We start from the raw sequence: 55,417 nt of genomic DNA on the forward strand, positions 1-55,417 counted from the left end.
AGGTCGCGGGTCCGTAATAGAAGGTGGAGAGCCCGGCGCCTTCCTCGACGATCGCGCCGGCGCGGTACTTGAGCAGATAGGTGGTGGGCTGGGCCTTGATGAAGCGTAAGCCGAACATGGCGGCCTCCTGTGGTGCGATGGCGTAAGTGTGTCACGCCAACTAAGTAAGTTGGACAGTACAACTAAGTATGCTAGTGTCAAGCGGCAAAATCGGCGGGACGAACGGTATGGCGGGACGGCAGGATCAGGGCGGTGGGGCACGGAGCGGGGCGGCGGCCAAGCGGGCCGGGCTGGATTTCCCGCGGCCGCTGACCACGGTCGACATCGTCATCTTCACGATCCGGCTCGAGGCGCTGCACGTGCTGCTCGTCCGCCGCGGCCATGCCGAGGGCGAGCCGTTTCCGGACGCGTTCGCGCTGCCCGGCGGCTTCGTCGACGTGACCAGGGATGCCGATCTCGCCGCCTGCGCCCGGCGCAAGCTCGCCGAGAAGACCGGCGTGGTCAGCCCGTATCTGGAGCAGCTCGGGAGCTGGGGCAGCGCCACGCGCGATCCGCGCGGCTGGTCGGCGACGCATGCTTATTTCGCGCTGATCCCGGCCTCAGCAGCGGAGGCCGCATTGGCGGCCGATGCCCAATGGTTTCCGCTTCAAGGCGCCGCCGTAAAGCCGAAGCTCGCCTTCGATCATGCCGAGATCATGCAGGCCGCCGTGCAGCGGCTGCGCAACAAGGTCGAATACACCTCGCTGCCGGCCTATCTGATGCCGGAGGAGTTCACGCTCCCCGAGTTGCAGCGGACCTACGAGATCGTGCTCGATCGTCCCCTGGAGAAGAGCGCCTTCCGCACCCGCATGCTGTCAGCCGACCTGATCCAGCCGATCGACAAGATGCGCAAGGGCCCGAACCGGCCGGCCCAGCTGTATCGCCTGAAGAAGGCCGCCGCGCCGGTCTACTTCGCGCGCACGTTCAACGCGCCGGAGTGACGCTGGCGTAGCCCGCATGAGCGAAGCGACATGCGGGATCAAACGAGGAGGATGGGAGAACCCGGATGTCGCTGCGCTCATCCGGCTTCGGTGTTCGCGAGAGCATAAGGAGCGTAGGGTGGGCAAAAGCGATGCACTGCTCTTTCCACCAATGAGATCGCCGAGACGCCGTGCCCACCGTCTTGCCGCTTGCGCGTTGATCGATGGTGGGCACGCCGCCGCCTTCGGCGTCCACTTTGCCCACCCTACGGCACCGCGCTCGGAGCGGCGATATGCGAGCGAGGGACATTCGGTCTCTCCTCCGTCATTGCGAGCGCAGCGAAGCAATCCAGGGTGGTGGGCGGGACTCTGGATTGCTTTGCGGAGCCTGTCATCCGGCCGGACGGGCTGCGCGGCGCAAGACTTGGTCAGGCCGAAAAATCCACCACCAGCGATTTGCTGGTCGAGGTCGACGAGCTGGTGCCACTGGCGCTGTAGGACGACGTCTTGCTGCTGTTCGAGCTCTGCAGCGCCTCGAGCAGCTTCTTCAGGAGCTCCTCGACCTGGGATGAGGAGTCGGACGAATCCGATGACGAGGTGATCGACGTGCTGTCGGTGCTGGAAGCATCGTCCGGCGGCGGACCACCGGCGCCGCCCGGACCGCCGGAGAAGGCATTGGCGAACACGTTCTTCAGCTCGGTCGCCTGATCGGAGGTGAGCTTGCCGCTGTCGACCTCGCTCTGGATGAGATCGTCGATCTTCGACTGCATCTCCTTGGGCGAGGGTGGCGTGGAGCTCGTCGATGACGACGAGCTGCTGCTGCCGCTCTTCAGCGCGGAATCGATGTCGTCGAGCGCCGACGACAGCGCGGTCTGGTCGGTCGAACTGACCTTGCCAGCCGAGACTTCCTTGGTGAGCTCCTGCTTGAGCAGATCGAGCGGCGAAAAGCCGCTCATGGAGGAGGCAGAGATCGACGTCATGGCGTGCTCCGAGGGTTGTGACATCAAACCTGCCTTCAGGTGTGATTGTAAGGTTTAACAGCTCCTTGTTCCTGATGTCCGGATGTGTCTCGACTCCCGTCGCACACAAAATGAAGCAACAAAGATCGCGATACCCGTAGAACTCCGGTGCGACCGGGAGGGGGCCGCTATGCTTACCGGCGGGCTTAAATGGGAGGGAAAATTAATCAGACCCCGCGATTGTTCACTCAACAAATCATGGGTGGGAATCGGACCGATGCGACTCTTCAACGGCCTGACGATACGAACGATGCTCGGGGTCATCATCGGCGCGCTGGCGCTGCTGCTGATCGGAAGTCTGGCAAGCGGCCTGTTCGACGCCTTCGGCCGAACCCAGGCGGCGCAGCGCATCGCCCGGCTGGCGGGAGCGGACCAGCAGCTGTTCAACACGCTGATGGGATTCCGGCTGGAGCGCGGGACGTTCTTGGCGACGCTGGTGGCCGAGGGAACGGCCGATACAGCAGCCGACACCCGCATCACCAGCAATCGCCAGATCTCGGAGGCCGCCTACAAGCAGGTGCAGGACGCGCTGTCGGGCTTTGCCGACGCCAAGATTGCCGGACGGCTGAGCAGTCTGGTCGCGGCGCATGACCGTCTCGCCGCGGCTCGGCCCGACGCCGAACGCGCCATCCATCAGCCCAAGGCATCGCGCGACATGCAGGCGGCGGATGCGTTCCGCAAGGCTGCGCAGGACTATCTCGACGCGCTGCTGCTGATCGCCGCGGATCTCGAGGAGACCATCAAGCTCGTCGATCCCGTCGTCGATCAGATGGTCTATGTCAAGCAGTCGGCCTGGGCGGCGCGCAATTATGGCGGCCAGTTCGCCGTGCGCATCGAGAACGCCGCGGCCTCCGGCAAGCCGTGGAGCCCGGCGGAGATCGTCGGCGGCGCCGAGGAATCCGGCCGGCAGATGCAGGCCTGGAGCCAGGTCGTTGCCGCTGCCGCGCGGCCCGATGCGCCGGTCGCGCTGGTCGAGGCCGTCAACCGCGCCAAGCAGCCGGAGGCCGCGGCGATGGCCGAGCAGCAGGCTGGTTTGGTCAAGGCGCTGCGCAACAACCAGGTCATCGATTTCAAATTCGCCGAATTGTCGAAGCTCAACACCGCACTGCTGTCCTACAGCGTCGATGCGGCGAATGCCGCGCTCGCCGAGATGGTGGCGGTGGCCGGGCGACGGATCACCGAGGCGCGTGAAAGCCTGGTCCTCAATGCGGTCATGATGGTCATCGCGCTGGCGGTCGCGCTGATCGGCATGGCGGTGGTGCAGCGCCGGATCTCGGCGGCGATCCGCTCGCTCGATGCGGCGATGCGCCGGCTGGCCGACCGGGACTACACGATCGAGCTCGCCGGGCTCGATCGCCGCGACGAGATCGGGGAGATGTCGCGCGCGGTCGCGGTGTTCAAGGAGAGCATGCTCGCGGGCGACCGGCTGGCGCGCGAGAGGGAGGCCGAGCAGGCGCGGCGCGAACGGCGGCAGAGCACGGTTGACCAGCTGATCCGCCAATTCGAAGCCACCGTCACGACGTCGCTGCAGACCTTGACCTTGGCCTCCAACGAGCTGAGCGCGACCGCGCAATCCATGTCGACCACGGCCGACCAGGGCCGCCAAAAGGCATCCTCCGTCGCCGACGTATCGCAGCGCGCCTCGGGCAACGTGCAAATGGTGGCGGCCGCCACCGAGGAGCTGTCGGCGTCGATCAGCGAGATCAGCCGCCAGGTCACCGAGTCCACCTCGATCGCCAGCGCAGCGGCGACGCAGGCCGAGAAGACCAATGACGAGGTGCGGGCGCTCTCGGATGCGGCGCAGCGGATCGGCGACGTCGTCGCCCTGATCAGCGGCATCGCCGAGCAGACCAACCTTTTGGCTCTGAACGCGACCATCGAGGCGGCGCGCGCCGGCGAGGCCGGCAAGGGCTTTGCTGTGGTCGCCGCCGAGGTCAAGACGCTCGCCAACCAGACGGCGAAGGCGACCGACGAGATCACCTCGCAGGTCGCCGGCATTCAGAGTGCGACCAAGGCCTCGGTCGACGCCATCCAGGCGATCTCCTCCACGATCCACCGCGTCAACCAGATCGCAGGCGCCATTGCAGCCGCCGTCGAGCAGCAGGGCGCTGCGACGCGCGAGATCGCCCGCAACGTGCAGCAGGCGTCGGAGGGAACCAACGCGGTCTCGCAGAACATCTCGACCGTGTCGGAGGCCACCGCCGCCACCGGACAGGCCGCCGGCGGCGTACTGGACTCGGTGCGGACGCTGTCGAAGCTGTCGGCCGATCTGCGCCGCGACGTCGACCAGTTCGTGAGCCAGCTGCGCGCGGCGTAGTGCTGCCCCGTAGCCCGGATGAGCGCAAGCGACATCCGGGTTCAACTCCACCGCCTGTGACGAACCCGGATGTCGCTGCGCTCATCCGGGCTACCGCCGTCATCGGCAATGCCGCATGTCGTGAGCGCAGTGCTCGCACGGCCGAAATGGTGTATCCGCGAGTGACAGGCGGCGCCCCGCGGGGCATGTCCGCCGCAAGGAATAAGCTCCCGGAGGAACATCCATGTCGGCTTTGCCGCTGTCTGGCATCAAGATTCTCGACCTTACGCGCGTATTGGCCGGACCGCTGTCCGCCCAGATGCTGGCCGATCTCGGCGCCGAGGTGATCAAGATCGAGCGTCCGGGCACCGGCGATGATGCGCGCGCGTTCGGCCCGCCTTACCTGAAAGACCCGGAGGGCAAGGCCAACAACAACAATTCGTTCTACATCTGCGCCAATCGCAACAAGAAGTCGGTCACGGTCAACATCGCCTCGCCGGAAGGGCAGGAGATCATCCGCGCGCTGGCCAGAGATTGCGACGTGTTCATGGAGAACTACAAGGTCGGCGATCTCAAGCGCTACGGCCTCGACTACGATTCCATCAAGGCGATCAATCCGGACGTGATCTACTGCTCCGTCACCGGCTTCGGCCAGACCGGGCCGTATTCGCCGCGCGCCGGCTATGATGCGATCTTCCAGGCGATGGGCGGGCTGATGAGCGTCACCGGCCACATGGACGGCGAGCCGGGGGCGGGGCCGATGAAGGTCGGCCCGTCGATCGTCGACTACATGACCGGCATGAACACCTCGATCGGCATCCTGTCGGCGCTGTATCACCGCGACGTCAATGGCGGCGGCGGCCAGCATGTCGACGTCTGCCTGTTCGACACCGTGATCGCCTCGCTGTCGCATTACGCGCAGATCTTCCTGATCAACGGCCAATCGCCGCCGCGGCGCGGCACCTGGGGCAATGGCGGCATGCCGGCCGGCGTGTTCCGCTGCACCGACGGCGAGCTGATGCTGGTGGTCGGCAACGACGCGCAATTCGCGCGCACCTGCGCCGTGCTCGGCGCACCGGAGCTCGCAACCGATCCGAAATTCGTCAAGAACAACGACCGCGTCGTCAACGGCAAAGAGATCATGGCGATCTTCGCCGGCCTGTTCCTGAAAAATTCGGTGGCGCATTGGCTGGAGGAATTGGAGAAAGCCGGCGTTCCCTGCGGCCCCGTCAACGACTTCGCCCACGTGTTCGCCGACCCGCATGTCCGCTCGCGCGGCATGGAGGTGAAGATCGAGCACCCGTTCGAGCCGCAGCTGTCGGTGATCCGCAATGCGCTGACGTTCTCCGGCACCCCGATCACCGACTACCGCGCCCCGCCGCTGCTCGGCGAGCATACGCAGGACGTGTTGTCGGGGCTCGGCTATGATGAAGAGAAGATCGCGGCGCTGAAGCAGCAGGGCGTGGTTTAGCGCGCCACACGCACGTCTGCCGTAGGGTGGGCAAAGGCGCTGCCGTGTTCTGTCGGCGAATGAGGTCGCAGTGGCGCCGTGCCCACCATCTCGCCGCGCAATGCGCTGATCGACGGTGGGCACGCTGCCGCCTGACGGCGGCTGCTTTGCCCACCCTACGGCTCAGTGGACGTGGCGATGCCCGTGCCGCTTCGCCTTGGGCCGATGATAGCGCGGCTCCACGACATACGGAGCCGGCGAGGGCGTGCCGAGCTGCTGCCGCGATTCCTGCAGGCGGCGCTGATAGCCGGGTGAGTTCATCAGATTGGCGGCGCCGCCGCGCGCCAGCACAGGCTCGCTGGCCGACACCATCGCGAGCGCCGTGCTGGCGACGGCCATGATCAATCGCAGGCGCTGCGTCATCAGGCTTGCTCCATCCGCGTCAGCGCGCCTCGCGCGCCGCGACCTTCGGCGCTGACTTTGCCGCGGGGAGGCGCGCGGTCAAGCCGAGCACGGCGCCGCGCACCACGCGGTCGATCACATCCTCGACATCGTCGAGGTCGCATTGCCCGTCCGACAGTTTCGTCAGCCGCTCGCTCTCGCGAATGGTGTGATGCGCCATGGCGAGCGCGAAGTGCAGGCCCCAGAACAGGTCGACCTCGGCGCTGTCGGGCAGGGCTCGCCGCATCGCGCCCGCGAATTTGCGCAAATGATCGATTTCCTTGGTCTTGATGCGGCGGATCGGTGGCACGGATTCGATCGAGGCGCGGATCATGAATTGCGCCGCCGGCGAGCGCTGGTTCGCAGGTCCCAGGCAGCCGCGCAGGATCGGGCCAACGAGCGCGCGCAGGATGGCGCTGATCTCGGCGCGGCCGCCGCCCGCATCCTCGGCTTCACGCAGCTCGCGCAGCCGCTCGCGGTTCAGCGCGATGGAGCGCGTCACGAACAGCTCCGCGATCAGCTCGTCCTTGGAGCCGAAATGATAGTTCACAGCGGCGAGATTGACGTTGGCCGCCGCGACGATGTCGCGCAGGGTCACGTCGGAGAAGCCGCGCTCGGCATAGAGCCGCTCGGCGGCGACGAGGATCGCAGTCCGGGTCTGGTCGGTCGCCATGGGGTCCCCGTTGCGTTTCAAACAATTGTATGAAACTATTGTTTGAGACGGCCGGAATGTCAATCGCGGTGCTTCCGCGGGGCGAGATTTCGGCACTGCAGCGAAGCGCTCCGCGAAACCGTGCCGCGCAAGATCACTCTTGCGCTGACGCGGCCGGCGGATCGACACTGCGGCAAAACGCGGCCAGGAAACACCCAAGGAGAGTCCCATGGACTTCACGATGTCGGCGAAGCAGCAGGAATGGCTGGAGCGCGTGCGGAGCTTCATGACCAAGCATGTCCGCCCGGCGGTGCCGATCTACAAGCAGCAGGACGCCGAGGGCGATCGCTGGAAGGTGATCCCGATCCTCGAGGACCTCAAGGCCAAGGCAAAAGCCGAAGGCCTGTGGAACATGTTCATGCCGCCGTCGCCGCATGAGGACGACGAATTCCGCGGCGCCGGCCTGACCAACCTCGAATACGCGCTGCTGTCGGAGGAGATGGGCCGCATCTCCTGGGCCTCCGAAGTGTTCAACTGCTCGGCGCCCGACACCGGCAACATGGAGGTGTTCATCCGCTACGGCACCAAGGAGCAGAAGCGCAAATGGCTGCGCCCCTTGATGGACGGCGAGATCCGCTCGGCGTTCCTGATGACGGAGCCGGCGGTGGCCTCCTCGGACGCCACCAACATCGAGACCCGCATCGTGCGCGACGGCGATCACTACGTCATCAACGGCCGCAAATGGTGGTCGTCCGGCGTCGGCGATCCCCGCTGCAAGATCGCGATCCTGATGGGCAAGACCGATCCCACGGCCGCCAAGCATCAGCAGCAGTCGCAAATTCTGGTGCCGCTCGACACCCCCGGCATCAAGGTCGAGAAGATGCTGCCGGTGTTCGGCTTCGACGACGCGCCGCACGGCCACGCCCAGGTGCTGCTGGAGAACGTGCGCGTGCCCGCCGAGAACATCCTGCTCGGCGAGGGCCGCGGCTTCGAGATCGCGCAGGGCCGTCTGGGACCGGGCCGCATCCATCACTGCATGCGCACCATCGGCAAGGCCGAGGAGTCGCTGGAGAAGATGGTGCGCAGGCTGATGACGCGCACCGCCTTCGGCAAGAAGATCATCGAGCATTCGGTGTGGGAGCAGCGCATCGGCGAGGCCCGCACCAACATCGAGATGTGCCGGCTGCTGTGCCTCAAGGCCGCCGACATGATGGACAAGGTCGGCAACAAGACCGCCCAGGGCGAGATCGCCATGATCAAGGTCGCCGCCCCCAACATGGCGCTCAAGATCATCGACGACGCCATCCAGGCGTTCGGCGGCGCCGGTGTCTCGGATGATGCGGGTCTCGCCAAGGACTACGCCAACATCCGCACGCTGCGCCTGGCCGACGGCCCGGACGAGGTGCACAACCGCGCCATCGCCCGGCTCGAAATGAAGAAATACGCCAACGAGCCGCGCCACTGAGCGTAAACTCGTAGGGTGGGCAAAGCCTCCGTTGTCGCGCGAAGCGCGATAATGGAGGCGTGCCCACCATTTCGAGTATGAGGGAAGACGGTGGGCACGCTTCGCTTTGCCCACCCTACGAAGTCAATTGAGACCCAAGGGAGTTCGTCGTGGCCGACGGCGTCAAGAAGGACGAAGAATTCTCCGGCACCAAGCCGGTCGAGGAGCGGCACCGTTTCGACGAGGCCAGCCTCGCGGCGTGGATGGAAGAGCATGTCGAGGGCTATGCCGGCCCGCTGACCGTGCTGCAGTTCAAGGGCGGCCAGTCGAACCCGACTTACCGGCTGAACACGCCGTCGCGCTCCTACGTGCTCCGCCGCAAGCCGTTCGGCAAGCTGCTGCCGTCGGCGCACGCGGTCGATCGCGAATTCCGCGTCATCGCCGCGCTCGGCAAGCAGGGCTTTCCGGTCGCACGCGCTTATGCGCTGTGCACCGACGACAGCGTGATCGGCTCGGCCTTCTACATCATGTCGATGGAGGAGGGCCGGGTGTTCTGGGATCCGACCCTGCCGCATGTCGCGGCTCCCGAGCGTCGCGCGATCTTCGAGAGCAAGATCGAGACCCTGGCGAAGCTGCACACCTATGATCCCGCCGCGATTGGCCTTGCCGACTTCGGCAAGCCCGGCAACTATTTTGCCCGCCAGGTCGACCGCTGGACCAAGCAGTACCGGGCGTCCGAGACCGAGCATCTGCCGGAGATGGAGAAGCTGATCGAGTGGCTGCCGCGCACTCTGCCGGTGCAGCAGCGCGTCTCGATCGTGCATGGCGACTACCGGCTCGACAACATGATCTTCCATGCGACCGAGCCGCGCGTCATCGCGGTGCTCGACTGGGAGCTGTCGACCCTTGGTGATCCCATGGCCGACTTCACTTATCTGCTGATGCAGTGGATCATGCCCGGCCTTGCCGGCGTCGATCTCAAGGCGCTGAACATTCCGACCATGGAGGAGGCGGCGGAGATCTACCGTGGCGTCACCGGCACCGAGCTGCCCGACCTCAACTGGTACTTCGCCTACAATCTGTTCCGCCTCGCCGGCATTCTCCAGGGCATCATCGGCCGCATCCGCGACGGCACCGCCGCCAACGACAAGGCCATCGAGTCGGTCAAGCGCATGGTGCCGATGACCAAGCAGGCCTGGGAGTACGCGCAGAAGGCGGGCGCGGTGTAGCCTCTTGGAGCCCGGAAGAGCGTCAGCAACATCCGGGCTCTCACCTGCTGAGGCGATGAACCCGGCTGTCGCTTGCGCTCATCCGGGCTGCATCGTTGAGTCAGGCCCCGCCGCCGCCGCGGACGCAGGGCCGTAGGGTGGGCAAAGCGGCCGCCGAAGGCGGCGGCGTGCCCACCGTCCGTCGGCGAACTCATCGGCAAACTCATTGGCAAGGATGGTGGGCACGGCGCCACGACGATCTCGTACGTGGAGATTGCACGGCTGCGCCTTTGCCCACCCTACGGGCCGATCCGGCCGCCGCTTGGGTGTATGTTAGCGCCCGCCACCACCACCGCCACCGCCGCCACCACCACCAGCCGCGGTCAACGCGCTGCTGTAGCGCGGATCGGTCTGCTTCATGTAGGTTGGCGAGGTGTCGCGGCTCTGACGCCGCGCGGCCTGCTGCACTTGAACGTCAGTGCCGCATGCCGTCCAGGAGACGAGCTCACAACCCGGCCACACGACCTCCCGCGCGCTCGCGCTCGTCATGGCCGTACCGGCTGCCAGTGCGCCGATACAGGTGATCAAAGCTAGCTTCGATAATCTCGACATCTTGTCCATCCTTCGTTTCGGCGAAGCCGGAATGGTCCGCTTGCGAGGTTCGACGGGGCCTTCGCGCGGCGGGTTCGAAGATGTGGGCCGGAAAAATCTTGCTGGCGCTGAAGTTCTGGCTTGAACCCGATCACCCTTCGCGGCGACGAGAGCAACTCGTTCTTGAGGAAAAAAAGTTCGCCTGCACGATCAAAGTGATCGCGGCTTTCAGTTCGTTGATACGAAAAATTCCGCTTTCGTTTTTCCGAATAACATGCTTTGATACGCGCATCCCGTCCCACCGAAGGGGCGTTGCGCGCGATCGTCACGACACGCGGGGCGGGGAGCGGTGGCCGCGATCATGTCGCAGCGTGGGCGTTGCTCGCGCGGACGAACGGCATGACGTGGACGTGAAGTCGCAGCGTGCTGGCACCCCGATGCTGGTGCTACGTTCGTGACGGCGCTTGCGCCGCGCGGGCTATGGTGGCCAACAAGCCCGGCGCACCAGGCAGACTGCGTATAAGCGTGAAGACCACCGCGCAGGGAGGGCCGGGCGTTTCTCGGCTGCACCTGTGGTACCTGCCGCCTGCATTTTTTCTCGCAGGCGGGCCGCAGGCGTCAGCCGACGCCTGGCCTTCCCTGCGCCCTTCGCTTGCGAGGGCGGGTCAGTCTATCGGATCACTCGGGCGCGCAGGCGCCGCGGGATACATTGTCACGTCAGCGAGTCAGAACGCGGAAGAGGCAGAATGAGCAAGCCTGGTCATGTCGAAATCACGTTCGAGTATACCCGGCATGTTGGGCCGACCATCGTCCATGGAGGCGTCACGTTGCAGTTCGAGTCGGCGCGTCCCTATGGGTTCGAGTCCATCGCCAGCTGGCCCGGAGAGAACCATGAGCAAACGATCCGGGATACGGTTGAGCGTGTGCTCGTCGAGCTTCAAGGTCACCTCGACACGACGCGCGTCATCCTGAAGCGGATTGAATGGCACGACATGTACTCGGCTCAAGTCGGCTTCGCGCGAGCGGCGGCTGCTGCGACGAGGGCGGCGTTCGAGGTGTGAGCGTGTCGAACTGCAGCTCTTGGCGGCGAGCGTGATGAGCACCCGCAACTGCGACACGGATCGTCGTGCTGGCCGAAAAGCCAAACATCAGCCTGCCTCGAACCGCTCCCTGGGGGAATGGGTCCCGGCTTTCGCCAAGGCTTTCACCGGGACGACGGCAGAGAGCGAAGCGGCAGCTCAATTAGATCGGCTTGCCCGCATACGGCATCGAGGCCGTCAGGCCGCCGTCGACCGGGAACGCCTGGCCGTTGACGTAGGAGGCTTCGTCGCTGGCGAGGAACAGGGCCATGGCGGCGATCTCGTGCGGCTGGCCGGCGCGCTTCAAGGGATTGAGCTGGCCGATCTTGCCTTCGGTGCCGCGCTCTTTCGCGCCGTCGAAGATCGGCTTGGTCATGCCGGTCTCGATCAGGCCGGGACAGACCGCGTTGATGCGCACGCCGGTGCCGGACAGCGAGTAGGCGGTGGTCTGCACCAGGCTGATGACGCCGGCCTTGCTGGCGGCGTAGGGATGGCCGGAGGCGCCGGACTTCAGGCCGGCGACGGACGCCGTGCAGACGATGGCGCCGCGCTGCTGCCGCACCATGTGCGGCATCGCGTATTTGATCGCGAGGAACGGGCCGATCAGGTTGATGCGCAGGATCTCCTGCCAGTGCTCGACCGTCTGCTCGGCGATCGGCTTCAAGCCGCCGGAAATGCCGGCATTGGCCCAGATCACGTCGAGCTTGCCGTAGGTCGCGACCGCGCGATCGATGAAGCCGGAGACATCGGCCTCGGAGCCGGCGTCGGCGAGCACGGCCTCGGCAATGCCGCCCTGCTGCTTCACGAGATCCACCGTCTCCTTGACGGCCTCGCTGCGGTCGACCGCGATCAGCCGCGCGCCTTCCTTCGTGAACATCAGGGACGCGGCGCGGCCGATGCCGCTGCCGGCGCCGGTGATGATGACGGATTTGCCTTCGAGGCGGCCCATGTTTCCTCCTGTTGTCGTTGTGATCAGTTGCGTGCCGCGCAACGGAATTCAAACGCCGTTTCAAACGTGCTGACATCGCCAAGCGGCTTGAGACGACTTATGCCTTCACGTACAGCGAGAGACCGGCAGAGGGAAGGGTGAGCGATGTCCGATAGCGGGAACAAGCCTTCGGTGGTCACCACGCGCTGGTGGTGGGTGCGCCACGCGCCGGTGCGCAGCGACGGCGGCAACATCTACGGGCAGTCCGACATCGCTTGCGACACGTCCGATCGCGAGGTGTTCGAGGCGGTCGCAAAAATCCTGCCGCGCAGCGCGGTGTGGTATGCGAGCAACCTGATGCGCACGCATCAGACCGCCGAGGCGATCTGGGCCGCCGGCTTTCCGCGCCCCGCCGACATGATCAAGGAAGCCGCCTTTGCCGAGCAGCATCTCGGCCAATGGCAGGGCATGAACCGCGCCGCGTTCCTGGCGAGCCGTCCCGCCGGCAGCAACTGGTTCGCGGACATCGACGTGCCGGCGCCGGGCGGCGAGAGCTACATGGACCTGTACACCCGCGTCACCGCGGCGATCGCGCGCATCAATGCGGCGGAAGCCGGCCGCGACGTGATCGCGATCGGACACGGCGGCACCATCAAGGCGGCGGTCGGATTGGCGCTGGGCGGCCTCGTCGAGAAGGGCCTGGCGTTCGACATCGACAACTGCTCGGTGACCCGGCTCGATCACATCGTGAGCGGCGACGTCAGCTCATGGCGTTTGCCCATGGTCAATCAACAGCCCTGGATCGCCGACGCCGCGCACCAGCCGATGCATCAACCGGCCGGCCCGGAGGTCACGACGAGCAAGCTGGCGTGAGGGGGAGGTTGGCCTATTCCATGTTCGATACAAGCGAGCTGATTACATCTGGCCACACGAGCGGTGCACCCTCTCCCCTTGTGGGAGAGGGTGGTATGACCGCGCTTGGCGCGGTCATACCGGGTGAGGGGTCTCTCTCCGCGAAGACGGTGCCTGTGGAGACAAACCCCTCACCCAAGCGAGGCTGACGCTGGCAGCTGTGTGGCCCTCTCCCACAAGGGGAGAGGGCGCAGTCATTGGCACCGCCGAGAGCTTGTCGACCCTGCAGTGCTAACCTTCTATCGCTAACAACTAATCATTCGGAGTAACTCCCCATGCCCCTGTTCGACATGACCGGCAAGGTCGCCGTCATCACCGGATCGACCCGCGGCATCGGGCTCGCCATTGCCGAGCGCATGGCCGAGCATGGCGCCAAGGTGGTGATCTCCTCGCGCAAGGCCGACGTCTGCGACGCCGTCGCCAAGGAGCTCAATGAGCGCTTCGGCGCCGGCACGGCGGCGGCGGTCGCCGCCAACATCTCCAGCAAGGAGAACCTCCAGAACCTCGTGGACGAAGCCAATCGCATCTACGGCCAGATCGACGTGCTGGTCTGCAACGCGGCGTCGAACCCGTATTACGGACCGTTGGCTGGCATCTCCGACGATCAGTTCCGCAAGATCCTCGACAACAACATCGTCGCCAACAACTGGCTGATCAGCATGGTCGTGCCGCAGATGATCGCGCGCAAGGACGGCTCGATCATCATCGTCTCCTCGATCGGCGGCCTGAAGGGCTCGACCATCCTCGGCGCCTACGCGATCTCCAAGGCCGCCGACATGCAGCTCGCGCGCAACCTCGCCTGCGAATACGGCCCGCATAATGTGCGCGTGAACTGCATCGCCCCCGGCCTGATCAAGACCGATTTTGCCAAGGCGCTGTGGGACAATCCGGACAACCTCAAGGCCTCGACCGCCCGCTCGCCGCTCTTGCGCATCGGCATCCCCGACGAGATCGCGGGCGCGGCTGTGTTCCTCGGCTCGGCCGCCGGCAACTTCATGACCGGCCAGACCATGGTGATCGACGGCGGCGCGACGATTAGTTGAGGGCAGAGGTTCGCCGTGTTCCGTAGGGTGGGCAAAGACAGCACGCGGCGCAGCCGCGTGATGGCGTGCCCACCGCAGTCCATCGTCGAAGCACGGTGGGCACGTCGTTTCGCGGCTTTCGCCGCGAATCGCCTTTGCCCACCCTACGCCGCGATGATGCGTGCGCGTCCCTTATTCCACCGCCGCGTACACCACGTCGCGCACCAGCGTGCGGAGATAATCCCGCTGTCCGGGAGCCTGGGCCATGAACACGCAGAACAGCTCCTCCCGCGGGTCGATCCAGAAGAACGTGCCGGCGATGCCGCTCCAGAAGAAGGTGCCCACCGAGCCGGGGAAGGGCGCGATGCCGGCGTCGCGGCGGACGGCGAAGCCGAGGCCGAAGCCGTGACCCGGCGACAGCAGGGTGCCGACCGTCTTCACCTCGGGGCCGAGATGATCGGAGGCCATCAACTCCAGCGTCTTGCGGCCGACGAGCCTCGTACCATCCAGGCTGCCCTTGTTGAGCAGCATCGCGCAGAAGCGGGCATAGTCCATCGTGGTCGCGACCAGGCCGCCGCCGCCGGATTCCATCACCGGCTGCTCGGTCATCTTAAACAGGTTGACGGCCTCGCCGGTCCACGGGTCTTTGGCAAAGGGCTCGGCCAGCCGGCCGGCATTGGCCTCGCTGGTGAAGAAGGCGGTCTCGTTCATGCCGAGCGGCTTGAGAATGCGCTCGGTCAGGAACGCGCCGAGCGACTGGCCGGAGACGACCTCGATGATCCGTCCCAGGATGTCCGTCGAGCGGCTGTAGTTGAACTCCGCGCCCGGTTGGCAGATCAGCGGCAGGCCGGCGACGATCGCGGCGTGCTCGGCGTTGGTGATCTTACGGCTGCGCACCCGCGACTGCTGGTAGAGCTGATGCACCGGCCCGGTGCCGGTGTGCTCATAGGCCAGACCCGATGTGTGGCGCAGCAGGTCCTGCACCGTCATCGGCTGGGCGACCGGGACCAGCTCGAGCTTGCCGCCATTGTCGATGCCGATCTTCTGGTCGCCGAACTCCGGGATGAACTTCGCGACCGGGTCGGACAGCAAGAGATCGCCGTCCTCGACCAGCATCATGATGCCCAGCGAGACGATCGGCTTGGTCATCGAGAAGATGCGGAACAGCGAATCGGGCCGCATCGGCGTGTCCTGGTCGGGCGCCTGCCGGCCGATGGCGTCGAACCAGCCGATCCGGCCGCGGCGGCCGACCAGCAAAGTCGCGCCGGGGATCGTGCCCTTGTCCACCTCGCGCTTGAACGCGTCCGACGCCTTCTGCAACCGCGCCGGGGACAGTCCGAGCGCCTCGGGCCGGTCGTCCGGCAGCGGCGGGCTCAGGGAGCGGAGCGCGGACAGCGGCATGCTCGGGGCGGGGGACGGGGTCATGGGCTCTCCCTTGGCAGTGTTCTCTTTGGGCAGTGTTGTCGGCTTGCATCAAGTCTGGCGCGGAAGTTGTGGTCTGACCAGTCGATTTGCCCCATTGCACCCTTGCATTGGGGGGGAGGTCTATGCTTGAAAGCGCCCGAACCGGCGACGCAGTCCCGGCTCGCTAGGAGTGTAGCTCAATTGGTAGAGCACCGGTCTCCAAAACCGGGGGTTGGGAGTTCGAGCCTCTCCACTCCTGCCAGCGAGATGGCTGCCAGCGAGATCAAGCACTTAACACCGAAATCGACGAAGACAGTTTGCCCGGGGCCCGCGATGCGCGAGCCCCGAACTCATTTTGGCGGGTCCTTATTGTTTCACGTAAGGACAATTGCCGTCCTTCAGCGGCCGGAACGCCTGGTCGCCGGGCACCTCCGCCAGCACCTTGTAATAGTCCCACGGCCCCTTCGATTCCTCCGGCTTCTTGACCTCGAACAGGAACATCGAGTGCACCATGCGGCCGTCCTCGCGGACCACGCCGTTGTCAGTGAACGCATCCCGCACGGGGGTCTCGCGCATCTTGGCGAGCACCGGCTTGGTGTCGCGGGTGCCGGCGGCCTTGACCGCGTTGAGATAATGCAGGGTGGCGCTGTAGGTCGCGGCCTGGTTCATGGTCGGCATCCGCTTCATCCTGTCGAAGAACTTCTTGCCGAAGGCGCGGGTGCGGTCGTTGAGGTCCCAGTAGTAGGCCTCGGTGATGATCAAGCCCTGGGCCAGCTTCAGGCCGAGGCTGTGGATGTCGGAGATGAACATCACGATGCCCGCAAGGTTCTGGCCGCCGGCGACGATGCCGAACTCGGCCGCCTGCTTGATGGTGTTGATGGTGTCGCCACCGCCATTGGCCATGCCGATGATCTTGGCCTTGGACGCCTGCGCCTGCAGCAGGAAGGACGAGAAGTCCTGGTTGTTGAGGGGATGCCGGGCGCTGCCGACCACCTTGCCGCCGGCCGCGCGCACGACGTCGCCGGTGTCGCGCTCGATCGAATGGCCGAACAGATAGTCCGCGGTGATGAAGAACCAGCTGTCGCCGCCGGTCTTGACGATGGCCTGGCCGACGGTGTGGGCGTTGCCGTAGGTGTCGTAGGTCCAGTGGATGGTATAGGGCGAGCAGGATTTGCCGGTGATGTCGGAACTCGCGGCGTCCGTCACGATCATCAGCTTCTCGAACTGCTTCGACATCTCCATGCCGGCGAGTGCAGTGGCAGAGGTCGGCATGTCGATGATCATGTCGACGCCCTCGTTCTCGTACCATTTGCGCGAGATCGAGGCGGCGATGTCGGCCTTGTTCTGCGGGTCGGCGCTGATCACCTCGATCGGCTTGCCGAACATGGTGCCGCCGAACTCCTCGATCGCAAGCTTGGTCGCCTCGAGATTGCCCTGGCCGCCGATGTCCGAATAGACCGACGAGAAGTCGCTGAGCACGCCGATCTTGAGCGGCGCCTGGGCGCGGGCAGGGGCGGCGGTGAGGGTGAGGGCAAGGCGGCAAAGAGACTGGCGGCGGCAAGGCGCGTCGGTCCCTTGCCCGTGGCAAAGGTCATGGGTTTCCTCCTGATTATTCTTGTGCCCGCGAGCATGAGCGGCCGTCGCAGGCGCGGCAAGGGCTGGAACCGCCTCGCCGCGGGCATTTCGTCGCGGCACCTGCTCAACCTGCCGTGGTGCGGAAATGCCCTGCCGCGGTACGAAAAGCCGAGGCGAGGCGGGGCCGACGGGGACTCGCCGCTGATAGGACCGGGGACGCCCGGCGTGCCCATATCTTGACCTCGGGCCGGTCCGACAGTAGATATCGGGGACCTGCAGCCGGCCCGCAACATGCGGATATCCGGCGCGGCTTTTCACTCCCCGAACAAGCGAGCCCGTGGTTTTCGGCTCATCTCTCCGACAAGAGGGTGGGCAGCGGTTGGCTGTTCGGTTTTCCCAGTCAACTCTTCAATCGTCCGATGACGGACGAGGACCCCTGACGATGGCTACAAGCCCGTTCAAGTTCCTGCAGGAAGTGCGCTCGGAGACCGCCAAGGTCTCGTGGCCGAGCCGTCGCGAGGTCACCATCACCACGATCATGGTGTTCGTGATGGTGGCGCTGGCCTCGGTGTTCTTCTTCGCCGCCGATCAGATCATCCGTTATCTCATCACCCTCGTGCTGGGCATCCACTGATGGCAACCGCAACGCATTCGTCCGACAAGCGCTGGTACATCGTCCACGCCTATTCGAACTTCGAGAAGAAGGTCGCGGAGTCGATCCGCGAGCAGGCCAAGCAGCGCAATCTCGAGGAGCTGTTCGAGCAGGTGCTGGTGCCGATCGAGAACGTCACGGAAGTGCGCCGCGGCCGCAAGATCAACGCCGAGCGCAAGTTCTTCCCCGGCTACGTGCTGGTGAAGATGAAGCTGACCGACGAGGCGTTTCACCTGATCAAGAACACGCCCAAGGTGACCGGCTTCCTCGGCGCCGAGAACAAGCCGATGCCGATCTCCGAAGGCGAGGCGATGCGCATCCTGAACCAGATGCAGGAAGGCGTGGAGCGGCCGAAATCGTCGGTGTCGTTCGAGATCGGCGAGAACGTCCGCGTCGCCGACGGCCCGTTCGCCTCGTTCTCCGGCGTCGTCGAGGAAATCGACGAGGCCCGCTCGCGCCTCAAGGTCGCGGTGTCGATCTTCGGCCGTGCCACCCCGGTCGAGCTGGAATTCAACCAGGTCGAGAAGGTGGTGGGCTAACCCGGTCGCCGCATCTGGGGCGGCCCCGGGCTTTCCTTTTCGTCCGATCTCGTGTATCGGGCGCGCTTCGCTCCCCATGGGGGGCGATTTCGTTCGTGGGAGGCGCGGCCGGCTTTGCCAGCCGGATCTAGCGCGCCGGACCACGGTCCCAAACCTCGCCCGACGGGTTTTGTCGTCCGGAGGGCGGTGCGTTCGCATCAGGCAAACACGCGAGCGCGTTGGAGAATCACAATGGCAAAGAAAGTAACCGGTTACCTGAAGCTTCAGGTCCCGGCCGGCGCGGCGAACCCGTCGCCTCCGATCGGCCCCGCGCTGGGTCAGCGCGGTCTCAACATCATGGAGTTCTGCAAGGCGTTCAACGCCCAGACCCAGAAGGAAGAGAAGAACACCCCGATCCCCGTGATCATCACGATCTATGCGGACCGGTCCTTCACTTTCGAGCTGAAGACTCCGCCGATGTCCCACTTCCTCAAGCAGGCCGCCAAGATCCAGTCGGGCTCCAAGGCCCCGGGTCGCGACAAGGCCGGCAAGGTGACCAAGGCGCAGGTGCGCGAGATCGCCGAGAAGAAGATGAAGGACCTGAATTGCGACTCGATCGAGTCGGCCATGAAGATGGTCGAGGGCTCCGCCCGCTCGATGGGTCTGGAAGTTGCGGGGTAAGCGGCCATGGCGATCGGAAAGCGTTTGAAGAAGGCCCGCGAGGGCATCGACCGCACCAAGCTCTACCCGCTTGCTGATGCGATCAAGATGATCAAGGAGCGCGCCGTCTCGAAGTTCGACGAGACCATCGAGGTCTCGATCAACCTCGGCGTCGATCCGCGTCACGCCGACCAGATGGTCCGTGGCGTCGTCATGCTGCCGAACGGCACCGGCCGTACGCTTCGCGTCGGCGTGTTCGCCCGTGGTGCCAAGGCAGACGAAGCCAAGGCCGCCGGTGCCGACGTGGTCGGCGCGGAGGACCTGGTCGAGAAGGTGCAGAACGGCAACATCGACTTCGACCGTTGTATCGCCACCCCCGACATGATGCCGCTGGTCGGCCGTCTCGGTAAGGTGCTTGGTCCGCGCGGCATGATGCCGAACCCGAAGATCGGCACCGTGACCATGGACGTCGCCGGCGCCGTCAAGGGTGCCAAGGGCGGCTCGGTCGAGTTCCGCGTCGAGAAGGCCGGCATCATCCAGGCCGGCGTCGGCAAGGCCTCGTTCGCCGAGGACAAGCTGGTCGAGAACATCAAGGCGCTGGCGGACGCGGTCGTGAAGGCCAAGCCGGCGGGCGCCAAGGGCACCTATGTCCAGCGCGTCGCGGTGTCGTCGACGATGGGTCCGGGCGTCAAGGTCGAGCCGGGCACCGTGCTCGCCTAAGCGGCCACGCATGAGTTAGATTGAGAAGGGCGGGATCGTCGATCGATCCCGCCCTTCGCATTTGGAGTCTCCGCGGCGATGCCCGACAAGGTCCTGATCTACTCCCGCTTCCCCAAGTCGATGATCCAGCGCTTCGCCGACCGCTTCGATTTGCTCGACACCGGCGGCAAGCCGGCGCACGAGGTGTTTCCGGCGGAGGAGGTGGCGCAGGTGCGGGCGCTGATCACGGCGGGCGCCACGCGGCTCGGCGCGGCCGAGATGGACCGGCTGCCGGCGCTGGGCGCGATCGTCTGCTATGGCACCGGCTATGATGGCGTCGACCTGAAGGCGGCGGCGGCGCGCAACATCGCGGTCGGCCACAGCCCTGGGGCCAATGCGGCGGCGGTCGCCGATGTCGCGGTCATGCTGATGCTGGCGAGCACGCGGCGGCTGATGGTCGCCGACGCTTACGTCCGCGAGGGCGGCTGGGCCGGAGCCAGGCCGACGCCGCTGATGCGGCCGCCGCCGAGCCTTGCCGGCTGCAGGGTCGGGGTCTACGGCATGGGCGAGATCGGCCGCAAGATCGCGGCCCGGGTCGCGGCGTTCGAGACCGAGGTCGGCTATTTCAACCGCACCCGGTACGACGATCTGCCGTACCAATATTTCCCGAGCCTCGATGCGCTGGCCGAATGGTGCACCGTGCTGATGATCGCGGTCCGCGCCAGTGCGGAGACGACCCATGTGGTCAATGCGGATCTGCTGAAGAAACTCGGTCCCGACGGCCACGTCGTCAATATCTCGCGCGGCTCTGTCATCGATGAGCTGGCGCTGATCGCCGCGCTGAAGGAGGGGGCCATCGCAGGCGCCGGGCTCGATGTGTTCGAGACGGAACCTCATGCACCGGATGAGCTGACCGCGCTTCCGAATGTCGTGGTGACGCCCCATATCGGCGGTAACACCCGCGAGTCGCATGTGGCGATGCAGGCGTGTGTGGTGGCCAATCTCACGGCCTTCTTCGCGGGCGAGAAGCTGCCTTATGCGGTATCCGTGTCCTCGGCGGGCTCATAAACGGCTTTAAGAGCTGCCCGCAGGTGCGCCGCGCCTCTAATTGGTGCGAATTTTGCTCCTGGGGTCTTGGCAAGTCCCAATCAACCCGTTAAAGAACCGTCTTCCAGGCGGGCCGGCTTTGTCGGCTCGCCTGTGCGCGCATTCCGAAAGACCTGGAGAGAGCCAGCATTCCTTTTGAGAATATCCGTTCGGATGTCTCGGAAGGAAGGAGGATCTTTCTGCTCTCGAAATGCCGCAGGGGAGGTCGGTCCGCCGATCACCCCGAATCCTGTCCGAGACTGCAGGCGCCGGCGCGGAAACGCAATTTCCTCAATGGCTTAATCATTCAGCCTGCATAGACGGGTGAAGACCGGATTTCGGCATGTCCTCTGCGCTTGACGTGGTGGCATGCAGGTTTGGTTCGAACCTCGACACTCCCCGGGCCTGATGGCGCGTGGAAGGGCAGGCTATTCATCGCCGTTTTGCCTTGCGTGTCCTCGGGGTCATCGGTCCAGAGGTCAGGTTTGGCGGGCGGCGGGTTTAACCCGGCGGTCCCGCTTTCGGGCGAAGGCCGCCAACCGGAGAGAGCTTGCTGTGGAACGAGCGGCAAAAAAAGAGGCGGTCGAGCAGCTGCACGAGGTCTTCAAGACCACGGGCGTTGCCGTCGTCGCTCACTATTCCGGCCTCACCGTGGCTCAGATGCAGAACCTGCGCAAGCAGATGAAGCAGGCTGGCGCATCGGTGAAGGTCTCGAAGAACCGTCTCGCCAAAATTGCTCTTGAAGGCACGGACGTCGTCGGCATCGGTCCCCTGTTGAAGGGGCCGACCGTGATCGCAACTTCGAACGATCCTGTCGCGGCGCCCAAGGTTGCCATCGAATTCGCCAAGGCGAACGAAAAGTTCGTCATCCTCGGCGGCTCGATGGGCTCAACCGTCCTGAATGTCGACAGCGTGAAGGCCTTGGCCTCGCTGCCGTCGCTGGACGAACTGCGCGGCAAGCTCGTCGGCCTGATCCAGGCTCCGGCGACCAAGCTGGCCCAGCTCGCCAACGCTCCCCGCGGCCAAGGTCGCGCGCGTCATTCAGGCTCATGCCTCAAAGGGCGAAGCGGCCTGACGCCCTTCGCAAACACTCACAACCTGGTTTCGAACCGAACCACATTAAGGAAGTACATCAATGGCTGACCTGCAGAAGATCGTCGACGACCTCTCGGCCCTCACCGTTCTCGAGGCCGCTGAGCTCGCCAAGCTCCTGGAAGAGAAGTGGGGCGTGTCCGCCGCTGCTGCCGTTGCGGTTGCCGCTCCGGGCGCTGCTGGCGGTGGCGCTGCCGCTGCTGCGGAAGAGAAGACCGAGTTCACCGTTGTCCTGGCTTCGGCCGGCGACAAGAAGATCGAGGTCATCAAGGAAGTCCGCGCCATCACCGGCCTGGGCCTGAAGGAAGCCAAGGACCTGGTCGAGGGTGCTCCGAAGCCGGTCAAGGAAGGCGTCAACAAGGAAGAGGCCGAGAAGATCAAGGGTCAGCTTGAGAAGGCTGGCGCCAAGATCGAGCTCAAGTAAGCGGCGGCTTCTTGCGGAGCGCCATGCGGCCTGACGGCAAGGCGTGGCGCTTCGAAACGAATTTGGTGACCGGGTGGTAACATCGCCCGGTCATCATAAAGACAAAGACGTTTGCGGGGGTATCCGGATCGGCCGGAATCATTGCAAAAGGCGTGCAACGGAAACGTCCGCTGCGGGCCGAACACGGAAAAGTGTGGAGATTTGGGGACGTCGCTCTCGAATCTCGACTAATGTCAACCCATATTGGGTCGGCAGCACGAAAAGCCGGTTTTGGCGATGGAGTGGCGTCTCCGTCGTAAGCCGTTGGGAGATAGGCAATTTCGGGCTTTTGCAGTCCGTGACGAACTGGTTCTGACGAGCGGGTGCGCCCTCGCGCCTCGCGCGTCGTTTTGCGTTTTGGCGGTCTGAAGAACAGATCTGGGACGGTTTTGGTTCCGCGCTCTGTGCCTCAGACCTTCGAAATGGATCGAAATTCAACCCGGGATGGCGGTGGCAGCCGCTGTTTCGGAAGGATCGCCCCTCCGGGCGACGACATGAGAGGCCACGATGGCGCAGCAGACATTCACCGGTCGCAAACGTGTTCGCAAGTTCTTTGGACACATCAAGGAAGTCGCGGAGATGCCGAACCTCATCGAGGTTCAGAAGGCATCCTACGACCAGTTCCTGATGGTGGACGAGCCCACGGGCGGCCGGCCGGATGAGGGACTGCAGGCGGTGTTCCGCTCGGTGTTCCCGATCTCCGACTTCTCCGGCACCTCGATGCTGGAATTCGTCCGCTACGAGTTCGAGCCGCCGAAGTATGACGTTGACGAGTGCCGCCAGCGCGGCATGACCTTCGCTGCCCCGCTCAAGGTGACCTTGCGCCTCATCGTGTTCGATATCGACGAGGAAACCGGCGCCAAGTCGGTCAAGGACATCAAGGAGCAGGACGTGTACATGGGCGACATCCCGCTCATGACCATGAACGGCACCTTCATCGTCAACGGCACCGAGCGCGTCATCGTCTCGCAGATGCACCGTTCGCCGGGCGTGTTCTTCGATCACGACAAGGGCAAGACCCATTCGTCGGGCAAGCTGCTGTTCGCCGCCCGCGTCATCCCGTATCGCGGCTCCTGGCTCGACATCGAGTTCGACGCCAAGGACATCGTGTTCGCGCGCATCGACCGTCGCCGCAAGCTGCCGGTGACGTCGCTGATGTTCGCGCTCGGCCTCGATGGCGAGCAGATCCTGGCGACCTTCTACAAGAAGCTGATCTACAAGCGCATCAAGGAAGGCTGGCGCGTTCCGTTCGACGCCAACCGCTTCCGCGGCTACTCGACCGTCAACGACCTAATCGACGCCGACACCGGCAAGGTCGTGCTCGAGGCCGGCAAGAAGCTCACCGTCCGTGCCGCCCGTCAGCTCCAGGAGAAGGGGCTGAAGGCGCTGCGCATGTCGGACGAGGAGCTGCTCGGCAACTACATCGCCGAGGATCTCGTCAACCCGAAGACCGGCGAGATCTACGCCGAGGCCGGCGAGGAGATCACCGACAAGCTGTTCAAGGTGCTGAACGAGCAGGGCTACAAGGACCTGCCGCTGCTCGACATCGACCACGTCAATGTCGGTCCCTACATCCGCAACACGCTGTCGGCCGACAAGAACATGACGCGTGAGGACGCGCTGTTCGACATCTACCGCGTGATGCGTCCGGGTGAGCCGCCGACGCTCGATTCCGCGCAGGCGATGTTCCAGTCGCTGTTCTTCGATGCCGAGCGCTACGACCTGTCCGCGGTCGGCCGCGTCAAGATGAACATGCGCCTCGAGCTCGATGCGCCGGACACCCAGCGCACCCTTCGCAAGGAAGACATCCTTGCGGTCATCAAGACGCTGGTCGACCTGCGCGACGGCAAGGGCGAGATCGACGACATCGACCATCTCGGCAACCGCCGCGTCCGCTCGGTCGGCGAGCTGATGGAGAACCAGTACCGCATCGGTCTGCTCCGCATGGAGCGCGCCATCAAGGAGCGCATGTCGAGCGTCGACATCGACACCGTGATGCCGCAGGACCTGATCAATGCGAAGCCTGCCGCGGCTGCCGTGCGTGAGTTCTTCGGCTCGTCGCAGCTGTCGCAGTTCATGGACCAGACCAACCCGCTGTCGGAGATCACCCACAAGCGTCGCCTCTCGGCGCTTGGACCGGGCGGTCTGACGCGCGAGCGCGCCGGCTTCGAGGTGCGCGACGTGCATCCGACGCATTACGGCCGCATCTGCCCGATCGAGACGCCCGAAGGTCCGAATATCGGCCTGATCAACTCGCTGGCGACGTTTGCCCGCGTCAACAAGTATGGCTTCGTCGAGACGCCGTACCGCAAGGTCAAGGACGGCCGCGTCACCGACGAGGTGGTGTATCTGTCCGCCATGGAGGAGGGGCGCTACCGCGTCGCGCAGGCCAACGTGCCGCTCGATGCCAAGGGCCGCTTCACCGAGGACCTCGTGGTCTGCCGTCACGCCGGCGAAGTCGTGCCGATGACGCCGGACAAGGTCGACTACATGGACGTGTCGCCGAAGCAGCTCGTTTCGGTCGCCGCGGCGCTGATCCCATTCCTCGAGAACGACGACGCCAACCGCGCGCTGATGGGCTCGAACATGCAGCGCCAGGCGGTGCCGCTGGTTCGCGCCGAGGCGCCGTTCGTCGGCACCGGCATGGAAGGCGTGGTCGCCCGTGACTCGGGCGCCGCGATCGCGGCGCGCCGCTCGGGCGTGATCGACCAGATCGACGCCACCCGCGTCGTCATCCGCGCCACGGAAGATCTCGATCCGACCAAGTCGGGCGTCGACATCTACCGGCTGATGAAGTTCCAGCGCTCCAACCAGTCGACCTGCATCAACCAGCGTCCGCTGGTGAAGGTCGGCGACATCGTCAAGAAGGGCGACATCATCGCTGATGGTCCGTCGACCGATCTCGGCGAGCTCGCGCTCGGCCGCAACGTGCTCGTCGCGTTCATGCCGTGGAACGGCTACAACTTCGAAGACTCGATCCTGCTCTCCGAGCGGATCGTGAAGGAGGACGTCTTCACCTCGATCCACATCGAGGAGTTCGAGGTGATGGCCCGCGATACCAAGCTGGGCCCGGAGGAAATCACGCGCGACATTCCGAACGTGTCGGAAGAGGCGCTGAAGAACCTCGACGAAGCAGGCATCGTCTACATCGGCGCGGAAGTGCGCGCCGGCGACATCCTGGTCGGCAAGATCACGCCGAAGGGCGAAAGCCCGATGACGCCGGAAGAGAAGCTGCTCCGCGCCATCTTCGGCGAAAAGGCCTCGGACGTTCGCGACACCTCGCTGCGGGTGCCGCCGGGCGTGCAGGGCACGATCGTCGAGGTCCGCGTGTTCAACCGTCACGGCGTCGACAAGGACGAGCGTGCGCTGGCGATCGAGCGGGAGGAGATCGAGCGTCTGGCCAAGGACCGTGACGACGAGCAGGCGATCCTGGACCGCAACGTCTACAGCCGTCTCGCCGACATGCTGGATGGCCGTCAGGGCATCTCCGGTCCGAAGGGCTTCAAGAAGGACACCAAGATCACCCGTGCGGTGCTCGATGAGTATCCGAAGTCGCAGTGGTGGCTGTTCGCCTCGGCCAACGACAAGCTGATGGCCGAGATCGAGGCCATGCGGAAGCAGTACGACGAGTCGAAGAAGGGGCTGGAACAGCGCTTCCTCGACAAGGTCGAGAAGCTGCAGCGTGGCGACGAGCTGCCGCCGGGCGTCATGAAGATGGTCAAGGTCTTCGTCGCGGTGAAGCGCAAGATCCAGCCGGGCGACAAGATGGCCGGCCGTCACGGCAACAAGGGCGTCGTTTCCAAGATCGTTCCGATCGAGGACATGCCGTTCCTCGAGGACGGCACCCATGCGGACATCGTGCTGAACCCGCTGGGCGTGCCTTCGCGCATGAATGTCGGTCAGATCCTCGAGACGCATCTCGGCTGGGCCTGCGCCGGCCTCGGCAAGCGCATCGCCCAGACGGTCGATGCCTATCTGTCGAAGCAGGACGTCAAGCCGCTGAAGGAGACCTTGAAGCGCATCTACGGCGAGGACGAGACCATCAAGACGCTCAACGACAATGAGCTGCTTGAGCTCGGTCACAATCTGAGCCGCGGCGTGCCGATCGCCACCCCGGTGTTCGACGGCGCCAAGGAGAGCGACATCGAGGAGATGCTGAAGCTCGCCGGCATGGACGCGTCGGGCCAGTCGACCGTCTATGACGGCCGCACCGGCGATGCGTTCGATCGCAAGGTCACCGTCGGCTACATCTACATGCTGAAGCTGCACCATCTGGTCGACGACAAGATCCATGCGCGTTCGATCGGACCGTACTCGCTGGTCACCCAGCAGCCGTTGGGCGGCAAGGCCCAGTTCGGCGGCCAGCGCTTCGGCGAAATGGAGGTGTGGGCGCTCGAAGCTTACGGCGCGGCCTACACGCTGCAGGAGATGCTGACGGTGAAGTCGGACGACGTCGCCGGCCGCACCAAGGTCTACGAGGCGATCGTGCGCGGCGACGACACGTTCGAGGCCGGTATTCCGGAATCGTTCAACGTGCTGGTCAAGGAAATGCGCTCGCTCGGCCTCAACGTCGACCTGCACAACTCGAAGCTCGGACCGGCGCCGACGTCGGAAGCCGCCGAGTAGTTCAAGAGATCCGGCCCGGCCGCCTGTAGCGGCCGGGTGCCGGCGCCTTCCTCCCTCGGGTCGGGCAGGGCGCCGTCTGAAAAGAGATTTTCGAATTTGCGGCTGACCCCCGATCGGTCCGCGAGGAGAATACGATGAACCAAGAAATTATGAATCTCTTCAACCCGACGACGCCGGCTCAGGTCTTCGACCAGATCCGCATCTCGATCGCGTCGCCGGAAAAGATTCTGTCCTGGTCCTACGGCGAGATCAAGAAGCCGGAAACGATCAACTACCGCACGTTCAAGCCGGAGCGCGACGGCCTGTTCTGCGCCCGCATCTTCGGGCCGATCAAGGACTACGAGTGCTTGTGCGGCAAGTACAAGCGGATGAAGTACAAGGGCATCATCTGCGAGAAGTGCTCGGTCGAGGTGACCTTGTCGCGCGTCCGGCGCGAGCGCATGGGTCACATCGAGCTCGCCGCTCCCGTCGCGCACATCTGGTTCCTGAAGTCGCTGCCGTCGCGCATCGGCCTCTTGCTGGACATGACGCTGAAGGATCTCGAGCGGATCCTGTACTTCGAATATTACGTCGTCCTCGAGCCGGGTCTCACCGCGCTCAAGGACCGTCAGCTGCTGTCCGAGGACGAGTACCTCAAGGCGCAGGACGAGTACGGCCAGGACAGCTTCACCGCCATGATCGGCGCCGAGGCCATCCGTGAGCTGCTGCGTGGCCTCGAGTTGGAGAAGCTCGAGCAGACGCTGCGTGCCGAGATGCAGGAGACCGACTCCGACATCAAGCACAAGAAGCTCGCCAAGCGCCTGAAGATCGTCGAGGCCTTCCGCCACTCCGGCAACAAGCCGGAATGGATGATCATGACCGTCGTTCCGGTGATCCCGCCGGACCTGCGGCCGCTGGTGCCGCTCGACGGCGGCCGCTTCGCGACCTCCGACCTCAACGACCTCTACCGCCGCGTCATCAACCGCAACAACCGCTTGAAGCGGCTGATGGAGTTGCGCGCGCCTGACATCATCATCCGCAACGAGAAGCGCATGCTTCAGGAGGCGGTGGATGCGCTGTTCGACAACGGCCGCCGCGGCCGCGTCATCACCGGCGCCAACAAGAGGCCTTTGAAGTCGCTCGCCGACATGCTCAAGGGCAAGCAGGGCCGCTTCCGTCAGAACCTGCTCGGCAAGCGCGTCGACTACTCCGGCCGTTCGGTCATCGTGGTCGGTCCGGAGCTGCGCCTGCATCAGTGCGGCCTGCCGAAGAAGATGGCGCTCGAGCTGTTCAAGCCGTTCATCTACTCGCGGCTCGACGCCAAGGGCCTGTCGACCACGGTCAAGCAGGCCAAGAAGCTGGTCGAGAAGGAGCGTCCCGAGGTCTGGGATATCCTGGACGAGGTCATCCGCGAGCATCCGGTGCTGCTGAACCGCGCCCCGACCCTGCATCGCCTCGGCATTCAGGCGTTCGAGCCGGTGCTGATCGAGGGCAAGGCGATCCAGCTGCATCCGCTGGTCTGCTCGGCCTTCAACGCCGACTTCGACGGCGACCAGATGGCCGTGCACGTTCCGCTGTCGCTCGAAGCGCAGCTGGAAGCGCGCGTGCTGATGATGTCGACCAACAACATCCTGCATCCCGCAAACGGCCAGCCGATCATCGTGCCGTCGCAGGACATCGTGCTCGGTCTCTATTACGTCTCGATCATGCGCGAAGGCATGCCCGGCCAGGGCATGGCGTTCGGCAACATGGCCGAGCTCGAGCATGCGCTGCACGCCAAGGCCATCCATCTGCACAGCAAGATCAAGTATCGCTGGGAGGGGATGAACGAGGAAGGCAAGATCGCCAAGCGCTGGATCGAGACCACCGCGGGCCGCGTCATGCTCGGCAACCTCCTGCCGAAGCATCCGCGCGTCACCTTCGAGGTCATCAACAAGCTGATGACCAAGCGCGAGATCTCTGGCGTCATCGATCAGGTCTACCGTCACTGCGGTCAGAAGGAGACGGTGATCTTCTGCGACCGCATCATGGCGCTCGGCTTCTACAACGCCTTCAAGGCGGGCATCTCGTTCGGCAAGGACGACATGGTCGTGCCGGCGGGCAAGTGGAAGATCGTCGACACCACGCGTACGCTGGCGAAGGATTTCGAGCAGCAGTACAATGACGGCCTGATCACCCATGGCGAGAAGTACAACAAGGTCGTCGACGCCTGGTCGAAGGCCTCGGAAGAGATCGCCAAGGAGATGATGAAGGAGATCTCCGTCACCAAGAAGACGGCGACGGGCGCCGATGCCGACATCAACTCGATCTACATGATGTCGCACTCCGGTGCGCGTGGTTCGCCGGCCCAGATGCGTCAGCTCGCCGGCATGCGCGGCCTGATGGCCAAGCCGTCGGGTGAGATCATCGAGACGCCGATCATCTCGAACTTCAAGGAAGGTCTCTCGGTTCTCGAGTACTTCAACTCGACCCACGGCGCCCGTAAGGGTCTCGCGGACACGGCGTTGAAGACCGCGAACTCGGGCTACCTGACCCGTCGTCTGGTGGACGTCGCGCAGGACTGCATCATCACGCAGGACGATTGCGGCACCCATCTCGGCATCAAGATGCGCGCGATCGTCGACGCCGGCACCTTGGTGGCCTCGCTCGGCTCGCGCATCCTGGGCCGCGTGCCCTGCGATGACGTGCGCGATCCCGCCACCAACGCGGTGCTGGTCAAGGCCGGCACCCTGATGGAGGAGAGCCACATCGACGCCATCCAGCAGGCTGGCGTGCAGGAGGTGAAGATCCGCTCGGCGCTGACTTGCGAGCTGGTCAACGGCATCTGCAAGATGTGCTACGGCCGCGACCTCGCGCGCGGTACGCCGGTCAACCACGGTGAGGCTGTCGGCGTCATCGCCGCGCAGTCGATCGGAGAGCCCGGCACCCAGCTGACGATGCGTACCTTCCACATCGGCGGTGCGGCGCAGCTGAACGAGCAGTCCTTCGTGGAATCGAACTTCGAAGGCAAGGTGGTCATCCGCAACAAGGCGATCGCTCGCAACAGCGAGGGGCACCTGATCGCGATGGTCCGCAACATGGTCGTGACGATCGTCGACCCCGACGGCACCGAGCGTGCGACGCACCGTATCCAGTACGGCTCGCGCATGCATGTCGACGACGGCGACATGATCAAGCGCGGCCAGCGCATCGCGGAGTGGGATCCTTACACCCGCCCGATCCTCACGGAAGCGGAGGGCACGATCGGGTTCGAGGATCTGACCGAAGGTCTGTCGATCTCGGAAACGCTCGACGAGTCCACCGGTATCGCCAAGCGCGTGGTCATCGACTGGCGTGGAACGCGCGGTGGCGCGGATCTGCGTCCGGCGATCGTGATCAAGGGCAAGGACGGCAAGGTGCTCAAGCTCGCCCGTGGCGGCGATGCCCGCTACATGCTGTCGGTCGACGCCATTCTGTCGGTCGACGTCGGGGCGACGGTCAAGCCGGGCGACATCCTGGCGCGTATCTCGACCGAGAGCGCCAAGACGCGCGACATCACCGGCGGTCTGCCGCGGGTGGCGGAGCTGTTCGAAGCGCGCAAGCCGAAGGATGCCGCGATCATCGCTGAGATCGCCGGCACCATCCGGTTCGGGCGTGACTACAAGAACAAGCGTCGCATCTCGATCGAGCCGGTGGACAAGACCGAGGAGGCGCGCGAGTACCTGATCCCGAAGGGCAAGCACATCCACCTTCAGGACGGCGACATCGTCGAGAAGGGTGACTTCATCGTCGAAGGCAACCCGGCGCCGCACGACATCCTGGCGATCAAGGGCATCGAGGAGCTCGCGGCCTATCTGGTCAACGAGATCCAGGAGGTCTACCGGTTGCAGGGCGTGCTCATCAACGACAAGCACATCGAGGTGATTGTCCGTCAGATGCTGCAGAAGATCGAGGTCACCGACCAGGGCGACACCGACATGATCGCCGGCGAGCAGGTCGACAAGATCGAGTTCGACGCGCTGAACCTGAAGGCGCAGGAGGAGGGCAAGAAGCCCGCCACCGGCAATCCGGTTCTGCTCGGCATCACCAAGGCGAGCCTGCAGACGCGGTCGTTCTTCTCGGCGGCTTCGTTCCAGGAGACCACGCGCGTCCTCACGGAAGCCGCGGTCAACGGCAAGATCGACCCGCTCGAGGGTCTCAAGGAGAACGTCATCGTCGGCCGCCTGATCCCGGCCGGCACCGGCGCCTCCATGGCCCGCATCCGCGAGGTCGCTCTCAAGCGCGACAAGCTGATTCTCGACGAGCGCGAGAAGCAGGCGGCGATTGTGCCGGCGCAGCCCGAGCCGCAGCCGCTGGCGCTGCCGCCCGCAGAGTAAACAGAACGTCGCGGCAGCCCTGACGGTGTCAGGTGCTGCCGTTCATTCATCGACGAGAGAAAAGGCCGGCGCTTGCCGGCCTTTTTTTGACAAGATTTTCTCCCGTTGCCGCTCTGCTGCCCCGTTGTTCATCTTCCCTTCAGGCACAAAGGCGCTTCTGGGAGCATCAGATCCGCTGAGCTGATGTCCGTCCACCGCGCGTGGCGATGCGCCGATTTGCTCGGGCGCAAACCCTGTGCGGGCCGGATAGGCTATGGCCGATCGAGCCCCGAGGGTGGCAGACCCGAGACACGGACGACCGGCGCTGTCCCAGACAGCCGGAGATGGCGGAACTTCGATGCTTGACCTTGCGATTGTTGGTGGCGGCCCGGGCGGCCTGATGAGCGCCTGGTACTTGCGGCGGAAGCTCGGCGATCTCTGCAAGGTAACGATTTTCGAGGCATCGGACCGGCTCGGCGGCAAGATCGTCACGCGCAAGTTCGACTCAGCGCCTGCGATGTATGAAGCCGGCGTCGCCGAGATCTACGATTACTCGATGACCGGCCCCGATCCGTTGCGCGAGCTGATCCAGCATTTCGGCCTGCAGACGATTCCGATGGATGCGCTTCAGGTGCAGCTCGACGGCGAGCTGCTCGACGACGTGCCGGGCCTGCGCCGCAAATATGGGCCGAAGACGGCTGCGGCTGTCGAGGCGTTCCGCAAGCGCTGCTCGGAGGTGATGTCGCCGGTCGAGTATTACGAGGGCGTCGGCGCGCACGACAACGAGCACCCCTGGGCCTACAAGACCTGCGAGGAGCTGCTCGACGAGGAGGTGGAGGATCCCACCGCGAAGCGCTTCTTCAAGGTGATGTCGCGCTCCGACATCGCCACCGAGGCCCACAACACCAATGGCCTCAACGCGCTCAAGAACTTCGTGATGGATATCGACGACTATATCGGTCTGTATTCCATTCAGAACGGCAACGAGCAGCTGATCGAGTGCCTGCGCTCGGAGGTCGACGCCGACATCCAGCTCAATCACCGTGTGCTGCGCATCGGCAAGACCGAGCAGGGCCGCTATCGCCTCAACATGATGAACGGTAAGGGGCCGGAGACGCGCGAGTTCGATCTCGTGCTGGTCTGTCTGCCGCATTCCTGGCTGTCGACGGTCGGCTGGGACGGCGAGAAGCTGCGCCAGTCGATGGTCAAGCACGTCGCCTATTTCGATCGTCCCGCGCATTATCTGCGCGTCTCGATCCTGTTCGATTCGCCGTTCTGGGGCGACAAGATCCCGGGCTCCTGGTTCATGTCGGAAGCGTTCGGCGGCTGCTGCATCTACAACGAGGGCTCGCGCCACGATGTCGGCAAGCACGGCGTGCTGAACTGGCTGATCGCAGGTTCCGACGCGCTGGCCTTCGCCAATCTCTCCGACCAGGAGCTGATCGACGCGGCGCTCAAGTCGCTGCCGGCGGCGCTCGGCGATGCCCGCGCGCATTTCATGGAAGGCAAGATCCACCGCTGGCTGTCGTCGGTCAACGCGCTGCCCGGCGGACTGCCGGTGCGCGACGTCATGACCAATCACCGTCCCGAGCCGAAGGAACACCCGGGCATCGTGGTGGTCGGCGACTATCTGTTCGATTCGACGCTCAACGGTCTGCTCGATTCCTCGGACGCCGCGACCGACATCATCCTGACCGAGATGATGCGGCTGCGCCGCGCCAAGTCGCAGGCGGAGAAACCGCTGTCCGACAAGATCGACCGCGATTATTTCGACAATTATCGCGGGCAGGGGCCATACAGCGAAGCCTGGTCGCAGTTCACCGATCCGGACTACCTGCTCAGCCTGATCAAGATCGTCTGGAACAAGAGCAAGGGCAAAGGCTACAAGCTGCTGGTCGCAGGCTCCGCCAGTGGCGAGCTGGTCGGCGCGCTGCGTGACCGCGGCATCGATGCCTGGGGCATCGAGAACAACCGCTACATCCACGGCAAGACGCCAAAGGCGCTCAAGAAGTACAACAAGCTCGGCTCGATCGCCGACCTGCCGTTCAAGACCGGCGAGTTCGATTTCGTGTTCGAGACCAGCCTGTGCCATCTCGGCGACAAGCAGGTCGCGCGCGCGATTCGCGAGCTCAACCGGGTGGTCAAGACCGGCCTGGTGTTCGGCTCGATCACCTCGGACATGGCGCCGGCGCTGGTCGACCGCTATGACCTGCTGCGCGGCGTCAAGAAGCTCGGCACCTGGTGGGAATGGTCGGAGCTGTTCTTCGGCAACGGCTTCGATCTGGCGATGCACCGCCGCGACTGCACCGACGAGGTGTGGGCCGCCACACTGGCCGCCAACAAGGGCCCGGGCCAGTGGTATGCCGACGCGGACAGCCTGCGCTACTCATTCTTCGACAAGGTCGAGGACGAGGATTGAGGACGCTGGCCGCGGCGCTGTGCAGATGTTAAATGCCTGACGCGCAAGGCTGGCGCTCTCGTCCGCCGCGCTGCTTCGGTTGGTTGCATGGCGCCCAAGAAACCAGGATCAGAGTCGAGACCGGCCTCCAAATCGGGCTCGAAGCGAGGTTCGAAATCGGGTTCGACCCCGGGGGCGCCCGCTCAGACCGCGGACGATCGGATCGCCGGTGAGCGAATCGCGGCTGCCGCCGGTGCCGCGGCTGAGATCGCGAAGCGTCTTTCCGGAGCCGGCGCGCCCCAAGCGCCGCAGGCAACAGAGCCGCCGCAGGCAACAGAGCCGCCGCAGGCAACTGAACCGCCGCAGGCACCTGAAGCACCGGTTCCCGTCAACGCGCCGCTGACGTCCGAAGCGCCGCAGCCCTCCGAACAGTCACAGGCCGCCAAATCGCCTGAGGCAGCAAAGCCGCCGCCAGCATCTAGTTCGGCGCAGCCCACCAAGCCGCCGCAGGCCGCCAAGCCACCAGAGGCCAGCAAGCCTGCACCGCCGCCCTCCGACGAGGACGACGATGATGACGATGAGGACGATCTCGACGACGATGACGACGAGGACCTCGTCGTCTACTCGGCCCGTGAGGCCGCCGGCGCGCTTGCGACGATCTATGGCTTCGTCTCGCCGCTACTCGGCAAATACAAGAAGATGCTGACCTTCGTCTCGATCGGCGTGCTGATCGAGACGCTGTTCAACGTCATCATGCCGCTCAGCCTCAAGTTCCTGATCGACGACGCGCTCGGCGAGGAGGATTTCGAGGCGCTGTACCGCATCCTCGGCGTGCTCGCGGTCGCCGGCATCTTCACCTCGATCGTCGCCGTGCTGTACGAGCGCTGGGACGCGCGGCTCGCGGCCTGCATCATCTCCGACGTCCGCACGCGCCTGTTCGACCACGTGCAGAACCTGCCGGCGGCGTATTTCCAGCGCACCAAGCGCGGCGAGATCCTGTCGCGCTTCTCGGTCGACATGTCGGCGTTCGAGGGCGTGGTGAAATCCTTCGCCAACAGCGCCGCATTGCCGCTGCTCGAGCTCATCGCCGGCATCATCCTGATGCTGTTCCTCAACTGGCAGCTCGCCGCGATCGCGCTCCTGGTGTTCCCGATCACCCTGATCGGCCCGCGCATCCTGACGCCCAAGGCGGTGCAGGCGAATTACGAGCAGAAGCTCAACGAGGCCACGCTGCTCGGCGTGATCCAGGAGAACATCGCGGCCCAAGCCGTGATCAAGGCCTTCAGCCTGCACCGCAAGGTGTTCGGCTGGTTCACGTTCCGGAACGACGCGGCGCGGCGCAAGATGGCCGACGCGATGTTCCTCTCGACCATGGTGGAGCGCACCGTGACCATCGCGGTGCTGCTGCTGCACTTGGTGGTGCTGGCGATCGGCGCCTATCTCGCCACCAAGGGCCAGATCACGGTCGGCACCTTCGTCACCTTCGAGAGCGCGTTCTGGGAGGTGTCCTACAACATCGCCCACGTCATGCACTTCATCCCGGTGTCGATCTCCTCCGCCGCCGCGATCCGCCACATGCAGGAGTTGCTCGACGAGCCCACGCGCGGCGCCGACCGACCGGGCGCGCCGGACCTGCCGCGCATCAGCCACGACATCACCTTCGAGCGTGTATCCTTCCAGTACGAGGGCAGCCAGACGCCCGTGCTCGACAATCTCAGCCTCAAGCTCGACGTCGGCAAGCGCATCGCCATCGTCGGTCCGTCAGGCTCCGGCAAGAGCACGCTGCTCAACCTGATCCTGCGGCTCTACGTGCCTGATGAGGGGCGCGTCACCATCGATGGCGTCGACATCCGCAAGGTCACGCGCGATTCGCTTCGCGGCAGCATGGCGGTGGTGTTCCAGGAGAACATGCTGTTCAACATGTCGCTGCGGGAGAACATCCGGCTCGGCAAGGAGAACGCCACCGACGAGGAGGTGGAGGAGGCGGCCAAGAAGGCCGAGATCCACCGCTACATCATGAGCCTGCCGCAGAAATACGACACCCTGGTCGGCGAGCGCGGCGACACGCTGTCAGGCGGCCAGCGCCAGCGCATTGCGATTGCCCGCGCCATCATCCGCAATCCCTCGGTGCTGCTGCTCGACGAGGCGACCTCGGCGCTCGATCAGACCACGGAAGCGGCGATCAACCGCACCCTGCTGAAGGTCTCCAAGGGCCGCACCATGATCTGGTCGACCCACCGGCTGACCTCGGTGGTCGAGATGGACGAGATCATCGTCATCTCCGGCGGCCGCGCCATCGAGCGTGGCAGCCACGCCGAGCTGCTCGCCAAGAACGGCACCTACCGCAAGCTCTGGGACGACCAGGGCCATCAGCCGAGCCGGCAGGATCAGGTCGACGACGACAGCGACGATGATGACGAGGAAGACGACCTCGAGGACGACGAGGATGATGAGGAGGACGACGAGGAATAGGCATCGAGCGGCGTGCTCGCCAAACGGTGCTTGAGCCCGCGGCCGAGCGACACCGCGAATCGCGCCCAGCGCTGCGCCAGCCAATAAGGACTGGTGCCGATCGAGACCTCGCGGAACTGCCAGGCCTTCTGCAGCGACCACGCATCGCAGGCGGTCTTGACGGGATCGTCATAGAACGCGGCGATCTTGCCCTCGCTCATTCCGTCCGTCGCCAGCCAGCGCGGGATGTGGACGTTGCACAGGCGCTCGACGTCGGTGAACACCTTGTCGGAGCCGGTGCCGGTGACCGGGCAGGTGGTGCAGAAAGCGTCGCCGACCAGCACCACGCCGGGCATGCGGGTGCCGCTGTTGACGACGAGGTCGGCCGGCCGGACCTTCACCTCGCCGACAACGGCATAGTCGCCGGTGATCCGTCTGAGGCCGGGCAGGGCGGCATCCAGGGTTTCGACCGGGTGACGCCGAACCGACCGCATCCAGGGATCATCCAGCTCGCGATAGGCGAACAGGTTCGCCCGCATGCGGTCTCCAATCGGGAACAGGGTCACGTAGGGCACCCGCGCGCACGCCCGCTCCTGGAAATAGGTCATCGCCGGGAACGGGAACGTCGAGCGGCCGACCGGCTCCAGATCGAAGCCGACCGAGATCGAATGCGCCGGGCTGGTGGTGGTGCGGGTGATTCCCAGCTGATGCCGCAGGCCGACGTTCAGCCCATTGGCGAGGACGACCAGCCGGGCGGAGATCGTCTCGCCATTGGAGAGGACGACGGATTGGCGATCCTCGCTCGGGGTAATCGCGACCGCCTTGGCGACGATTCGCAGGACCTGATCCGGGATCTCCTCGCGCACGGCCGCGACCAGCGCATCGTAGAGGATGCCGTATTGGTGCACCGGCGCCTTGTCGAGCACATAGCCGAATCGGGCGATCCAGTTCTCGGCGGCCAGGGTCGCCCGATGCAGCGCCTTGTCTGCCGCTCCCGTGCGCCGGAAGCGCGCGATCTGCTCGGCCCCCGAGATCTTCTCGATTCGGAAGTCCGGCGGGTAAACCTCGTGGGGATCGACCAGAATTGCCGCGATGCCGGCACGCCCGAGCATGGCCGCCGTGATCGAGCCGGCCAGCCCGCCGCCGATGATCGCGATGTCGGTATAGTGCGGCATGGGACGCCTCGTCGAAGCGTCATCCTTGGCGCGCAAAGCCGAACAAAGCCTTAGCCGCGCTGTTTCAGATTGTTGCGGAGGGTGAACGGAGAACCGAAGGGGTTAGTGGGGTTGGCAAAGGCGCTGCCGCGCTGCATCCCCGCTACGTGATGCCAGTGGCGCCGTGCCCACCGTCGGACGGCAAGCTCGTGGTGAGATGGTGGGCACGCTGCCGCCTCCGGCGGCCGCTTTGCCCACCCTACGGCACCGCAATTTCCAAGCGTCATCAGAGCCTTGACCGGCCGACTTGAATGAATAGGTAAGCTCTCCTGGTCTTGGCTGGCTCGCGCGGCTCTGTGCGTTGTCGTGACCGACATAGAAACGGCTGGTTTGCGCGTCCTGCGGCGTCGTTTTGCTTGACTTGGGGTTTTACCACTTATAAAAGGCCCGCACTCAACGACAGGCGGTGAGCTTCGCCAGCGTCGGTACGGATCACCCGGACCGCCCTCTACAGGGCAGGATGGGCACCAACCTCGACGAATGCCGCTCAAACGCTGTCGATCATAGCTAGGCAATGCCAGAACGATTTTAGATCTCTCGAGCTCGTTCTCTTGAGACCAATTTCGGATGCATGACCTCGGTAGGCCGCCGCCGGCGCAAGCAGGGTGGTGGTGATCGCGGTCCTCTGTGGCGTCAAGCGCTTTCCGTTCAGCGATGAACGGTTGGCGCGATTTCGTTTTGCGCGGATTTTTCGCGCTGGGCGGCCCGGTGAGGCGGGGAACCTCGAACAGAATTTGCGGAAATCCCTGGTGGTTTCCGTGTGAACGTTGAGAAGGGTGAAGGCCAAGATGCCGACGATCAACCAGCTGATCGCAAATCCGCGCGAAGTGCAGAAGTCGCGCAAGAAGGTGCCGGCGCTGCAGCAGTCGCCGCAGAAGCGTGGCGTTTGCACGCGCGTCTACACCACGACCCCGAAGAAGCCGAACTCGGCGCTTCGTAAGGTCGCCAAGGTGCGCCTGACCAACGGCTTCGAGGTGATCGGCTACATCCCGGGTGAAGGCCATAACCTCCAGGAGCACTCGGTGGTCATGATCCGCGGCGGCCGCGTCAAGGACTTGCCGGGCGTGCGCTACCACATCCTCCGCGGCGTGCTGGATACCCAGGGCGTCAAGAACCGTAAGCAGCGTCGTTCGAAGTACGGCGCGAAGCGTCCGAAGTAAGACGCTTAACTAAGACGTTCGAGAGAAGCGGGAACAGATCAGATGTCGCGTCGCCATTCAGCCGAAAAGCGTGAAGTGCTTCCGGATCCGAAGTTCGGGAACATCATCGTCACCAAGTTCATGAATTCGGTGATGTACGCCGGCAAGAAGTCGGTCGCCGAAGGAATCGTCTACGGCGCGTTCGGGATCATCGAGGCCAAGACCAAGCAGAGCCCGCTGACCGTGTTCGAGCAGGCGCTCGAGAACGTCATGCCGACCATCGAAGTGCGCTCGCGTCGCGTCGGTGGTGCGACCTACCAGGTGCCGGTCGAAGTTCGCTCGACCCGCCGCCAGGCGCTGGGCATCCGCTGGCTGATCTCGGCGGCCCGTGACCGCAACGAGAAGACCATGACCGAGCGTCTGTCGGCCGAGTTGCTCGACGCGTCGAACAACCGCGGGAACGCCGTGAAGAAGCGTGAAGACGTGCACCGGATGGCGGAAGCCAATCGCGCCTTCTCGCACTACCGCTGGTAACAGCGGCCCGAACGGAAATCAGGGAACAGATCCATGCCTCGCCAACACGCCATCGAAGACTATCGTAACTTCGGCATCATGGCGCATATCGACGCCGGTAAGACGACGACGACCGAGCGCATCCTGTACTACACCGGCAAGAGCCATAAGATCGGCGAAGTGCACGAAGGTGCCGCGACGATGGACTGGATGGAGCAGGAGCAGGAGCGTGGCATCACGATCACTTCGGCTGCCACAACCGCGTTCTGGAACGGCAAGCGCCTGAACATCATCGACACCCCCGGCCACGTCGACTTCACCATCGAAGTCGAGCGTTCGCTCCGCGTGCTCGACGGTGCCGTGTGCGTGCTCGATTCCAACCAGGGCGTCGAGCCGCAGACCGAGACCGTCTGGCGCCAGGGCGACAAGTACAAGGTGCCGCGCATCGTCTTCGCCAACAAGATGGACAAGACCGGTGCCGACTTCTTCAAGTGCCTGGCCGACATCGTCGACCGCCTGGGCGCGAAGCCGGTTGCGATCCAGCTGCCGATCGGCGCTGAGAACAACTTCAAGGGCTGCGTCGATCTCGTGACCATGAAGGCGATCGTCTGGAACGACGAGTCGCTCGGCGCGAAGTTCGACTATGTCGAGATCCCGGCTGACCTGGCCGACCAGGCCAAGGAATATCGCGAGAAGCTGGTGGAAGCCGCCGTCGAGCTCGACGACGACGCCATGTCGGCCTACCTCGACGGTACCGAGCCGGACGAGGCGACGCTCAAGAAGCTGATCCGCAAGGCCGTGCTGTCGGGCGCGTTCTATCCCGTGCTGTGCGGCTCTGCCTTCAAGAACAAGGGCGTGCAGCCGCTGCTCGACGCCGTCGTCGACTATCTGCCGTCGCCGCTCGACGTCCCCGCGATCAAGGGCACCGACGACAAGGGCAACGAGGTCGTGCGCAAGGCGGACGACAAGGAGCCGCTGTCGCTGCTGGCGTTCAAGATCATGGACGACCCGTTCGTCGGCACGATCACGTTCTGCCGCATCTATTCGGGCATCCTGACCTCGGGCACCGGTGTCGTGAACTCGACCCGCGAGAAGAAGGAGCGCATCGGCCGCATGCTGCTGATGCATGCGAACAACCGCGAGGACATCAAGGAAGCCTATGCGGGCGACATCGTCGCTCTCGCCGGCCTCAAGGAAGCCCGCACCGGTGACACGCTGTGCGATCCGAACAACCAGGTCATCCTGGAGAAGATGGAATTCCCGGAGCCGGTCATCGAGATCGCGATCGAGCCGAAGTCGAAGGCCGACCAGGAGAAGCTGGGCATCGCGCTGGCGAAGCTCGCGGCTGAGGATCCGTCCTTCCGCGTGTCGACCGATCACGAGTCGGGCCAGACCATCCTCAAGGGCATGGGCGAGCTCCATCTCGACATCAAGGTCGACATTCTGAAGCGCACCTACAAGGTCGATGCGAACATCGGCGCGCCGCAGGTGGCGTTCCGTGAGCGCATCACCAAGCCGGCCAATGTGGACTACACCCACAAGAAGCAGACCGGCGGCACCGGCCAGTTCGCGGCCGTCAGCCTCGTGGTCGAGCCGAACGAGCCGGGCGGCGGCTACGTGTTCGAGTCCAAGATCGTCGGTGGTGCGGTTCCGAAGGAATACATCCCGGGCGTCGAAAAGGGCATCGAGAGCGTGCTCGGCGCGGGCGTGGTTGCCGGCTTCCCGGTGGTCGACGTCAAGGTGGCGCTGGTCGACGGCAAGTATCACGACGTCGACTCGTCGGCGCTGGCCTTCGAAATCGCATCGCGCGCTGCCTTCCGCGAGGCGCTGCAGAAGGGCAAGTCGGTTCTGCTCGAGCCGATCATGAAGGTCGAGGTCGTGACCCCGGAAGACTACACCGGCTCGGTGATCGGCGACCTGAACTCGCGTCGTGGCCAGATCCAGGGCCAGGACATGCGCGGCAATGCCAACGTCATCAACGCGATGGTGCCGCTCATGAACATGTTCGGTTACGTGAATAACCTGCGCTCGATGAGCCAGGGTCGCGCGACCTTCACGATGCAGTTCTCGCACTACGCTGAAGCGCCGGCCAACGTGTCGGCTGAAGTCCAGAAGAAGTTTGCCTGATTGTCGTTAGCTCAAGTTAGCGACTGAACGGAGAGTCAAATGGCCAAAGCTAAGTTTGAACGTAACAAGCCCCACTGCAACATCGGCACCATCGGTCACGTCGACCACGGCAAGACCTCGCTGACCGCTGCAATCACCAAGATCCTGGCCGAGACGGGCGGTGCGACGTTCACTGCCTACGACCAGATCGACAAGGCGCCGGAAGAGAAGGCTCGCGGTATCACCATCTCGACCGCTCACGTCGAGTACGAGACCAAGAACCGCCACTACGCGCACGTCGACTGCCCCGGCCACGCCGACTACGTGAAGAACATGATCACCGGCGCCGCCCAGATGGACGGCGCGATCCTGGTCGTGTCGGCCGCTGACGGCCCGATGCCGCAGACCCGTGAGCACATCCTGCTCGCCCGTCAGGTCGGCGTTCCGGCTCTGGTCGTGTTCCTCAACAAGTGCGACATGGTGGACGATCCGGAGCTGCTCGAGCTCGTCGAGCTCGAGGTTCGCGAGCTGCTCTCGAAGTACGAATTCCCGGGCGACAAGATCCCGATCATCAAGGGTTCGGCGCTGGCCGCTCTGGAAGATTCGGACAAGAAGCTCGGCCACGACGCCATCCTCGAGCTGATGCGCAATGTCGACGAGTACATTCCGCAGCCGGAGCGTCCGATCGACCAGCCCTTCCTGATGCCGGTCGAAGATGTGTTCTCGATCTCGGGCCGCGGCACCGTGGTGACCGGTCGTGTCGAGCGCGGCATCATCAAGGTCGGTGAGGAAATCGAGATCGTCGGTATCCGCGCCACCCAGAAGACCACCGTCACCGGCGTCGAAATGTTCCGCAAGCTGCTCGATCAGGGCCAGGCCGGCGACAACATCGGTGCGCTGCTCCGCGGCACCAAGCGTGAGGACGTCGAGCGCGGCCAGGTTCTCTGCAAGCCGGGCTCGGTCAAGCCGCACACCAAGTTCAAGGCTGAGGCTTACATCCTCACCAAGGAAGAGGGCGGCCGTCACACCCCGTTCTTCACCAACTACCGTCCGCAGTTCTACTTCCGCACGACCGACGTGACCGGCGTCGTTCACCTGCCGGAAGGCACGGAGATGGTGATGCCGGGCGACAACATCGCGATGGAAGTGCACCTGATCGTGCCGATCGCGATGGAAGAGAAGCTGCGCTTCGCCATCCGTGAAGGCGGCCGCACCGTCGGCGCCGGCGTCGTCGCCTCGATCATCGAGTAACAACACGAATAGGGAATGGCGGGTGGCGAATGGTGATCCATTCGCCGTTCGCTACTCGCCACTCACTACTCACAGAAAGATACGGCAATGAACGGCCAAAATATCCGCATCCGTCTCAAGGCGTTCGACCATCGCATCCTCGATACGTCGACGCGCGAGATCGTCAACACGGCGAAACGGACCGGCGCGCAGGTTCGCGGACCCATTCCGCTGCCGACCCGCATCGAGAAGTTCACCGTCAACCGTTCGCCGCACGTCGACAAGAAGAGCCGCGAGCAGTTCGAGATGCGCACCCACAAGCGTCTCCTCGACATCGTCGATCCGACCCCGCAGACCGTCGATGCTCTCATGAAGCTCGATCTGGCCGCCGGCGTCGACGTCGAGATCAAGCTCTAAGTTTTTGGATTCACGTTCGCCTTTTCGCGGACATAGAGAAGAACAGGAAGCACGCCGATGCGCTCCGGAGTGATCGCACAAAAGGTCGGGATGACGCGGGTCTTTACGGAGACCGGCGAGCATATCCCCGTGACCGTGCTGAAGCTCGGCAATTGCCAGGTGGTCGGTCACCGCACCACCGAGAAGAACGGCTACGTCGCGCTGCAGCTCGGCAGCGGCAGCCGCAAGACGGTCTACATGCCGAAGGCGGAGCGCGGCCAGTTCGCGGTCGCCAAGGTCGAGCCGAAGCGCAAGCTCGCCGAGTTCCGTGTCAGCGAGGACTCGCTGATCCCGGTCGGCGCCGAGATCCAGGCCGACCATTTCGTCGTCGGCCAGTTCGTCGACGTCACCGGCACCTCGGTCGGTAAGGGCTTCGCCGGCGGCATGAAGCGCTGGAACTTCGGCGGTCTGCGCGCCACGCACGGTGTGTCGATCTCGCACCGTTCGATCGGTTCGACCGGTGGCCGTCAGGACCCCGGCAAGACCTGGAAGAACAAGAAGATGCCCGGTCACATGGGTGTCGACCGCATCACCACGCTGAACCTGCGTGTGGTGCAGACGGACGTCGAGCGCGGCCTGATCCTGGTCGAAGGCGCGGTGCCCGGCTCCAAGGGTGGCTGGATCTCGGTGCGCGACGCCGTGAAGAAGCCGCTGCCGAAGGAAGCGCCGAAGCCCGGCAAGTTCAAGGTCGCGGGTGAGCAGGCTGCCGAAGCGCCGGCCGTGCAGGAGGGCGCATAAATGGAACTGAAAGTCACCACGCTCGAGGGCAAGGAAGCCGGCTCCGTCCAGCTGTCCGACGCCATCTTCGGTCTGGAGCCGCGCGCTGATATTATCCAGCGCTGCGTCCAGTGGCAGCTCAACAAGCGCCAGGCCGGCACCCACAAGGCCAAGGGCCGCGCCGAGATTTGGCGCACCGGCAAGAAGATGTACAAGCAGAAGGGCACCGGCGGTGCTCGTCATGGCTCGGCCCGCGTGCCGCAGTTCCGTGGCGGTGGCCGCGCCTTCGGTCCGGTCGTGCGCTCGCATGCGACCGATCTGCCGAAGAAGGTCCGTGCGCTCGCTCTGAAGCATGCGCTGTCGGCCAAGGCCAAGGACGGTGATCTGGTCGTCTTGGAGAACGCCACCCTCGAGGCGGCGAAGACCAAGGCGCTGATCGGCCACTTCTCGGGTCTCGGCCTGACCAACGCGCTGATCATCGACGGCGCCGAGCTGCACAACGGCTTCGCCGCTGCGGCCCGCAACATCCCGAACCTGGACGTGCTGCCGATCCAGGGCATCAACGTCTACGACATTCTCCGCCGGCAGAAGCTCGTTCTGACCAAGGCGGCGATCGATGCGCTGGAGGCGCGCTTCAAATGAAGACCATCGATCCGCGCCACTACGACATCATCATCGCGCCGGTCGTGACCGAGAAGGCGACCTTTGCCTCGGAGCAGAACAAGGTTCTGTTCAAGGTGGCCGCCAAGGCGACCAAGCCGCAGATCAAGGAAGCGATCGAGAAGCTGTTCAACGTCAAGGTCCGGAGCGTGAATACGCTCGTCCGCAAGGGCAAGACCAAGGTGTTCCGCGGCAATTTCGGTTCGCAATCGGACAGCAAGCGCGCGATCGTGACCCTCGAAGAGGGCCACCGCATCGACGTGACCACCGGACTGTAAGGCTGAGCTGCCATGGCACTGAAGACATTCAACCCCACGACGCCGGGCCAGCGCCAGCTGGTGATGGTCGATCGTTCGGCCCTGTACAAGGGCAAGCCGGTCAAGGCGCTGACCGAGGGCAAGCAGTCGAGCGGCGGTCGCAACAACACCGGCCGCATCACGGTTCGCTTCCTCGGCGGCGGCCACAAGCAGTCGTACCGCACGGTCGACTTCAAGCGCGACAAGGTCGACGTTCCCGCGACCGTCGAGCGCCTGGAGTATGATCCGAACCGCACCGCCTTCATCGCCCTGGTCAAGTATCAGGACGGCGAGCTCGCCTACATCCTGGCGCCGCAGCGCCTGGCGGTCGGCGACACCATCGTCGCCGGCAACTATGTGGACGTGAAGCCGGGCAACGTCATGCCGCTCGGCAACATGCCGGTGGGCACGATCGTGCACAACATCGAGGTCAAGATCGGGAAGGGTGGTCAGCTCGCGCGTTCGGCCGGCACCTACGCCCAGATCGTCGGTCGCGACCAGGACTACGTGATCGTCCGTCTGAACTCGGGTGAGCAGCGCCTGGTGCACGGCCGCTGCCGCGGCACCATCGGCGCGGTGTCGAACCCGGACCACATGAACACCTCGATCGGCAAGGCCGGCCGCAAGCGTTGGATGGGCCGCCGCCCGCACAACCGCGGTGTCGCCATGAACCCGATCGACCATCCGCACGGCGGCGGCGAAGGCCGTACCTCCGGCGGTCGTCACCCGGTCACTCCGTGGGGCAAGCCCACCAAGGGCAAGAAGACCCGCACCAACAAGTCGACCGACAAATTCATTCTCCTGAGCCGCCACAAGCGGAAGAAGTAAGGAACGACGGACATGGTTCGTTCAGTCTGGAAAGGCCCGTTCGTCGAGGCGTCGCTGCTCAAGAAGGCAGATGCGGCGCGCGCGTCCGGCCGTCACGACGTCATCAAGATCTGGAGCCGCCGCTCGACCATCCTGCCGCAGTTCGTCGGCCTGACGTTCGGCGTCTACAACGGCCAGAAGCACGTGCCGGTCGCGGTCAACGAGGAAATGGTTGGCCACAAGTTCGGCGAGTTCTCGCCGACCCGCACCTTCCACGGCCATTCGGGCGATAAGAAAGCCAAGAAGGCTTGAGGATTAAGCGATGAGCAAACCAAAGCGCGAACGGAGCCTCCCCGACAACGAGGCCAAGGCTGTGGCCCGGATGCTTCGGGTGAGCCCGCAGAAGCTGAACCTGGTGGCGCAGATGATTCGCGGCCGCAAGGCGTCGGCAGCCCTCGCCGACCTGCAGTTCTCGCGCAAGCGGATTGCGGTCGACGTCAAGAAGTGCCTGGAATCGGCGATCGCCAATGCCGAGAACAACCACGAGCTCGAGGTCGACGATCTCGTCGTCTCGCAGGCTTTCGTCGGCAAGGGAATCGTGATGAAGCGTTTCTCGCCGCGCGGCCGTGGCCGTTCGGGCCGAGTTTTCAAACCGTTCTCGCAGCTGACGATCATTGTGCGTCAGGTCGAGGCGAGCGCGTAAAGTCGGGCGCTGGGAGAATACGATGGGTCAAAAGATCAATCCGATCGGTCTGCGTCTCGGCATCAACCGGACCTGGGATTCGCGCTGGTTCGCCGGCAAGGCCGAATACGGCAAGCTGCTGCATGAAGACGTCAAGATCCGCGAGATCCTGCACAAGGAGCTCAAGCAGGCGGCCGTCGCCCGCATCGTGATCGAGCGTCCGCACAAGAAGTGTCGCGTGACGATCCACTCGGCGCGTCCGGGCGTCGTGATCGGCAAGAAGGGCGCCGACATCGACAAGCTACGCAAGCGCGTCGCCGACATCACCTCGTCGGACGTCGTCATCAACATCGTCGAGATCCGCAAGCCGGAGCTCGATGCCACGCTGGTCGCCGAGTCGATCGCGCAGCAGCTCGAGCGCCGCGTTGCGTTCCGCCGCGCCATGAAGCGCGCCGTTCAGTCGGCGATGCGTCTCGGCGCCGAGGGCATCCGCATCAACTGCTCGGGTCGTCTGGGCGGCGCGGAAATCGCCCGAATGGAGTGGTATCGCGAGGGCCGGGTGCCGCTGCACACGCTGCGCGCCGACATCGACTACGGTGTGGCCACCGCGTTCACGACCTTCGGCACCTGCGGCGTGAAGGTCTGGATCTTCAAGGGCGAGATCCTCGAGCACGATCCGATGGCACAGGACAAGCGGATGAACGAGGGTGGTGGCGAAAGCCCGTCGCCGCGTTCGCGCCGCGACGCGGCCTGATCGATCAGCCGCGACAAGACAGGTTTGAGGGCTCAAAGCCATGATGCAACCAAAGAAGACCAAGTTCCGAAAGGCGCATAAGGGCCGTATCCACGGCGTTGCGTCCTCGGGCGCGACGCTGGCCTTCGGCCAGTTCGGGCTGAAGGCGATGGAGCCGGATCGCGTGACCGCGCGCCAGATCGAGGCCGCCCGTCGTGCGCTGACCCGTCACATGAAGCGCGCCGGCCGCGTCTGGATCCGCGTGTTCCCGGATCTGCCGGTGTCGAAGAAGCCGGCCGAAGTCCGCATGGGCTCCGGCAAGGGTTCGCCGGAATTGTGGGTGGCCCGCGTCAAGCCGGGCCGGGTGATGTTCGAGATCGACGGCGTCAGCAACCAGATCGCGCGTGAGGCGCTGACGCTGGCCGCTGCCAAGCTGCCGATCAAGACGCGCTTCGTCGAACGCATTGCGGAGTAATGGTCATGGCCGAGATGAAGATTGCCGACATTCGCGCGATGAGCCCCGACCAGATGGACGATGCGATCGTCAATCTGAAGAAGGAGCGCTTCAACCTGCGTTTCCAGCGCGCCACCGGGCAGCTGGAGAACACTGCCCGCCTGCGTGAGGCGCGCCGCGACATCGCCCGTATCAAGACCATCGCCGCGCAGCAGCGCGCCAAGACGAAGTAAGAGGCTCGACATGCCGAAACGGACCCTCCAGGGCGTGGTCGTCAGCGACAAGCAGGCCAAGACCGTGGTCGTGCGCGTCGACCGGCGCTTCACCCACCCGATCTACAAGAAGACCATCCGCCGCTCGAAGAACTACCACGCTCACGACGAGAGCAACGAGTTCAAGCCGGGCGACATGGTCTGGATCGAGGAGAGCAAGCCGATCTCCAAGCTCAAGCGCTGGACGGTGGTCCGCGGCGAGCATAAGAAAACCGCCTGAGTCGTGAGACGCGGCCCTGATCGAAGGGGCCGGTTTCGCTTTCGGGATCAAAAAGGCGCAGCTTTCCTGCGCAGCAGATGAAGAGGACGAGGTGCATCAATGATTCAGATGCAGACCAACCTCGACGTGGCCGATAATTCCGGCGCACGCCGTGTTATGTGTATCAAGGTGCTGGGCGGCTCGAAGCGCCGCTATGCCACCGTCGGCGACATCATCGTGGTGTCGATCAAGGAAGCCATTCCGCGTGGCAAGGTGAAGAAGGGCGACGTCATGAAGGCCGTCGTGGTGCGCGTCCGCAAGGACATCCGCCGCGCCGACGGCTCGGTGATCCGCTTCGACCGCAACGCGGCCGTCCTGATCAACAACCAGTCCGAGCCGGTCGGCACCCGTATCTTCGGGCCGGTGCCGCGCGAGCTGCGCGCCAAGAACCACATGAAGATCATTTCGCTCGCGCCGGAGGTGCTGTGATGGCTGCCAAGATCCGCAAGGGCGACAAGGTGATCGTCCTGACCGGCCGCGACAAGGGTCGCACCGGCGAGGTGTTCGAGGTGCGTCCCGACGCCGGCACGGCGCTGGTGCGTGGCATCAACCTGGTGAAGCGTCACCAGAAGCAGACGCAGAACCAGGAAGGCGGCATCATCACCAAGGAAGCGCCGATCAACCTGTCCAACGTCGCTTACGTCGGCAAGGACGGCAAGCCGACGCGCATCGGATTCAAGATTCAGGCGGACGGCAAGAAGGTCCGCGTTGCCAAGAGCTCGGGAGTTGAGATCGATGGCTGAGACCGCTTACACCCCGCGCCTCCGCACGGAATACGACCGCAAGATCAAGAGCGCGCTGACCGAGAAGTTCGGCTACGCCAACGTCATGCAGGTGCCGCGGCTCGACAAGGTCGTGCTGAACATGGGCATCGGCGAGGCCGTCAACGACCGCAAGAAGGCGGAGACGGCGGCGGCCGACCTGTCGCTGATCGCCGGTCAGAAGGCCGTCGTGACCTATTCGCGGGTTGCGATCGCGACCTTCAAGCTGCGTGAGAACCAGCCGATCGGCTGCAAGGTCACGCTGCGCAAGGCCAAGATGTACGAGTTCATCGACCGCCTGATCAACGTCGCGCTGCCGCGCGTCCGCGACTTCCGCGGCCTGAACCCGAAGAGCTTCGACGGCCGCGGCAACTACTCGCTCGGCATCAAGGAGCACATCATTTTCCCCGAGATCGATTTCGACAAGGCCGGGGAGAGCTGGGGCATGGACATCACGGTGTGCACCACCGCGACGACCGACGACGAGGCCCGTGCCCTTCTGACCGCATTCAATTTCCCGTTCCGGCAGTGAGCAGCTGAGTTTCGAAGCTTCTCAAACGCGGATACCCAGGAGCCAAGCATGGCAAAGAAGAGTTCAGTCGAGAAGAACAACCGGCGCAAGCGGATGGCCAAGAACGCCGCCCCGAAGCGTGCCCGGTTGAAGGCGATCATCGCCGACAAGGAAAAGCCGATGGAGGAGCGCTTCGCCGCGACCCTGAAGCTCGCGGAAATGCCGCGCAACTCGTCGACGACCCGCATTCGCAACCGGTGCGAGCTGACGGGCCGTCCGCGGTCGAACTACCGCAAGAACAAGCTGAGCCGCATCGCGCTGCGCGAGCTCGGCTCCAAGGGCCTGGTTCCGGGCCTCGTGAAGTCGAGCTGGTAAGGAGGGTCGAACATGTCAACGCACGATCCCATCAGCGATCTCATCACCCGCATCCGCAACGCGCAGATGCGCTCGAAGTCGAAGGTCACGACCCCCGGCTCGAAGATGCGCGCCAGCGTGCTCGAAGTGCTGAAGTCCGAGGGCTACATCCGTGGCTACGCCACGATGGAGCATCCGTCCGGCCGCAGCGAAATCGAGATCGAGCTGAAGTATTTCGACGGCGAGCCTGTGATCCGCGAGATCGAGCGCGTCTCCAAGCCCGGCCGGCGCGTCTACACCTCGGTGAAGAACCTGCCGCGCGTGAACAACGGGCTCGGAATTTCTGTTTTGTCGACGCCGAAGGGAATCATGGCCGACCATAGCGCGCGTGACGCGAATGTCGGCGGTGAAGTTCTCTTCACGGTGTTCTAAGAAGGATTGAGCCATGTCACGAATTGGCAAGAAGCCTGTGACGGTGCCGTCCGGTGTGACCGCCACCGTCGACGGTCAGACCGTCAAGATGAAGGGCCCGAAGGGCCAGCTTCAGTTCCTCGTCCATGACGACGTCGAGGTGAAGTTCGAGAACGGCCAGGTCAAGGTTGCCCCGCGCGCCGAGACCAAGCGGGCTCGCTCGCTCTACGGCACCGCGCGCGCCCAGATCGCCAACCTGGTCGAGGGCGTCACCAAGGGCTTCGAGAAGAAGCTCGAGATCACCGGCGTCGGCTACCGCGCCGCGATGCAGGGCAAGAACCTGCAGCTCGCGCTCGGCTACAGCCATGACGTCGTCTACCAGATCCCGGAAGGCATCACGATCGCCGTGCCGAAGCCGACCGAGATCACGATCACGGGCATCGACCCGCAGCGCGTCGGCCAGGTGGCCGCCGAAATCCGCGCCTACCGGCCGCCGGAGCCCTACAAGGGCAAGGGCGTGAAGTACGCGGGTGAATTCATCTTCCGCAAGGAAGGCAAGAAGAAGTAACGGAGCCGGACATGTCGAGAGCAAAGGTTACGAATGCCCGGCGCAAGCAGCGCGTGAGGCTGTCGCTGCGCCGCTCCGCCGGCGGCCGTCCGCGTCTGTCGGTGTTCCGTTCGTCGAAGCACATCTACGCTCAGGTCATCGACGACCAGAAGGGCGAGACGCTCGCCTCGGCGTCGTCGATGGAGAAGGAGATGCGTTCGGCCGGCAACACCGGTGCCGACATCGATGCGGCGAAGGCGGTGGGCAAGCTGCTGGCCGAGCGCGCGGTGAAGGCGGGCATCAAGGAAGTCGTGTTCGATCGTGGCGGCTATCTCTATCACGGTCGCGTCAAGGCTTTGGCCGACGCGGCGCGCGAGAGCGGGCTGAGCTTCTAATATCAACGGTTTTGGGCGCGAGAGCCCCACAGAAGATTGGATAGCACCATGGCAGGTGAACGGGAACGAGGCGGTCGCGATCGCAAGGAGCGCGAGGAGCGCGACAGCGAGTTCGTCGACAAGCTCGTCCACATCAACCGAGTCGCGAAGGTCGTGAAGGGCGGTAAGCGCTTCGGCTTTGCGGCGCTCGTCGTGATTGGCGATCAGAAGGGCCGGGTCGGTTTCGGCCACGGCAAGGCGCGCGAAGTGCCGGAGGCGATCCGCAAGGCGACCGACTCCGCCAAGCGCAACCTCACCCGCGTCGCGCTGCGCGAGGGCCGCACCCTGCACCACGACATCTTTGGTCGTCACGGTGCCGGCCGCGTCTACCTGCGTGCGGCTCCGGCCGGTACCGGCATCATCGCCGGCGGCCCGATGCGCGCCGTGTTCGAGACGCTGGGCATCCAGGACGTGGTGGCGAAGTCGATCGGCTCGTCCAACCCGTACAACATGGTGCGCGCGACCTTCAACGCGCTGAAGCACCAGGATAGCCCGCGCTCGGTCGCTGCTCGCCGCAACATCAAGGTGTCGACCCTGCAGGCCCGCCGCGTCGGTGGCGATGCCGAGGCAGCCGCCGACTAACGAACGCGCGCCGCCTTTGGCAGGCGCATCTCGGAGTTAAGGACAATGGCTGACGCCAAGACCATCAAGATCGAGCAGATCGGCAGCCCGATCCGCCGGCATCACTCGCAGCGCGAGACGCTGATCGGGTTGAAGCTCAACAAGATCGGCCGGGTGACCGAGCTGCCGGATACGCCGGCGGTCCGCGGCATGATCACCAAGGTTCATCATCTCGTCCGCGTCGTCGACGAGAAGTAAGGAGAAGGGCGATGAAGCTCAGCGATATCGCCGACAACGCCGGCGCGCGCAAGAAGCGCATGCGCGTCGGCCGCGGCATCGGCTCCGGCAAGGGCAAGACCTCCGGCCGTGGCGGCAAGGGCCAGACCGCGCGCTCCGGCGTGCGCATCAAGGGCTTCGAAGGCGGTCAGATGCCGATGCATCGCCGTCTGCCGAAGCGCGGCTTCAACAACATCTTCGCGCTCGATTTCGTCGAGATCAATCTCGACCGGATCCAGCAGGCGATCGATGCGAAGAAGCTGGACGCCGGCAGCGTGATCAACGCCGAGGCGCTGGTGAAGTCGGGCGCGCTGCGTCGCGCCAAGGACGGTGTGCGTCTGCTCGGCCGCGGCGAGCTCACCGCGAAGATCAACATCGAGGTGTATGGCGCCTCGAAGTCGGCGATTGCGGCGGTCGAGAAGGCCGGCGGCACCGTCAAGATCCTGGCGCCCGCCAAGGATGAAGGCGAGGCGGCGTAACTTCTGCGTCATTGCCCTGCCCTCGGCTTGTGCTGAACAGGGCAGGGCAATGGACAGAACGCGCTCGCGTACCAGATAATATCCGACGTCTGCCCCAAGCCCTGCGAGCCCTCGCGGGGCTGATCTGGTCAAGAAGGGCGGCGGGAGAAAGCTAAGACATGGCCTCAGCAGCGGAACAACTTGCGGCAAACCTCAATTTCGGCGCGCTTGCAAAAGCCGATGAGCTGAAGAAGCGCATCTGGTTCACCCTCGGCGCGCTGCTGGTCTACCGCCTCGGCACCTACATTCCGCTGCCCGGCATCGACCCGAACATCTGGGATTCGGTGTTCCGCACCCAGGCCGGCGGCATCCTCGGCATGTTCAACATGTTCGCCGGCGGCGGCATCCACCGCATGGCGATCTTCGCGCTGAACATCATGCCGTACATCTCGGCATCGATCATCATTCAGCTGCTCACGACGGTCTCGCCCCAGCTCGAAGCCCTCAAGAAAGAGGGTGAGGCGGGCCGCAAGATGCTGAACCAGTACACCCGCTACCTGACGGTGATCCTGGCCGCCGTGCAGTCCTACGGCATTGCCGTGGGCCTCGAGGGCGCCGGCAACGTCGTGGCCGATCCCGGCCTGTTCTTCCGCCTGTCGACTGCGATCACCTTGACCGGCGGCACGATGTTCCTGATGTGGCTCGGCGAGCAGATCACCTCGCGCGGCATCGGCAACGGCATCTCGCTGATCATCCTGTCCGGCATCGTGGCGGAGCTGCCCTCGGCGCTCGCCAACATGCTGGAGCTGGGCCGTCAGGGCGCGCTGTCCACCGGCCTGATCCTGATCGTCATCGTGATGGCGGTCGCCGTGATCGCCTTCATCGTGTTCATGGAGCGCGCCCAGCGCCGGCTGCTGATCCAGTATCCGAAGCGCCAGGTCGGCAACAAGATGTTCGAGGGCCAGTCCTCGCATCTGCCGCTGAAGCTCAACACCTCCGGCGTGATCCCGCCGATCTTCGCCTCGTCGCTGCTGCTGCTGCCGACCACGGTCGCCAATTTCAACGCCGGCAAGGGGCCGGAGTGGTTCCAGTGGATCACCACCCAGCTCGGCCATGGCCGGCCGCTGTTCCTGGTGCTGTATCTGGCGCTGATCCTGTTCTTCGCCTTCTTCTACACCGCCATCGTCTTCAACCCGACGGAGACGGCCGACAACCTGAAGAAGCATGGCGGTTTCATTCCGGGCATCCGCCCCGGCGAGCGCACTGCGGAATATATCGATTACGTGCTGTCGCGGATCACCGTGCTCGGCGCCATCTATCTGGCGATCGTGTGTCTAATTCCGGAAATTCTGATTTCCTACGCTTCCGTCCCGTTCTACTTTGGTGGCACTTCGCTTCTGATCGTGGTCAGCGTTACGATGGATACCGTGGCGCAGGTTCAGGGTTATCTGCTCGCCCATCAATATGAGGGGCTGATCAGGAAGTCGAAGCTGCGGGGTCGCCGCCGCTGACAGCGGCGGATCGCGGCCCGGGAGCCAAAAAGCCAAGAACAAGGTGTGCGGGAGGTCGCCCACCGTGTGCCGGGGGGCGGGACATTCAATGAGACTGATTCTTCTGGGACCGCCCGGTTCGGGCAAGGGAACGCAGGCGCAGCGCCTGGTGCAGCGTCACGGCATCGTCCAGCTGTCGACCGGCGACATGCTGCGCGCCGCCGTTGCCGCGCAGACCCCGATCGGGCTGAAGGCCAAGGACATCATGGCGGCCGGCGGGCTGGTGCCCGACGAGGTCGTGGTCGGCATCATTGCCGATCGGATCGAGCAGCCGGATGCCGCCAATGGCTTCATCCTCGACGGCTTCCCGCGCACCGTGCCGCAGGCCGAGGCGCTGGATGCGCTGCTCAAGCAGAAGCAGATGACGCTCGATGCCGTGATCGAGCTCCGGGTTAACGAGGGCGTGCTGCTGGAGCGCGTCGAGCGCCGCGCCGCCGAGACCCGCGCCCGGGGCGAGGCTGTCCGCGCGGACGATACCCCGGAGGTGCTGACCAAGCGCCTGGCCAGCTATCGCGACCAGACCGAGCCCCTGATCCATTATTATTCCGATCACCGGATGCTGGCGACCATCGACGGCATGCTGCCGATCGAGGAGGTCACCGAGGAGATCGGCCGGATCCTGGCCGCCGTCGGCAAGGGCGGCAGCCGGGCGGCCAAGAAGGCGAGCCCGGCCAAGCGCAGCGCCAAGGCGCCCAGGGCTGCGGCTAAGGCCGCGCCAGCGAAATCGGCCAAGAAGGCTGCCAAGGCGGCTCCGAAGGCGGCTTCCCCCGCGAAAAAGGCCGGAAAGACAGCCAAAAAGGCGGCCAAGACTGCTAAAAAGGCAGCCAAGGCGGCGCCGAAGAAGGCCTCCAAGGCTGCGAAGAAGGCCGGCAAGGCAACCAAGGCCGCCGGCAAGGCAACCAAGGCTGCCGCCAAGGCGACCAAGGGAGCCCGGAAAACCTCTGCAAAGGCAGCAAAAAAGCGCGCCAAGGGGTGACCGAATCTTGTAGGGGCGGTTGACGACCGCCGTGTGAATCCATTAATAAGCCCGCATCCAAGTCGGATAGTTTTCCAAAGATGCCGGGCCCTTAGGGAATCGAGGGGTGGGCGTCTTGTTCGCGTTTGCGGACACCTGCCCGAGATAGCGACAGAGAAGGCCGGTCCCCGGGGATCGGCGACAGGAGAGAAGTCCGTGGCCCGTATTGCCGGTGTCAACATCCCGACCAACAAGCGCGTCCTGATCGCGCTCCAGTATATCCATGGCATCGGCCCGAAGATCGCGGGCGAGATCATCGAGAAGGTGAAGATTGCCGAGGATCGTCGCGTCAATCAGCTGAGCGACCAGGAAGTCCTGCAGATCCGCGAAATCATCGACCGCGACTACGTCGTCGAGGGCGACCTCCGTCGTGAGACCGGCATCAACATCAAGCGGCTGATGGACCTCGGCTGCTATCGCGGCCTGCGTCATCGCCGCGGCCTGCCGGTGCGCGGCCAGCGCACCCACACCAATGCGCGCACGCGCAAGGGTCCGGCTAAGGCGATCGCCGGCAAGAAGAAGTAATTGGCGAATTGCGAATGAGCGGGTAGCGGGTAGGGGACACCCTTCTCGCTATTCGCCATTTACCATTCGCTCGTTTGGTGTAGCCGCTGGCATTACGGCGGCGTTGAGATCTCGAGAAAGGTACTTATATGGCCAAGGAAGCCGCACGTGTCCGCCGTCGTGAGCGCAAGAACATCGCCTCCGGCATTGCGCATGTGAATTCGTCGTTCAACAACACCACGATCACCATCACCGACGCGCAGGGCAACACCATTGCCTGGTCGTCGGCCGGCACGATGGGGTTCAAGGGGTCGCGCAAGTCGACCCCGTATGCCGCGCAGGTCGCGGCGGAGGACGTGTCCAAGAAGGCCCAGGAGCACGGCATGCGCACCCTCGAGGTCGAGGTGGCGGGTCCGGGCTCCGGACGTGAATCGGCTCTGCGCGCGCTGCAGGCCGCGGGTTTCACCGTCACCTCGATCCGCGATGTGACGACGATCCCGCACAATGGTTGCCGTCCGCGCAAGCGTCGTCGCGTCTGATCTGAAGGAGGCGGACAGCA

At 64.5% G+C, this 55,417-nt stretch carries 56 protein-coding genes, 1 tRNA gene and 2 pseudogenes (1 of these 59 running past the window's edge); 50 read left to right on the top strand and 9 right to left on the bottom strand.

The features are described 5' to 3' along the window. Positions 1 to 118 carry the beginning of an SPFH domain-containing protein gene (locus tag ACVILH_RS20520; RefSeq protein WP_456714512.1) on the bottom strand. 920 nt of this gene lie to the left of the window's left edge, so only the first 118 of its 1,038 coding nucleotides appear in the window; it begins with the start codon at positions 116 to 118; its stop codon lies off the left edge, out of view. A gap of 109 nt (positions 119 to 227) precedes the next feature. Between ACVILH_RS20520 and ACVILH_RS20525 the strand changes: the two genes are divergently transcribed. Beyond that, the gene (locus ACVILH_RS20525; RefSeq protein WP_456714513.1) at positions 228 to 980 is read left to right on the top strand and encodes an NUDIX hydrolase; all 753 of its coding nucleotides are present in this window, start codon (positions 228 to 230) and stop codon (positions 978 to 980) included. Between the two features lie 407 nt (positions 981 to 1,387). Here the strand turns inward: ACVILH_RS20525 and ACVILH_RS20530 are convergent, their stop codons facing one another. Beyond that, on the bottom strand, positions 1,388 to 1,939 hold the full coding sequence (locus ACVILH_RS20530; RefSeq protein ID WP_456714514.1) for a hypothetical protein: 552 nt from the start codon (positions 1,937 to 1,939) through the stop codon (positions 1,388 to 1,390). A 256-nt stretch (positions 1,940 to 2,195) separates the two neighbouring features. Here ACVILH_RS20530 and ACVILH_RS20535 point away from each other — a divergent pair, with 256 nt between their 5' ends. Together ACVILH_RS20535 and ACVILH_RS20540 are read left to right on the top strand one after the other, a co-directional pair. Next, entirely contained in the window at positions 2,196 to 4,295 is a 2,100-nt protein-coding gene (locus ACVILH_RS20535) for a methyl-accepting chemotaxis protein (protein ID WP_456714515.1), read from the top strand. A 223-nt stretch (positions 4,296 to 4,518) separates the two neighbouring features. Continuing rightward, positions 4,519 to 5,745, top strand: coding sequence for a CaiB/BaiF CoA transferase family protein (locus ACVILH_RS20540; RefSeq protein ID WP_456714516.1), 1,227 nt, complete (start codon positions 4,519 to 4,521; stop codon positions 5,743 to 5,745). Between the two features lie 162 nt (positions 5,746 to 5,907). Here ACVILH_RS20540 and ACVILH_RS20545 read toward each other — a convergent pair whose 3' ends face one another. Both ACVILH_RS20545 and ACVILH_RS20550 read right to left on the bottom strand, forming a co-directional pair. Continuing rightward, positions 5,908 to 6,147: a hypothetical protein gene (locus ACVILH_RS20545; RefSeq protein ID WP_456714517.1), complete on the bottom strand. Its 240-nt coding sequence runs from the start codon at positions 6,145 to 6,147 to the stop codon at positions 5,908 to 5,910. Positions 6,148 to 6,166: 19 nt separating this feature from the next. Continuing rightward, positions 6,167 to 6,838 (bottom strand): TetR/AcrR family transcriptional regulator, encoded by a 672-nt coding sequence (locus ACVILH_RS20550; protein ID WP_456717034.1) that lies wholly within the window; start codon positions 6,836 to 6,838, stop codon positions 6,167 to 6,169. A gap of 208 nt (positions 6,839 to 7,046) precedes the next feature. Here ACVILH_RS20550 and ACVILH_RS20555 point away from each other — a divergent pair, with 208 nt between their 5' ends. Together ACVILH_RS20555 and ACVILH_RS20560 are read left to right on the top strand one after the other, a co-directional pair. Next, positions 7,047 to 8,282: an acyl-CoA dehydrogenase family protein gene (locus tag ACVILH_RS20555; protein ID WP_456714518.1), complete on the top strand. Its 1,236-nt coding sequence runs from the start codon at positions 7,047 to 7,049 to the stop codon at positions 8,280 to 8,282. Between the two features lie 149 nt (positions 8,283 to 8,431). Further along, positions 8,432 to 9,490 (top strand): phosphotransferase family protein, encoded by a 1,059-nt coding sequence (locus tag ACVILH_RS20560; protein WP_456714519.1) that lies wholly within the window; start codon positions 8,432 to 8,434, stop codon positions 9,488 to 9,490. Positions 9,491 to 9,802: 312 nt separating this feature from the next. On the opposite strand, the gene ACVILH_RS20565 is transcribed toward ACVILH_RS20560, so the two are convergent. Beyond that, positions 9,803 to 10,081 carry a hypothetical protein gene (locus ACVILH_RS20565; RefSeq protein ID WP_456717035.1) on the bottom strand — a complete coding sequence of 93 codons (279 nt, stop codon included), beginning with the start codon at positions 10,079 to 10,081 and terminating at the stop codon, positions 9,803 to 9,805. Between the two features lie 98 nt (positions 10,082 to 10,179). On the opposite strand from ACVILH_RS20565, the gene ACVILH_RS20570 reads away from it, so the two are divergent. Beyond that, positions 10,180 to 10,518 (top strand): hypothetical protein, encoded by a 339-nt coding sequence (locus tag ACVILH_RS20570; RefSeq protein ID WP_456714520.1) that lies wholly within the window; start codon positions 10,180 to 10,182, stop codon positions 10,516 to 10,518. 288 nt (positions 10,519 to 10,806) lie between these two features. Continuing rightward, the gene (locus ACVILH_RS20575; RefSeq protein ID WP_456714521.1) at positions 10,807 to 11,121 is read left to right on the top strand and encodes a hypothetical protein; all 315 of its coding nucleotides are present in this window, start codon (positions 10,807 to 10,809) and stop codon (positions 11,119 to 11,121) included. Positions 11,122 to 11,302: 181 nt separating this feature from the next. On the opposite strand, the gene ACVILH_RS20580 is transcribed toward ACVILH_RS20575, so the two are convergent. Further along, on the bottom strand, positions 11,303 to 12,088 hold the full coding sequence (locus ACVILH_RS20580; RefSeq protein WP_456714522.1) for an SDR family NAD(P)-dependent oxidoreductase: 786 nt from the start codon (positions 12,086 to 12,088) through the stop codon (positions 11,303 to 11,305). 144 nt (positions 12,089 to 12,232) lie between these two features. On the opposite strand from ACVILH_RS20580, the gene ACVILH_RS20585 reads away from it, so the two are divergent. Both ACVILH_RS20585 and ACVILH_RS20590 read left to right on the top strand, forming a co-directional pair. Beyond that, entirely contained in the window at positions 12,233 to 12,940 is a 708-nt protein-coding gene (locus ACVILH_RS20585; RefSeq protein WP_456714523.1) for a histidine phosphatase family protein, read from the top strand. 314 nt (positions 12,941 to 13,254) lie between these two features. After that, a complete protein-coding gene (locus tag ACVILH_RS20590) occupies positions 13,255 to 14,022 on the top strand; it encodes an SDR family NAD(P)-dependent oxidoreductase (RefSeq protein WP_456714524.1) in 768 nt (255 codons plus the stop codon). A gap of 171 nt (positions 14,023 to 14,193) precedes the next feature. Here ACVILH_RS20590 and ACVILH_RS20595 read toward each other — a convergent pair whose 3' ends face one another. Next, positions 14,194 to 15,426 (bottom strand): serine hydrolase domain-containing protein, encoded by a 1,233-nt coding sequence (locus ACVILH_RS20595; protein WP_456714525.1) that lies wholly within the window; start codon positions 15,424 to 15,426, stop codon positions 14,194 to 14,196. 165 nt (positions 15,427 to 15,591) lie between these two features. Between ACVILH_RS20595 and ACVILH_RS20600 the strand changes: the two genes are divergently transcribed. Further along, a tRNA-Trp gene (locus ACVILH_RS20600) sits at positions 15,592 to 15,667 on the top strand. 104 nt (positions 15,668 to 15,771) lie between these two features. Here ACVILH_RS20600 and ACVILH_RS20605 read toward each other — a convergent pair. After that, positions 15,772 to 17,000 (bottom strand): annotated as a pseudogene (locus ACVILH_RS20605) (ABC transporter substrate-binding protein). A 422-nt stretch (positions 17,001 to 17,422) separates the two neighbouring features. Here ACVILH_RS20605 and secE point away from each other — a divergent pair. From secE to ACVILH_RS20660, 11 genes and pseudogenes are all read left to right on the top strand, one after another. Then, positions 17,423 to 17,614 carry a preprotein translocase subunit SecE gene (secE, locus tag ACVILH_RS20610; RefSeq protein WP_006611822.1) on the top strand — a complete coding sequence of 64 codons (192 nt, stop codon included), beginning with the start codon at positions 17,423 to 17,425 and terminating at the stop codon, positions 17,612 to 17,614. Continuing rightward, on the top strand, positions 17,614 to 18,171 hold the full coding sequence (gene nusG / locus ACVILH_RS20615; RefSeq protein ID WP_006611823.1) for a transcription termination/antitermination protein NusG: 558 nt from the start codon (positions 17,614 to 17,616) through the stop codon (positions 18,169 to 18,171). The genes secE and nusG overlap by 1 nt, the downstream gene beginning before the upstream one ends. Positions 18,172 to 18,402: 231 nt before the next feature. Beyond that, positions 18,403 to 18,831, top strand: coding sequence for a 50S ribosomal protein L11 (gene rplK, locus ACVILH_RS20620; protein WP_456714526.1), 429 nt, complete (start codon positions 18,403 to 18,405; stop codon positions 18,829 to 18,831). A 6-nt stretch (positions 18,832 to 18,837) separates the two neighbouring features. Next, entirely contained in the window at positions 18,838 to 19,530 is a 693-nt protein-coding gene (gene rplA / locus ACVILH_RS20625) for a 50S ribosomal protein L1 (RefSeq protein ID WP_172108040.1), read from the top strand. 78 nt (positions 19,531 to 19,608) lie between these two features. Next, positions 19,609 to 20,577, top strand: a complete 969-nt coding sequence (locus ACVILH_RS20630; protein ID WP_456714527.1) for a 2-hydroxyacid dehydrogenase — start codon at positions 19,609 to 19,611, stop codon at positions 20,575 to 20,577. Between the two features lie 573 nt (positions 20,578 to 21,150). Next, positions 21,151 to 21,670 (top strand): annotated as a pseudogene (gene rplJ / locus ACVILH_RS20635) (50S ribosomal protein L10). A gap of 60 nt (positions 21,671 to 21,730) precedes the next feature. Further along, positions 21,731 to 22,111: a 50S ribosomal protein L7/L12 gene (gene rplL, locus ACVILH_RS20640; protein ID WP_456714528.1), complete on the top strand. Its 381-nt coding sequence runs from the start codon at positions 21,731 to 21,733 to the stop codon at positions 22,109 to 22,111. 546 nt (positions 22,112 to 22,657) lie between these two features. Beyond that, positions 22,658 to 26,776, top strand: a complete 4,119-nt coding sequence (gene rpoB, locus ACVILH_RS20645) for a DNA-directed RNA polymerase subunit beta (protein ID WP_456714529.1) — start codon at positions 22,658 to 22,660, stop codon at positions 26,774 to 26,776. Between the two features lie 134 nt (positions 26,777 to 26,910). Further along, on the top strand, positions 26,911 to 31,110 hold the full coding sequence (gene rpoC / locus ACVILH_RS20650; protein ID WP_456714530.1) for a DNA-directed RNA polymerase subunit beta': 4,200 nt from the start codon (positions 26,911 to 26,913) through the stop codon (positions 31,108 to 31,110). A 337-nt stretch (positions 31,111 to 31,447) separates the two neighbouring features. Then, positions 31,448 to 33,508, top strand: coding sequence for an FAD-dependent oxidoreductase (locus tag ACVILH_RS20655; RefSeq protein WP_456714531.1), 2,061 nt, complete (start codon positions 31,448 to 31,450; stop codon positions 33,506 to 33,508). 87 nt (positions 33,509 to 33,595) lie between these two features. Next, positions 33,596 to 35,959, top strand: coding sequence for an ABC transporter transmembrane domain-containing protein (locus tag ACVILH_RS20660; RefSeq protein WP_456714532.1), 2,364 nt, complete (start codon positions 33,596 to 33,598; stop codon positions 35,957 to 35,959). Here the strand turns inward: ACVILH_RS20660 and ACVILH_RS20665 are convergent. Beyond that, the gene (locus tag ACVILH_RS20665) at positions 35,875 to 37,113 is read right to left on the bottom strand and encodes an FAD-dependent monooxygenase (RefSeq protein WP_456714533.1); all 1,239 of its coding nucleotides are present in this window, start codon (positions 37,111 to 37,113) and stop codon (positions 35,875 to 35,877) included. The genes ACVILH_RS20660 and ACVILH_RS20665 overlap by 85 nt on opposite strands. A gap of 827 nt (positions 37,114 to 37,940) precedes the next feature. Between ACVILH_RS20665 and rpsL the strand changes: the two genes are divergently transcribed. The 29 genes from rpsL (at position 37,941) to rpsK (ending at position 55,397) form a co-directional block, all read left to right on the top strand. After that, complete coding sequence (gene rpsL / locus ACVILH_RS20670; protein WP_006611834.1) at positions 37,941 to 38,312, top strand: 30S ribosomal protein S12; 372 nt, start codon at positions 37,941 to 37,943, stop codon at positions 38,310 to 38,312. 42 nt (positions 38,313 to 38,354) lie between these two features. After that, the gene (rpsG, locus tag ACVILH_RS20675) at positions 38,355 to 38,825 is read left to right on the top strand and encodes a 30S ribosomal protein S7 (protein ID WP_006611835.1); all 471 of its coding nucleotides are present in this window, start codon (positions 38,355 to 38,357) and stop codon (positions 38,823 to 38,825) included. A 33-nt stretch (positions 38,826 to 38,858) separates the two neighbouring features. Continuing rightward, positions 38,859 to 40,931 carry an elongation factor G gene (gene fusA / locus ACVILH_RS20680; protein ID WP_456714534.1) on the top strand — a complete coding sequence of 691 codons (2,073 nt, stop codon included), beginning with the start codon at positions 38,859 to 38,861 and terminating at the stop codon, positions 40,929 to 40,931. 39 nt (positions 40,932 to 40,970) lie between these two features. Beyond that, positions 40,971 to 42,161 (top strand): elongation factor Tu, encoded by a 1,191-nt coding sequence (gene tuf, locus ACVILH_RS20685; RefSeq protein WP_434858699.1) that lies wholly within the window; start codon positions 40,971 to 40,973, stop codon positions 42,159 to 42,161. An 87-nt stretch (positions 42,162 to 42,248) separates the two neighbouring features. Continuing rightward, positions 42,249 to 42,557 carry a 30S ribosomal protein S10 gene (gene rpsJ / locus ACVILH_RS20690; RefSeq protein ID WP_002712302.1) on the top strand — a complete coding sequence of 103 codons (309 nt, stop codon included), beginning with the start codon at positions 42,249 to 42,251 and terminating at the stop codon, positions 42,555 to 42,557. Positions 42,558 to 42,614: 57 nt separating this feature from the next. After that, positions 42,615 to 43,334, top strand: a complete 720-nt coding sequence (gene rplC, locus ACVILH_RS20695) for a 50S ribosomal protein L3 (RefSeq protein WP_006611838.1) — start codon at positions 42,615 to 42,617, stop codon at positions 43,332 to 43,334. Further along, a complete protein-coding gene (rplD, locus tag ACVILH_RS20700) occupies positions 43,335 to 43,955 on the top strand; it encodes a 50S ribosomal protein L4 (protein WP_006611839.1) in 621 nt (206 codons plus the stop codon). Continuing rightward, entirely contained in the window at positions 43,952 to 44,251 is a 300-nt protein-coding gene (locus tag ACVILH_RS20705; protein WP_456714535.1) for a 50S ribosomal protein L23, read from the top strand. Before rplD ends, ACVILH_RS20705 begins: the two co-directional genes overlap by 4 nt. A 12-nt stretch (positions 44,252 to 44,263) precedes the next feature. Further along, positions 44,264 to 45,097 carry a 50S ribosomal protein L2 gene (gene rplB / locus ACVILH_RS20710; RefSeq protein WP_006611841.1) on the top strand — a complete coding sequence of 278 codons (834 nt, stop codon included), beginning with the start codon at positions 44,264 to 44,266 and terminating at the stop codon, positions 45,095 to 45,097. A 12-nt stretch (positions 45,098 to 45,109) separates the two neighbouring features. After that, the gene (gene rpsS / locus ACVILH_RS20715) at positions 45,110 to 45,388 is read left to right on the top strand and encodes a 30S ribosomal protein S19 (protein WP_008963465.1); all 279 of its coding nucleotides are present in this window, start codon (positions 45,110 to 45,112) and stop codon (positions 45,386 to 45,388) included. 10 nt (positions 45,389 to 45,398) lie between these two features. Beyond that, the gene (gene rplV / locus ACVILH_RS20720) at positions 45,399 to 45,779 is read left to right on the top strand and encodes a 50S ribosomal protein L22 (protein WP_006611843.1); all 381 of its coding nucleotides are present in this window, start codon (positions 45,399 to 45,401) and stop codon (positions 45,777 to 45,779) included. A 22-nt stretch (positions 45,780 to 45,801) separates the two neighbouring features. Then, the gene (gene rpsC / locus ACVILH_RS20725) at positions 45,802 to 46,512 is read left to right on the top strand and encodes a 30S ribosomal protein S3 (RefSeq protein ID WP_006611844.1); all 711 of its coding nucleotides are present in this window, start codon (positions 45,802 to 45,804) and stop codon (positions 46,510 to 46,512) included. Between the two features lie 40 nt (positions 46,513 to 46,552). Then, on the top strand, positions 46,553 to 46,966 hold the full coding sequence (rplP, locus tag ACVILH_RS20730; protein ID WP_006611845.1) for a 50S ribosomal protein L16: 414 nt from the start codon (positions 46,553 to 46,555) through the stop codon (positions 46,964 to 46,966). Positions 46,967 to 46,971: 5 nt separating this feature from the next. Then, positions 46,972 to 47,178: a 50S ribosomal protein L29 gene (gene rpmC, locus ACVILH_RS20735; protein ID WP_006611846.1), complete on the top strand. Its 207-nt coding sequence runs from the start codon at positions 46,972 to 46,974 to the stop codon at positions 47,176 to 47,178. A 10-nt stretch (positions 47,179 to 47,188) separates the two neighbouring features. Then, complete coding sequence (gene rpsQ, locus ACVILH_RS20740) at positions 47,189 to 47,437, top strand: 30S ribosomal protein S17 (protein ID WP_006611847.1); 249 nt, start codon at positions 47,189 to 47,191, stop codon at positions 47,435 to 47,437. A 99-nt stretch (positions 47,438 to 47,536) separates the two neighbouring features. Then, the gene (gene rplN, locus ACVILH_RS20745) at positions 47,537 to 47,905 is read left to right on the top strand and encodes a 50S ribosomal protein L14 (RefSeq protein ID WP_006611848.1); all 369 of its coding nucleotides are present in this window, start codon (positions 47,537 to 47,539) and stop codon (positions 47,903 to 47,905) included. Continuing rightward, on the top strand, positions 47,905 to 48,219 hold the full coding sequence (gene rplX, locus ACVILH_RS20750) for a 50S ribosomal protein L24 (RefSeq protein WP_006611849.1): 315 nt from the start codon (positions 47,905 to 47,907) through the stop codon (positions 48,217 to 48,219). The genes rplN and rplX overlap by 1 nt, the downstream gene beginning before the upstream one ends. Continuing rightward, positions 48,212 to 48,769: a 50S ribosomal protein L5 gene (gene rplE, locus ACVILH_RS20755; protein ID WP_006611850.1), complete on the top strand. Its 558-nt coding sequence runs from the start codon at positions 48,212 to 48,214 to the stop codon at positions 48,767 to 48,769. Before rplX ends, rplE begins: the two co-directional genes overlap by 8 nt. 48 nt (positions 48,770 to 48,817) lie before the next feature. Beyond that, positions 48,818 to 49,123: a 30S ribosomal protein S14 gene (rpsN, locus tag ACVILH_RS20760; protein ID WP_257166565.1), complete on the top strand. Its 306-nt coding sequence runs from the start codon at positions 48,818 to 48,820 to the stop codon at positions 49,121 to 49,123. A 12-nt stretch (positions 49,124 to 49,135) separates the two neighbouring features. Then, positions 49,136 to 49,534, top strand: a complete 399-nt coding sequence (gene rpsH / locus ACVILH_RS20765) for a 30S ribosomal protein S8 (protein ID WP_006611852.1) — start codon at positions 49,136 to 49,138, stop codon at positions 49,532 to 49,534. A 13-nt stretch (positions 49,535 to 49,547) separates the two neighbouring features. Next, positions 49,548 to 50,081 (top strand): 50S ribosomal protein L6, encoded by a 534-nt coding sequence (gene rplF, locus ACVILH_RS20770; protein ID WP_008963473.1) that lies wholly within the window; start codon positions 49,548 to 49,550, stop codon positions 50,079 to 50,081. An 11-nt stretch (positions 50,082 to 50,092) separates the two neighbouring features. Further along, the gene (gene rplR / locus ACVILH_RS20775) at positions 50,093 to 50,455 is read left to right on the top strand and encodes a 50S ribosomal protein L18 (protein WP_006611854.1); all 363 of its coding nucleotides are present in this window, start codon (positions 50,093 to 50,095) and stop codon (positions 50,453 to 50,455) included. Positions 50,456 to 50,503: 48 nt separating this feature from the next. Further along, positions 50,504 to 51,076 (top strand): 30S ribosomal protein S5, encoded by a 573-nt coding sequence (gene rpsE, locus ACVILH_RS20780; protein WP_006611855.1) that lies wholly within the window; start codon positions 50,504 to 50,506, stop codon positions 51,074 to 51,076. Between the two features lie 45 nt (positions 51,077 to 51,121). Next, a complete protein-coding gene (rpmD, locus tag ACVILH_RS20785) occupies positions 51,122 to 51,313 on the top strand; it encodes a 50S ribosomal protein L30 (RefSeq protein WP_456714536.1) in 192 nt (63 codons plus the stop codon). Positions 51,314 to 51,324: 11 nt separating this feature from the next. Next, entirely contained in the window at positions 51,325 to 51,810 is a 486-nt protein-coding gene (gene rplO, locus ACVILH_RS20790; protein ID WP_456714537.1) for a 50S ribosomal protein L15, read from the top strand. Between the two features lie 158 nt (positions 51,811 to 51,968). After that, complete coding sequence (gene secY, locus ACVILH_RS20795; RefSeq protein ID WP_011926058.1) at positions 51,969 to 53,300, top strand: preprotein translocase subunit SecY; 1,332 nt, start codon at positions 51,969 to 51,971, stop codon at positions 53,298 to 53,300. 88 nt (positions 53,301 to 53,388) lie between these two features. After that, the gene (locus ACVILH_RS20800; RefSeq protein ID WP_456714538.1) at positions 53,389 to 54,315 is read left to right on the top strand and encodes an adenylate kinase; all 927 of its coding nucleotides are present in this window, start codon (positions 53,389 to 53,391) and stop codon (positions 54,313 to 54,315) included. A 195-nt stretch (positions 54,316 to 54,510) separates the two neighbouring features. Beyond that, entirely contained in the window at positions 54,511 to 54,879 is a 369-nt protein-coding gene (rpsM, locus tag ACVILH_RS20805; RefSeq protein WP_008963796.1) for a 30S ribosomal protein S13, read from the top strand. A gap of 128 nt (positions 54,880 to 55,007) precedes the next feature. Beyond that, a complete protein-coding gene (gene rpsK / locus ACVILH_RS20810) occupies positions 55,008 to 55,397 on the top strand; it encodes a 30S ribosomal protein S11 (RefSeq protein ID WP_456714539.1) in 390 nt (129 codons plus the stop codon). The last annotated feature ends 20 nt before the right edge of the window (positions 55,398 to 55,417 follow it).

It is taken from the genome of Bradyrhizobium sp. USDA 4353 (assembly GCF_054063215.1).

Bases quoted from the DNA above. Each gene is read 5' to 3' on its own strand.
- rplP (WP_006611845.1), top strand. From the start codon at position 46,553: ATGATGCAACCAAAGAAGACCAAGTTCCGAAAGGCGCATAAGGGCCGT.
- ACVILH_RS20545 (WP_456714517.1), bottom strand. From the start codon at position 6,147: ATGACGCAGCGCCTGCGATTGATCATGGCCGTCGCCAGCACGGCGCTC.
- ACVILH_RS20530 (WP_456714514.1), bottom strand. From the start codon at position 1,939: ATGACGTCGATCTCTGCCTCCTCCATGAGCGGCTTTTCGCCGCTCGAT.
- rplK (WP_456714526.1), top strand. From the start codon at position 18,403: ATGGCAAAGAAAGTAACCGGTTACCTGAAGCTTCAGGTCCCGGCCGGC.
- rpoC (WP_456714530.1), top strand. From the start codon at position 26,911: ATGAACCAAGAAATTATGAATCTCTTCAACCCGACGACGCCGGCTCAG.
- rplD (WP_006611839.1), top strand. From the start codon at position 43,335: ATGGAACTGAAAGTCACCACGCTCGAGGGCAAGGAAGCCGGCTCCGTC.
- rpsN (WP_257166565.1), top strand. From the start codon at position 48,818: ATGGCAAAGAAGAGTTCAGTCGAGAAGAACAACCGGCGCAAGCGGATG.
- rpsS (WP_008963465.1), top strand. From the start codon at position 45,110: ATGGTTCGTTCAGTCTGGAAAGGCCCGTTCGTCGAGGCGTCGCTGCTC.
- ACVILH_RS20595 (WP_456714525.1), bottom strand. From the start codon at position 15,426: ATGACCCCGTCCCCCGCCCCGAGCATGCCGCTGTCCGCGCTCCGCTCC.
- nusG (WP_006611823.1), top strand. From the start codon at position 17,614: ATGGCAACCGCAACGCATTCGTCCGACAAGCGCTGGTACATCGTCCAC.
- ACVILH_RS20540 (WP_456714516.1), top strand. From the start codon at position 4,519: ATGTCGGCTTTGCCGCTGTCTGGCATCAAGATTCTCGACCTTACGCGC.
- ACVILH_RS20550 (WP_456717034.1), bottom strand. From the start codon at position 6,838: ATGGCGACCGACCAGACCCGGACTGCGATCCTCGTCGCCGCCGAGCGG.
- rpmC (WP_006611846.1), top strand. From the start codon at position 46,972: ATGGCCGAGATGAAGATTGCCGACATTCGCGCGATGAGCCCCGACCAG.
- ACVILH_RS20660 (WP_456714532.1), top strand. From the start codon at position 33,596: ATGGCGCCCAAGAAACCAGGATCAGAGTCGAGACCGGCCTCCAAATCG.
- rpsJ (WP_002712302.1), top strand. From the start codon at position 42,249: ATGAACGGCCAAAATATCCGCATCCGTCTCAAGGCGTTCGACCATCGC.
- ACVILH_RS20535 (WP_456714515.1), top strand. From the start codon at position 2,196: ATGCGACTCTTCAACGGCCTGACGATACGAACGATGCTCGGGGTCATC.
- secE (WP_006611822.1), top strand. From the start codon at position 17,423: ATGGCTACAAGCCCGTTCAAGTTCCTGCAGGAAGTGCGCTCGGAGACC.
- rplA (WP_172108040.1), top strand. From the start codon at position 18,838: ATGGCGATCGGAAAGCGTTTGAAGAAGGCCCGCGAGGGCATCGACCGC.
- ACVILH_RS20800 (WP_456714538.1), top strand. From the start codon at position 53,389: ATGAGACTGATTCTTCTGGGACCGCCCGGTTCGGGCAAGGGAACGCAG.
- ACVILH_RS20590 (WP_456714524.1), top strand. From the start codon at position 13,255: ATGCCCCTGTTCGACATGACCGGCAAGGTCGCCGTCATCACCGGATCG.
- rplO (WP_456714537.1), top strand. From the start codon at position 51,325: ATGAAGCTCAGCGATATCGCCGACAACGCCGGCGCGCGCAAGAAGCGC.
- rpsH (WP_006611852.1), top strand. From the start codon at position 49,136: ATGTCAACGCACGATCCCATCAGCGATCTCATCACCCGCATCCGCAAC.
- rplV (WP_006611843.1), top strand. From the start codon at position 45,399: ATGAGCAAACCAAAGCGCGAACGGAGCCTCCCCGACAACGAGGCCAAG.
- ACVILH_RS20565 (WP_456717035.1), bottom strand. From the start codon at position 10,081: ATGTCGAGATTATCGAAGCTAGCTTTGATCACCTGTATCGGCGCACTG.
- rplF (WP_008963473.1), top strand. From the start codon at position 49,548: ATGTCACGAATTGGCAAGAAGCCTGTGACGGTGCCGTCCGGTGTGACC.
- rpmD (WP_456714536.1), top strand. From the start codon at position 51,122: ATGGCTGACGCCAAGACCATCAAGATCGAGCAGATCGGCAGCCCGATC.
- rplR (WP_006611854.1), top strand. From the start codon at position 50,093: ATGTCGAGAGCAAAGGTTACGAATGCCCGGCGCAAGCAGCGCGTGAGG.
- ACVILH_RS20665 (WP_456714533.1), bottom strand. From the start codon at position 37,113: ATGCCGCACTATACCGACATCGCGATCATCGGCGGCGGGCTGGCCGGC.
- ACVILH_RS20705 (WP_456714535.1), top strand. From the start codon at position 43,952: ATGAAGACCATCGATCCGCGCCACTACGACATCATCATCGCGCCGGTC.
- rpsC (WP_006611844.1), top strand. From the start codon at position 45,802: ATGGGTCAAAAGATCAATCCGATCGGTCTGCGTCTCGGCATCAACCGG.
- rpsK (WP_456714539.1), top strand. From the start codon at position 55,008: ATGGCCAAGGAAGCCGCACGTGTCCGCCGTCGTGAGCGCAAGAACATC.
- ACVILH_RS20575 (WP_456714521.1), top strand. From the start codon at position 10,807: ATGAGCAAGCCTGGTCATGTCGAAATCACGTTCGAGTATACCCGGCAT.
- rpsE (WP_006611855.1), top strand. From the start codon at position 50,504: ATGGCAGGTGAACGGGAACGAGGCGGTCGCGATCGCAAGGAGCGCGAG.
- rpsG (WP_006611835.1), top strand. From the start codon at position 38,355: ATGTCGCGTCGCCATTCAGCCGAAAAGCGTGAAGTGCTTCCGGATCCG.
- rplN (WP_006611848.1), top strand. From the start codon at position 47,537: ATGATTCAGATGCAGACCAACCTCGACGTGGCCGATAATTCCGGCGCA.
- ACVILH_RS20630 (WP_456714527.1), top strand. From the start codon at position 19,609: ATGCCCGACAAGGTCCTGATCTACTCCCGCTTCCCCAAGTCGATGATC.
- rplL (WP_456714528.1), top strand. From the start codon at position 21,731: ATGGCTGACCTGCAGAAGATCGTCGACGACCTCTCGGCCCTCACCGTT.
- rpsQ (WP_006611847.1), top strand. From the start codon at position 47,189: ATGCCGAAACGGACCCTCCAGGGCGTGGTCGTCAGCGACAAGCAGGCC.
- rplC (WP_006611838.1), top strand. From the start codon at position 42,615: ATGCGCTCCGGAGTGATCGCACAAAAGGTCGGGATGACGCGGGTCTTT.
- ACVILH_RS20580 (WP_456714522.1), bottom strand. From the start codon at position 12,088: ATGGGCCGCCTCGAAGGCAAATCCGTCATCATCACCGGCGCCGGCAGC.
- rplX (WP_006611849.1), top strand. From the start codon at position 47,905: ATGGCTGCCAAGATCCGCAAGGGCGACAAGGTGATCGTCCTGACCGGC.
- rpsL (WP_006611834.1), top strand. From the start codon at position 37,941: ATGCCGACGATCAACCAGCTGATCGCAAATCCGCGCGAAGTGCAGAAG.
- fusA (WP_456714534.1), top strand. From the start codon at position 38,859: ATGCCTCGCCAACACGCCATCGAAGACTATCGTAACTTCGGCATCATG.
- ACVILH_RS20655 (WP_456714531.1), top strand. From the start codon at position 31,448: ATGCTTGACCTTGCGATTGTTGGTGGCGGCCCGGGCGGCCTGATGAGC.
- ACVILH_RS20585 (WP_456714523.1), top strand. From the start codon at position 12,233: ATGTCCGATAGCGGGAACAAGCCTTCGGTGGTCACCACGCGCTGGTGG.
- ACVILH_RS20555 (WP_456714518.1), top strand. From the start codon at position 7,047: ATGGACTTCACGATGTCGGCGAAGCAGCAGGAATGGCTGGAGCGCGTG.
- ACVILH_RS20525 (WP_456714513.1), top strand. From the start codon at position 228: ATGGCGGGACGGCAGGATCAGGGCGGTGGGGCACGGAGCGGGGCGGCG.
- rplE (WP_006611850.1), top strand. From the start codon at position 48,212: ATGGCTGAGACCGCTTACACCCCGCGCCTCCGCACGGAATACGACCGC.
- tuf (WP_434858699.1), top strand. From the start codon at position 40,971: ATGGCCAAAGCTAAGTTTGAACGTAACAAGCCCCACTGCAACATCGGC.
- secY (WP_011926058.1), top strand. From the start codon at position 51,969: ATGGCCTCAGCAGCGGAACAACTTGCGGCAAACCTCAATTTCGGCGCG.
- rplB (WP_006611841.1), top strand. From the start codon at position 44,264: ATGGCACTGAAGACATTCAACCCCACGACGCCGGGCCAGCGCCAGCTG.
- rpoB (WP_456714529.1), top strand. From the start codon at position 22,658: ATGGCGCAGCAGACATTCACCGGTCGCAAACGTGTTCGCAAGTTCTTT.